47 protein-coding genes and 1 tRNA gene are annotated in these 48,034 nt (G+C 51.5%); 13 read left to right on the forward strand and 35 right to left on the reverse strand.

Translation table 11 applies throughout. The features are described from left to right. From KF749_15255 to hisS, 5 genes are all read right to left on the reverse strand, one after another. On the reverse strand, positions 1-803 hold an 803-nt coding region (locus KF749_15255), incomplete at its 3' end, for a chorismate-binding protein (protein ID MBX2992509.1). A 1-nt stretch (position 804) separates the two neighbouring features. Continuing rightward, on the reverse strand, positions 805-1,182 hold the full coding sequence (locus KF749_15260) for a nuclear transport factor 2 family protein (GenBank protein MBX2992510.1): 378 nt from the start codon (positions 1,180-1,182) through the stop codon (positions 805-807). An 83-nt stretch (positions 1,183-1,265) separates the two neighbouring features. Next, positions 1,266-1,487, reverse strand: a complete 222-nt coding sequence (locus KF749_15265) for an ORF6N domain-containing protein (protein MBX2992511.1) — start codon at positions 1,485-1,487, stop codon at positions 1,266-1,268. Positions 1,488-1,578: 91 nt separating this feature from the next. After that, on the reverse strand, positions 1,579-3,102 hold the full coding sequence (locus KF749_15270) for an aromatic amino acid lyase (GenBank protein ID MBX2992512.1): 1,524 nt from the start codon (positions 3,100-3,102) through the stop codon (positions 1,579-1,581). Positions 3,103-3,163: 61 nt separating this feature from the next. Continuing rightward, positions 3,164-4,606, reverse strand: coding sequence for a histidine--tRNA ligase (gene hisS, locus KF749_15275; protein ID MBX2992513.1), 1,443 nt, complete (start codon positions 4,604-4,606; stop codon positions 3,164-3,166). Positions 4,607-4,802: 196 nt separating this feature from the next. Between hisS and KF749_15280 the strand changes: the two genes are divergently transcribed. Next, on the forward strand, positions 4,803-5,135 hold the full coding sequence (locus tag KF749_15280; GenBank protein MBX2992514.1) for an ATP-dependent Clp protease adaptor ClpS: 333 nt from the start codon (positions 4,803-4,805) through the stop codon (positions 5,133-5,135). A 2-nt stretch (positions 5,136-5,137) separates the two neighbouring features. Here the strand turns inward: KF749_15280 and KF749_15285 are convergent, their stop codons facing one another. After that, entirely contained in the window at positions 5,138-6,196 is a 1,059-nt protein-coding gene (locus tag KF749_15285; protein ID MBX2992515.1) for an ATP-grasp domain-containing protein, read from the reverse strand. A gap of 122 nt (positions 6,197-6,318) precedes the next feature. On the opposite strand from KF749_15285, the gene KF749_15290 reads away from it, so the two are divergent. Both KF749_15290 and KF749_15295 read left to right on the forward strand, forming a co-directional pair. Beyond that, entirely contained in the window at positions 6,319-7,173 is an 855-nt protein-coding gene (locus KF749_15290; protein ID MBX2992516.1) for a hypothetical protein, read from the forward strand. Between the two features lie 76 nt (positions 7,174-7,249). Further along, positions 7,250-7,323 (forward strand) — tRNA-His (locus KF749_15295). A gap of 51 nt (positions 7,324-7,374) precedes the next feature. On the opposite strand, the gene KF749_15300 is transcribed toward KF749_15295, so the two are convergent. Next, the gene (locus KF749_15300) at positions 7,375-8,760 is read right to left on the reverse strand and encodes a dipeptidase (protein MBX2992517.1); all 1,386 of its coding nucleotides are present in this window, start codon (positions 8,758-8,760) and stop codon (positions 7,375-7,377) included. 139 nt (positions 8,761-8,899) lie between these two features. Here KF749_15300 and KF749_15305 point away from each other — a divergent pair, with 139 nt between their 5' ends. The 5 genes from KF749_15305 to KF749_15325 all read left to right on the forward strand — a co-directional run bounded on the left by KF749_15305 (position 8,900) and on the right by KF749_15325 (position 13,218). Next, positions 8,900-9,703, forward strand: a complete 804-nt coding sequence (locus KF749_15305; protein ID MBX2992518.1) for an alpha/beta fold hydrolase — start codon at positions 8,900-8,902, stop codon at positions 9,701-9,703. Beyond that, entirely contained in the window at positions 9,700-10,680 is a 981-nt protein-coding gene (locus KF749_15310) for an SDR family oxidoreductase (GenBank protein MBX2992519.1), read from the forward strand. The genes KF749_15305 and KF749_15310 overlap by 4 nt, the downstream gene beginning before the upstream one ends. Before the next feature lie 64 nt (positions 10,681-10,744). Beyond that, on the forward strand, positions 10,745-11,374 hold the full coding sequence (locus tag KF749_15315) for a response regulator transcription factor (protein MBX2992520.1): 630 nt from the start codon (positions 10,745-10,747) through the stop codon (positions 11,372-11,374). 204 nt (positions 11,375-11,578) lie between these two features. Further along, positions 11,579-11,986: a response regulator gene (locus KF749_15320; protein ID MBX2992521.1), complete on the forward strand. Its 408-nt coding sequence runs from the start codon at positions 11,579-11,581 to the stop codon at positions 11,984-11,986. Between the two features lie 32 nt (positions 11,987-12,018). Further along, a complete protein-coding gene (locus tag KF749_15325) occupies positions 12,019-13,218 on the forward strand; it encodes a response regulator (GenBank protein ID MBX2992522.1) in 1,200 nt (399 codons plus the stop codon). A gap of 447 nt (positions 13,219-13,665) precedes the next feature. Here KF749_15325 and KF749_15330 read toward each other — a convergent pair whose 3' ends face one another. From KF749_15330 to rimO, 8 genes are all read right to left on the reverse strand, one after another. Further along, positions 13,666-14,025 (reverse strand): cupin, encoded by a 360-nt coding sequence (locus tag KF749_15330; protein ID MBX2992523.1) that lies wholly within the window; start codon positions 14,023-14,025, stop codon positions 13,666-13,668. A gap of 48 nt (positions 14,026-14,073) precedes the next feature. Beyond that, entirely contained in the window at positions 14,074-14,874 is an 801-nt protein-coding gene (locus KF749_15335; GenBank protein ID MBX2992524.1) for a urate hydroxylase PuuD, read from the reverse strand. Between the two features lie 49 nt (positions 14,875-14,923). Next, a complete protein-coding gene (locus tag KF749_15340; protein MBX2992525.1) occupies positions 14,924-16,675 on the reverse strand; it encodes a carbon starvation protein A in 1,752 nt (583 codons plus the stop codon). 27 nt (positions 16,676-16,702) lie between these two features. Continuing rightward, complete coding sequence (locus tag KF749_15345; GenBank protein ID MBX2992526.1) at positions 16,703-17,065, reverse strand: YraN family protein; 363 nt, start codon at positions 17,063-17,065, stop codon at positions 16,703-16,705. A 4-nt stretch (positions 17,066-17,069) separates the two neighbouring features. Continuing rightward, on the reverse strand, positions 17,070-17,717 hold the full coding sequence (locus KF749_15350; protein MBX2992527.1) for a ribonuclease HII: 648 nt from the start codon (positions 17,715-17,717) through the stop codon (positions 17,070-17,072). After that, positions 17,707-19,446, reverse strand: coding sequence for a BamA/TamA family outer membrane protein (locus KF749_15355; protein MBX2992528.1), 1,740 nt, complete (start codon positions 19,444-19,446; stop codon positions 17,707-17,709). Before KF749_15355 ends, KF749_15350 begins: the two co-directional genes overlap by 11 nt. Before the next feature lie 90 nt (positions 19,447-19,536). After that, a complete protein-coding gene (locus KF749_15360) occupies positions 19,537-20,823 on the reverse strand; it encodes a GWxTD domain-containing protein (GenBank protein ID MBX2992529.1) in 1,287 nt (428 codons plus the stop codon). A 26-nt stretch (positions 20,824-20,849) separates the two neighbouring features. Further along, positions 20,850-22,205 (reverse strand): 30S ribosomal protein S12 methylthiotransferase RimO, encoded by a 1,356-nt coding sequence (gene rimO / locus KF749_15365; protein ID MBX2992530.1) that lies wholly within the window; start codon positions 22,203-22,205, stop codon positions 20,850-20,852. A 198-nt stretch (positions 22,206-22,403) separates the two neighbouring features. Between rimO and KF749_15370 the strand changes: the two genes are divergently transcribed. The 4 genes from KF749_15370 (at position 22,404) to KF749_15385 (ending at position 28,309) form a co-directional block, all read left to right on the forward strand. After that, on the forward strand, positions 22,404-24,581 hold the full coding sequence (locus KF749_15370; GenBank protein ID MBX2992531.1) for a BatA domain-containing protein: 2,178 nt from the start codon (positions 22,404-22,406) through the stop codon (positions 24,579-24,581). A gap of 1 nt (position 24,582) precedes the next feature. After that, a complete protein-coding gene (gene hflX / locus KF749_15375) occupies positions 24,583-25,965 on the forward strand; it encodes a GTPase HflX (GenBank protein MBX2992532.1) in 1,383 nt (460 codons plus the stop codon). A 140-nt stretch (positions 25,966-26,105) separates the two neighbouring features. Further along, a complete protein-coding gene (locus KF749_15380; GenBank protein MBX2992533.1) occupies positions 26,106-27,371 on the forward strand; it encodes a hypothetical protein in 1,266 nt (421 codons plus the stop codon). A 152-nt stretch (positions 27,372-27,523) separates the two neighbouring features. Beyond that, a complete protein-coding gene (locus KF749_15385; protein ID MBX2992534.1) occupies positions 27,524-28,309 on the forward strand; it encodes an inositol monophosphatase in 786 nt (261 codons plus the stop codon). Between the two features lie 43 nt (positions 28,310-28,352). On the opposite strand, the gene KF749_15390 is transcribed toward KF749_15385, so the two are convergent. The 9 genes from KF749_15390 to KF749_15430 form a co-directional block, all read right to left on the reverse strand. Continuing rightward, positions 28,353-28,790, reverse strand: a complete 438-nt coding sequence (locus tag KF749_15390; protein MBX2992535.1) for a (2Fe-2S)-binding protein — start codon at positions 28,788-28,790, stop codon at positions 28,353-28,355. A gap of 29 nt (positions 28,791-28,819) precedes the next feature. After that, positions 28,820-29,278: a CBS domain-containing protein gene (locus KF749_15395; GenBank protein ID MBX2992536.1), complete on the reverse strand. Its 459-nt coding sequence runs from the start codon at positions 29,276-29,278 to the stop codon at positions 28,820-28,822. Between the two features lie 217 nt (positions 29,279-29,495). Continuing rightward, a complete protein-coding gene (locus tag KF749_15400; protein MBX2992537.1) occupies positions 29,496-30,827 on the reverse strand; it encodes a thymidine phosphorylase in 1,332 nt (443 codons plus the stop codon). A gap of 33 nt (positions 30,828-30,860) precedes the next feature. Continuing rightward, positions 30,861-31,502: an HAD-IA family hydrolase gene (locus tag KF749_15405; protein MBX2992538.1), complete on the reverse strand. Its 642-nt coding sequence runs from the start codon at positions 31,500-31,502 to the stop codon at positions 30,861-30,863. A gap of 3 nt (positions 31,503-31,505) precedes the next feature. After that, on the reverse strand, positions 31,506-31,685 hold the full coding sequence (locus tag KF749_15410; GenBank protein ID MBX2992539.1) for a hypothetical protein: 180 nt from the start codon (positions 31,683-31,685) through the stop codon (positions 31,506-31,508). A 2-nt stretch (positions 31,686-31,687) separates the two neighbouring features. Next, complete coding sequence (locus KF749_15415; GenBank protein MBX2992540.1) at positions 31,688-32,233, reverse strand: NUDIX hydrolase; 546 nt, start codon at positions 32,231-32,233, stop codon at positions 31,688-31,690. Further along, entirely contained in the window at positions 32,233-33,321 is a 1,089-nt protein-coding gene (locus KF749_15420) for a mechanosensitive ion channel (GenBank protein ID MBX2992541.1), read from the reverse strand. The genes KF749_15415 and KF749_15420 overlap by 1 nt, the downstream gene beginning before the upstream one ends. Positions 33,322-33,330: 9 nt before the next feature. Next, positions 33,331-33,939 carry an orotate phosphoribosyltransferase gene (gene pyrE, locus KF749_15425; protein MBX2992542.1) on the reverse strand — a complete coding sequence of 203 codons (609 nt, stop codon included), beginning with the start codon at positions 33,937-33,939 and terminating at the stop codon, positions 33,331-33,333. A gap of 187 nt (positions 33,940-34,126) precedes the next feature. Beyond that, complete coding sequence (locus KF749_15430) at positions 34,127-35,290, reverse strand: sigma-54-dependent Fis family transcriptional regulator (GenBank protein MBX2992543.1); 1,164 nt, start codon at positions 35,288-35,290, stop codon at positions 34,127-34,129. Between the two features lie 192 nt (positions 35,291-35,482). Here KF749_15430 and KF749_15435 point away from each other — a divergent pair, with 192 nt between their 5' ends. Further along, on the forward strand, positions 35,483-36,463 hold the full coding sequence (locus KF749_15435) for a glycosyltransferase family 2 protein (GenBank protein ID MBX2992544.1): 981 nt from the start codon (positions 35,483-35,485) through the stop codon (positions 36,461-36,463). 34 nt (positions 36,464-36,497) lie between these two features. Here the strand turns inward: KF749_15435 and KF749_15440 are convergent, their stop codons facing one another. From KF749_15440 to KF749_15490, 11 genes are all read right to left on the reverse strand, one after another. Next, on the reverse strand, positions 36,498-38,189 hold the full coding sequence (locus KF749_15440; protein ID MBX2992545.1) for a sugar transferase: 1,692 nt from the start codon (positions 38,187-38,189) through the stop codon (positions 36,498-36,500). Position 38,190: 1 nt separating this feature from the next. Continuing rightward, on the reverse strand, positions 38,191-38,541 hold the full coding sequence (locus KF749_15445; GenBank protein ID MBX2992546.1) for an STAS domain-containing protein: 351 nt from the start codon (positions 38,539-38,541) through the stop codon (positions 38,191-38,193). Between the two features lie 3 nt (positions 38,542-38,544). Continuing rightward, the gene (locus KF749_15450; protein ID MBX2992547.1) at positions 38,545-39,777 is read right to left on the reverse strand and encodes a SpoIIE family protein phosphatase; all 1,233 of its coding nucleotides are present in this window, start codon (positions 39,775-39,777) and stop codon (positions 38,545-38,547) included. 119 nt (positions 39,778-39,896) lie between these two features. Then, positions 39,897-40,808 carry a methyltransferase domain-containing protein gene (locus tag KF749_15455; protein ID MBX2992548.1) on the reverse strand — a complete coding sequence of 304 codons (912 nt, stop codon included), beginning with the start codon at positions 40,806-40,808 and terminating at the stop codon, positions 39,897-39,899. A 44-nt stretch (positions 40,809-40,852) separates the two neighbouring features. Further along, the gene (locus KF749_15460; GenBank protein ID MBX2992549.1) at positions 40,853-41,938 is read right to left on the reverse strand and encodes a WecB/TagA/CpsF family glycosyltransferase; all 1,086 of its coding nucleotides are present in this window, start codon (positions 41,936-41,938) and stop codon (positions 40,853-40,855) included. Positions 41,939-41,941: 3 nt separating this feature from the next. Further along, positions 41,942-42,658, reverse strand: a complete 717-nt coding sequence (locus KF749_15465) for a sugar transferase (protein ID MBX2992550.1) — start codon at positions 42,656-42,658, stop codon at positions 41,942-41,944. 109 nt (positions 42,659-42,767) lie between these two features. Further along, a complete protein-coding gene (locus KF749_15470; protein MBX2992551.1) occupies positions 42,768-43,970 on the reverse strand; it encodes a glycosyltransferase family 2 protein in 1,203 nt (400 codons plus the stop codon). 177 nt (positions 43,971-44,147) lie between these two features. Continuing rightward, a complete protein-coding gene (locus KF749_15475) occupies positions 44,148-44,978 on the reverse strand; it encodes a polysaccharide deacetylase family protein (GenBank protein ID MBX2992552.1) in 831 nt (276 codons plus the stop codon). A gap of 26 nt (positions 44,979-45,004) precedes the next feature. Further along, on the reverse strand, positions 45,005-46,183 hold the full coding sequence (locus tag KF749_15480) for a glycosyltransferase family 4 protein (protein MBX2992553.1): 1,179 nt from the start codon (positions 46,181-46,183) through the stop codon (positions 45,005-45,007). 12 nt (positions 46,184-46,195) lie between these two features. Next, positions 46,196-47,107, reverse strand: coding sequence for a decaprenyl-phosphate phosphoribosyltransferase (locus KF749_15485; protein ID MBX2992554.1), 912 nt, complete (start codon positions 47,105-47,107; stop codon positions 46,196-46,198). 26 nt (positions 47,108-47,133) lie between these two features. Next, on the reverse strand, positions 47,134-48,034 hold a 901-nt coding region (locus tag KF749_15490), incomplete at its 5' end, for a glycosyltransferase family 9 protein (protein MBX2992555.1).

Genomic DNA, 48,034 nt, shown 5'->3' on the forward strand with positions numbered 1-48,034 from the left:
TTCCCGGACGTTGCTGCGACTGTTGACGTCATCTGCAACACAGTTGCATACCGCTCGACATCAAATAACGACGGCACGTGAACACTGCCGGTCTGAGCTATGCGCCCAATATCGTTGCGCATCATGTCAACGATCATCACATTCTCGGCACGGTTCTTTTCGGATGTCCGCAGGAACTCTGCTTGGCCTACGTCGTTCTTCAAGGTCAGACCCCGCGGGGCCGTTCCCTTCATCGGCCGGGCGAGAATATTTTTGCCATCGAGAGAAAAAAAAAGTTCCGGGGATGCCGAGCAGATTGCAAAGTCATCAGTTTCGATGAATGCCGCATTGCGTGAACGCTGTGTATGAGTAAGTTGAAGAAACAGCTCGTACGGACTCGTATCACATGAAGCCGTCATCCGAAAGCTGAAGTTCACCTGATACGTATCGCCTGTTGCTATATAATTCTTGATGCGCGCAATGGCATCGTCGTACGATTGGCGGGAGATCGTCGGCTTCCATTCGAGTTGGGGGCACGGGCCCGGTTCCTGCAACCGGATTACGGCGGGTTCCTCAAACAATCCAAACCACATAAGCGGGAAGGAGTGATCATAACGCCGCACGCGCAACGCCCTATCAAATGCAGGAGATGCCTCGTAACTGACAAATCCGGCAGCGTATAGCTGTTCTTTATTTACGCGATGTTCAACACGCGTCAACGAAGGAACAATCTCGCGTATGTCATGCGCCACAACAATCTCTTTCGGTTCGGAGAAATGTCTCCATTCACCCGATGCCGAATCAAAAATGACAACATTGACCATCTTACCCTTTTACATACGAGAGCTTTTCGGCAACTTTGCCGTCTCTCACCTTGAAAATATCAACTCCCCGAAGATGCCACACCTTCCCGTCTTTCGTCTTCCTGTATATCCACCGAAGTACACAGCGATCGCCGGATGCAAATATCTCTTCGACTTCAAAGAACGCGTCGGGGTTCGCTGCAAAGAGTTTCTCCCAGACACCACGAACATCCTTTTGGCCTCGATATATTGCCCCGTCGGGGGGCGGATTTGTATTCTCGAACACGCAATCCTCCGTCATCAATGCCATTACTCCATCGACATCGTGACGATTGAATGCAGCATGGAAATCTTGGACGATCTCAAGCGTTGCTCGAGATTCTGCAGACGGATGCTCCATCTGTCCCTCCGTTCCGGTTTGTGAATACGATTTCTGAGACGTAAATATCATTGCGACAACAGACAGAAGAATCCTTGTCTTCATCATGGCATCTCCTCCCTCTGCAAAAGTCCTCGCTGGCTATTCAGTACAGAAGCGAGCATGGCAACCCCATGCTCCGTAAAGACATACGGAGTTGTCGATGAATGTTTGAGCCGCTCGAACCGGTGCCAATTTGTCACCAGTTCACGGGTTTCTTTATTTAGAGAGTTGAAATACGAATTGCGGCTGAAAACGCTTGCGATCCGTTTTACCTGTCGGTTCAATTGACCGCGCTCCCTTGCAATGTCTGCAAGAGACTGAATTTTGGAGAGTTTCTCCTTGTGTATCTGATCCGCTGAGAAAACTTGCGGTTCGTTACTCGAGACTGCCGACCGTTCCTTCAACGGCATCAAGAATCTCGCACGATTTAACGAGTGCCTGCATCGCGTTGTGATCAGGGAAAAGTGGACGATCCTCATCGAGCCGTTTCACATGCTTGCGGATGACATCCTTTGCTGTCTTGACACCAAGACCGGGAGTGAATTGCCGGAAATCGAGCGCTTGTGCAGCGGCCATGAATTCGATTCCGACTACGCCGTATGCGTTCTCGATAATCTGCCCGTTCTTGATTGCCGTGTTCATCCCCATAGAAACAAAATCCTCCTGATCTGCTGCTGCAGGAATCGAGAGAATAGACGCGGGTGCGGAGAGAATCCGTTGCTCGGAAATGAGCGTATCGGCAGTGTACTGACTCAACATCAATCCTGAATAAAATCCCGGATCTTTCGTGAGAAATGCGGGCAGGCCCACGCTGAGGGCGGGATTTGTTAGTCGATTCAGCCTCCGCTCGGACAGCACACACACCATAGTCACAGCGGTTCCGATCATATCCATCGGCAGGGAAACGGGAGAACCCTGGAAGTTTGCGCCGGTGAGAGTCAGCTTTGCATCGGGAATGAAAATGGGATTATCTGCCACTCCGTTCAGTTCCGTTTCGACTTGCTTCGTTGCCCATGCAACCGCGTCATGCGCGGCGCCGATCACTTGCGGGGTTGAGCGCATGGAATACGCGTCCTGTACTTTCGTCTTCATTTTGCCCGTCGTAAGGTCGCTTCCTTGAATGCATTTCATGATCGCCTTTGCAGTCCGGACAGCGCCGGGAAAACCGCGCAACTCATGCAATCTCGTATCATACGGTTTCAGATTGGCGATCAGAGCCTCAAGTGTCATGGCGGCGGCAATCTCGGCTTGCTTCAGCCAGCGGTTGATATCGTACAAGTGAATTGCACTCATTGCAGTAAGCAAGTTCGAACCATTGATCGCCGCCAAACCATCGCGAGCCTGAAGTCCGGGAACAGGGATTCCCGCCTTTTCCATTGCAACGCGCCCGGGAAGCCTTTCGCCGTTGTAAAACGCCTCGCCTTCTCCCATCAACAGCAAAGCCGCTTGCGCCATCGGGGCAAGATCGCCGCATGCACCCACCGATCCCTTCTGGCATACAACAGGCGTCACACCTTTGTTCAACATCTCGACATACGTCATGGTGATTTCCGGTCGGCACGCGGAATTTCCGTGCGCATGAACGTTGATCCGGCTTGCCATTGCCGCCCGGATATGTTCAACCGGGGCAGGCTCGCCGATACCGGCGGCGTGATTGTATATTAGAAAGCGCTGAAAGTCGCGTATTTGCGCGTCGTTCAGCACAATTTCGGAAAACTCACCGATGCCGGTGTTCGTGCCGTACATGACTTCTTTAGCCCGCAGCTTGTCTTCAAGCATTGCGCGGCAGATTTTGATTCGTTCAAGCGCCGCAGGAGCAAGCTCGACCTTTTCACCATGACGCGCAATGCGAACCAGTTTTTCGATTGTGAGAGATGATCCATCTAATACTATTGACATGCTTCGTCCTTTCGTTGACGGCTTCCATGAGATTACTGCCGATGAGCCGTTTTGATGATTGTCAGATTGTCTCGAGTGTGTTTTTGATGTGTTGTACAGTCTCGGCCAGGGGAACAGTAGCCTGAACCGTTCGTGACAGTTTCAGCCATTCATCACGTTCCTTGCCTTGAGCTGTTTTCTTCTTATCCTGCAACTCTCCGCCGAGTTTCAAATTCTTGACTGTTACTTCCCCCTTCGCAAATTCGTCGCTGCCGATGATGACGGCCAGAGGAATTTGCTGGCGGTTGGCGTACTGTAATTGCTTTCCGAGCGACTTCTCTTCACCCAAATACATTTCGGTATTGATTCCTGCTTCGCGCAATTCCCGGGTGAGCTTCTGGTACTCGGTAAGGCGCGACGGCTCCATCACTGTCACAATGACCTTTGCGGTTGATGGAGCGAACTGCAGCAGGCCGAGCTTTTCCATTGCAGCAAGAAGGCGATCGACTCCAATCGAAGCGCCGACTGCGGGAATCTTTCTTCCCAAAAACCTCTCCACCAATCCGTCGTAACGTCCCCCTCCGAATACGGAGCCGAACTCCGGTGCATCATCCAAGCTCGCTTCAAAAACGGGACCCGTGTAATAGTCAAGTCCGCGGGCGATACTGAGATCGAGCTGAACATGATCTTCGGAAATGGCGAGAGCGTCAAGCGAATCGCAAATGAAGCGCAGTTCCTCGACTGCCTCCTTCGCTGACTCAACATTTTTGAACAACGATTCGAGAGAAGCAAGAACCTCTCTCCTTTTCCCTTTCGGAACCACGATGAATTCTTTAATACGATCAACTTGGTTGCCGCTCAATCCCAACCCCGGAATCTTGTCCCCCGATGAATCGATTCTTCCCTTCGTTAGTTCAGCGGCGACTCCGTCAATCCCGATCTTCTCCAACTTGTCGAGAATGCGGAAGACGCTGTGCGCCAGGTCGTGCGTAATTCCGGCAAAGTCCAGTAGACTGTCCAGCACCTTCCGGTCGCTGAACCTGACTTTGAACCGGTCGATACCAAGCGCTTTCAACGTATCGTGCATTGCACAGAGGATTTCGGCATCGGCGGCGAGCGACGATGTGCCGACAGCATCCAAATCGAATTGGATGAACTCACGGAACCGTCCCGGGTCCGGCTTGTCGGCACGCCACACAGGCGCGACCTGATAGCGGCGGAACGGCAGAACAAGATCAGGGTATTGGGCAACAACTCGTGCTAAAGGAACGGTGAGATCAAAGCGAAGGGCAACGTCTTCTTCTTCAGGATTCAGGAATGAGAAGATCTGCTTGGTGTTTTCCTCGCCATAGCCCGTCAACGTGACGCGATACTCCTGCGCCGGCGTATCGAGGGGCTGAAATCCGTAGCGCTCGTACACATTCCGGATGGCGGCAATCATCTTCACTCGCGCATTCATTTGCGCCGGAAGATAGTCGCGAAAGCCGCGAAGCAATCTTGGCTCTACAATCTGTTGTTCGGACATCGGGAAACTCGTTAAGTGGATTTCAGGCGGGATACAAGATTTTTGCATCAACACGCCACTAAATCTACCGGAATTGCGGTTCTAAATCAATTCTAGCAAGTATACCGAAAGTCGACAGCGAGCTGTGTCCCTCCTCTCCGGCTTGCGAAATGTTGCTCAATTTTGCTACTTTATCTCACTCAAATCACAAACCTGAATGGCTGACGAAGACGTTCTCACGAAGGAAGATGTCGAGGTAAACGAGGAAGACGTTACCCGACTCATTCCGCGCTATCACGTCGTTCTCCTCGACGACGATGATCATACGTACGACTATGTGATTGAGATGTTGATGGATCTGTTCGGACACAGTATGGCAACTGCGTACGAGATGGCATGTGAGGTGGATGCGAGGAAGCGTGTTATTGTGGATACGACACACAAGGAACGAGCCGAACACAAAAAGCAGCAAATCGAATCGTACGGGGCTGATTGGCGGATGCCGGCCTGCAAAGGTTCGATGTCGGCCACTATTGAGCCGGCTGAGTAGGGTTACTTGACCGGTTTCCGTTGCAACGCAAACTCCGCAATTTTCCGGAGTGTTGTAGAGAATGACAATCCCGCCTTCTCAGCAGACTCCATAAAAGAAACCCCTTCTGTCAAATCAGGATTCGGATTCACTTCAAGAATATGTGCGTGATTTTTCTTGTCGAGGCGAAGGTCGAGGCGGGCGTAATCGCGGCAACCGGTCAGTTTGTAAGCACGCAAGGCTATCTCTTCAATCCTTTTCTGAACCCGCTTCGGAAGCTTCGCGGGACAAATGGAATGCATGCGATGATACGATTCGTCCAGCGGGTCCCACTTTGCCGCGTAGCTGATGATGTTGGGATGATCGGGAAGAAATTCCGAGAAATCAAATTCGATAAGCGGCAGCACAACAGGCGGATCATTTCCCAGTATCGAAACATGAAACTCACGTCCCTCAATGAATTCTTCCACAATAATCGGCGGCGCAAAGCCCGCAAAGACCTTCCCGAGACGGGCTGTCAATCCGGCGTAATCATACACAACAGACTCTTTGTCAATACCGCTGCTGCCATCCTCCCGGGCGGGCTTGACGATGAGAGGGTAATGCAATCCGTGACGTTTCGGAATGGATGGATGTGAGAGAAGCCGAAACCGCGGCGTCGGAACTCCGTTGGCAAGAAGTACTTGTTTTGTCAACCCCTTGCGCTGGCACAACTCGAGCGCAAACGGCGGGGCGCCGGTGTACGGAATGCGGTGAACTTCAAACAAGCCTGCGACCGACCCTTCGAGTCGCGGCGTGTCGTGAAAGAACTCAATCAAATTGAACACGACATCAGGCGGGTTTCTGTGCAGAAGTGGTTCCAACTTGTGCACGTCTTCCTCCACATTCACTGCTCGCGCACTAAAACCCTCCGACCGCAGGCCTTTAACAATGGCGCTGTACTCTTCCTGGATGGTAGATACGTGGATGGGATACTCGGGTTTGAACCCGAGCGATTGGGGGTCAACCTTGCGTAATTCTTCGTATTCGTCTTTCCCGACCTGATTGTAAAGGACGAGAACTCTGGTTTTCTTGGTTTTCACTGGAATCCTCCAACATCCCCCAAAAAATATCCGCAATCCCCGAAGGAATTGCAACAGAAGTCGTTGCGAATGGGGGGAAGTTTGAATAGCTTTTGAATGCGTTTTTCATACAACCGGAATCAATGGGAATAGAACAACAACCGAACCTCTGGCAGTGCGGCCCGTTCGCACTCAAGCACGCCCTCATCACACTCGGAATTTTTGCCGAAGAAGGAACAATCACACGCATCGCGGGAAGCCGGTCGGCAAACGGAACGGACGAAGTCCAACTCGGCCGGGCGGCACGGTTCTATGATTGTGATTTGGAGATGGTGAGAAGGCATGAACCGGAAGGGGCACGTTCAGAATTGGTGAGATATCTGCGTCGCGGCATTCCCGTTCTCATTTGTATTTATGACTGGAGTCATTGGGTGACGGTGGTGAAAGCGGAAAGCGGAAAATTCATTCTGCTCGACAGCCGGGAACAAGCGGTGCTCACAATTCTGACGTGGCAGGAACTCCGCAACCGCTGGGTGTATCACGAGCAGGATGAATATGATGAGAAGCATTGGGAAAAAATCTACGACCTGCATCCCGTTGTGCCGCGGTTTCGTGTCCAGACAAAAGCGAAATTCTCGATTGAACTCGCACGATATCTCCGCCGCCCGGAAAATCGGGCACTGTCGCATTTGTGGGATCAATATCTTGCCGACTTGATGACGATTGCAAAGCCGCGAACATCATTGAGCAAACGCGTATTCTCGCTGGGCGAGTTTCTTCGCCGCCACGAGCAGATGATTCTCGATCAGGTTGATTACTGGCACGGCAACATCAACAAGCGGGCGGCGTTCAAGGTTTTACAGAACATGCACTTTGTCGCCGACACGTACGGACTTGTAATTCATAACGAAGATGAGAAGCGCGCTATTGCCGGAATTACTTCCATCCTTGCGCTATGGGCGGCAAGCAACTACGGCATTGCGCCGGTGTACGAGTAGATAAGAACCCGAAGGGTTTTCCGCATTGATTCTTCTCTTCACATTCGGTATATTTTCAGCGGAGAAACATGAAAACGCCGACGTAGCTCAGTTGGTTAGAGCACCAGATTGTGGATCTGGGGGTCGCAGGTTCGAATCCCGCCGTCGGTACAAGAAAAAGGCATCCCGAAAGATGCCTTTTCGTTTTATTGCAGCAACATCCTACTTCTTCTTTCCATCCATGAACTTCGGCAACTCGGCAAAGAAATGCGCGCTGGTTCTCATTCCGCCAAAGAAGTTGTCAAGGTTGATGAACTCATCCGGCGCGTGCGCATTTTCATCGGGTAGGCCGAAGCCGAGCAGCACGGTGTCGAGTCCGAGTACCTCCTTGAACTGCACAACAATCGGAATTGAACCACCTTCTCGTTGGTATAACGGCTTCTTGCCGAATCCCTTTTCCAAAGCAGCGACCGCCGCCATCACGCCCGGAGAATCAATCGGCGTAATCGCTGCCTCACCGCCGTGCAGACTTCGGACGGTGACGCTGACTGTCTTCGGGGAAATTTTCTTGATGTGTTTCTCAAACAGCTTTGCAATCTTGTCCGACTTCTGGTCGGGAACGAGACGCATGGAGATTTTCGCCGATGCCTTCGATGGGAGAACTGTTTTGGCGCCTTCGCCCGTAAATCCGCCCCAGATTCCGTTGCATTCGAGAGTCGGCCTTGCCCAGACTCGCTCGAGCGTCGAGAATCCCTTCTCTCCATATAACTTCTGAACTCCGAGTTCTTTTGAGTACCTCTTGTCACTCCACGGCAGCTTTTTGAACGCGTCACGTTCTTTCTTGCTCAACGGTCGAACATTCTTGTAGAATCCCGGAATAGCAATCTTGCCATTCTTGTCGTGCAACTGCGCGATGATTTCGCTGAGGGCTTGGATCGGGTTGTGTACCGTTCCTCCGAAGGAACCGGAATGCAAATCCTTGTTCGGCCCGACCAGATCGATCTGCATATAGGCAAGTCCGCGCAACGCATAACATATGGAGGGGACGCCTTTTGCAAACATCGAAGAATCGGAGATGAGTACGAGGTCGGCCTTCAACATCTCCTTGTGTTCCGTCACAAACGGCACGAGATGCTCGCTTCCGATTTCTTCTTCTCCTTCAATCAATAACTTGATATTCACGGGCAACGAGCCGACGTTTTTCAGATAGGCTTCAATGCTCTTGAGGTGAATGTACACCTGACCTTTATCGTCTGCCGAGCCGCGGGCATAGAGATTCTCGCCCCGAATTGTCGCTTCAAACGGTGGCGAGGTCCACAACTCAAGCGGCTCCGGCGGTTGAACGTCATAATGGCCGTATAGCAAAACGGTTGGCGCGCCGGGCGCGTTCAGCCAGTCGCCGTATACGACAGGGTGACCGGGTGTCGGCATGACTTGCACGTTCTGCAACCCGATGCTTGTCATATGGTCGGCGACCCATTGGGCACAGCGCTGCACGTCCCCCTTGTTGTCAGGATTCGTGCTGACACTGGGAATAGCGAGCAATTCTTTCAGTTCGGCAAGGTAGCGCTCTTTGTTTTGGTCGAGATAGGTGAGAACTTGTTCCATTGTTGGTCTCCTTTGGTGAGATTGTGTGTGAAGATGTCTAAATATACGCAACGCTGGCATGATGGGCAAACGAATCCAACCGTCTTGCGCCTCTTCTGCGATTTCAATATCGTTGAGTATACCCTTTCAGGAGGCTTCAATGTTCGCATACCTCAACGGCGTCCCGTTTCAATATATTGATGAAGGATCACCCGAAACCCCGCCCATCACTTTCCTGCACGGATTTCCCTTCAGTCACGAAATGTGGACGAATCAGATTGATGTTCTGAAGAAGAACTTCCGGGCCGTCGCGTATGACATTCGCGGCCATGGAAAAAGCTATGTAGGCGAAGCGCAATTCACCATCGAGCATCACGTCGACGATCTCCTGGCGTTGCTTGATTATCTGAAGATTGAGAAGACTGTCATCGTCGGGCTTTCGATGGGAGGCTACATCACCCTCAGGGCGCTCGAACGCAATCCCGAACGCTTCACCGCGGCTGTTCTTTGCGACACCAAAAGCGAAGCCGACACAAACGAAGGTAAGCTGAAACGATTCGAGAGCATGAAGGGCGTTCGTGAACACGGGTCGGAGGTTTTTGCGGATGCATTCGTTAAAAATGTTTTCGCCGCCGAAACTTTCAAGAAGAATCCCGATGCCATCTCGCTCATCAAGAAGATCATTTCAGCAACCCCGCCCCTCAGCATTGCGGGCACGTTGCTGGCGCTTGCCGCCCGGACAGACACAACGCCGTCTCTTTCGAACATCGCCATCCCGACTCTCATTTTGGTCGGCGAACATGACGTGACAACACCTCCGGCACACTCGCAAATGATGCACGAAAAGATAGCGGGTTCGGAACTCCATATTATTCCACATGCCGCTCACATGAGCAACATGGAGAATCGTGAGGCATTCAATCGGCATCTGCTTGTATTTCTCGAACGCGTAAGGAAGTCATGAAGAACGTTCTGGTGACGGGAGGAACAGGATTCATCGGGTCAAATCTTGCCGAGGCATTGTTGAAACGTGGCTGCCATGTCAGAATTCTCCGAAGAGATCATTCCGACATGAGGGCAATCGACGGTATTGATGTTGAACATTGTATCGGGGATGTACGCAATATCGAGTCACTGAGGAGAGCAATGAAGGGATGCGATACTGTTTTCCATACTGCTGCGCTTGTGACGTTCGAAAAGGAAAAGGCGGGAGTTCAGCGCGACGTTAACGTCAACGGAACCCGAAATGTTGTTCAGGCGTGTCTCGCGACAGGAGTTGAAAGGCTTGTGCACACAAGTTCGATTGCGGCCATCGGCTACCTGCCGAACGGCGAACCGGCAACGGAAGAAACGCCCTACAACTGGCCAAGAACGTGGGGGTACAAGTATTCGAAACATAAATCTGAACAAGAGATACTGAACGGAGTCGAGCAGGGTCTCCATGCCGTCATTGTCAATCCGTCTGTGGTTGTTGGTGAGCGCGACATTCACTTTCACGGCGGCGACATCCTTCGGCGTGTCAAGAAATGGCAGGTGTTTTTCTATGTTGATGGCGGAATGAACGTGGTATACGTAGGCGATGTTGTCAATGGACACATTGCAGCCGCCGAGTACGGACGCAGCGGCGAGCGGTACATTCTCGGCGGAGAAAATCTCACACACAAGGACGTTTTCCGGCGAACGGCTCGCATCGTCGGCGGGTTTTCTCCCGTTGCAAAACTCCCGATCCCCGCCCTCCGGTTTACAGCAATAATCATTGAGCGCGGGAGCAAGTATATTGGCATCAAGCCGATCATAACGCGGGATCTCGTCTCGGGGGCCGGAAGATACAACTGGTTTTCATGCGAGAAGGTAATGCGTGAATGGCGATACACCATCACACCATTCGAAGACGCGATCCGTCGTGCCTACTCCTGGTATCAGATGAAAGAACTTCTGTAGTTTCGTTTTCCGGTCCACGTGGTTGCACCATTTGGACGTACCTCCACACGAAAGGCATAGAGTTATGGATGTTCTCATTGCAGATGATCACCAGTTGATTCGTGAGGGAATCAAGTACATGCTTAGCGAAGCGCCTGAAGTCGGCGTCATCGGCGAAGCAAGGAATGCAGAGGAGATTCTCGCACAGATTGCAGGGCATCCGTGGGATGTGCTGGTGTTAGACATCAATCTGCCGGGCCGCAGCGGGCTCGATGTATTGAAAGAGATTCGCGTCAAGCATCCCAAATTGCCGGTTCTGATTTTGAGCATGTATCCGGAAGATCAGTTTGCTGTCCGTGTTATCAAAGCCGGCGCGGCAGGTTATCTCACAAAAAGCAGCGCTGCAAAAGAACTGGTCGATGCGCTCCGCAAGATCGCTTCCGGCGGAAAGTATATCAACGAGGCAGTTGCCGAAAAACTTGCCGAAGCTGTTGATGCAGGGATCTCCGCAACGCCGCATGAACGTCTATCGGACCGCGAATTCGAGATCTTCAAACTCATCGGAAGCGGCAAGACGGTCGGGGAGATCGCCGAACTGCTCAAGCGCAGCGTCAAGACTATCAGCACGCATCGGACTCATATTCTTGAGAAAATGAATCTGCATAATAACGCCGACATTATGCAGTACGTTATTGAGCACAAGTTGACGGAATAGAAGACTCACCACACTCGTCTCCTCTTTACCATATCACAACTTCGTTTCGCGTTATAGGACAAACTCCTATACGACGTCCGACCATTCTCCTATCAGAATACAATTGCCCCATTGATGTTCGAGGATCAAAGGAATGTTTATCTTGAGCGTGAATCAATTCGGAGCAGAAATGGTCGAAACGTATACAGGGTCGGGAGGGAGAGTTTGAAAGTATTCATCGTGGATGAATCATCGTTGTTTGTTGCCCGTTTCAGCGAGGCAATCAACAAAATCGAGGGTGTCGAGTTGGTCGGGAAGGCAAATTCTGCCATCGAGGCAATCGAGGCTTTGGAGCGAATGCAGCCCGATGTCGTCGTGCTCGATATCCGGTTGCGTATCGGGACAGGATTTGATGTTTTGAGGATGGTGAAGCGGGATATCGACACCTCCACGATCGCTATTGTCATGACGAACTATCCGTATGAGCAATACCGCAGGGTGAGCACGAAGATGGGGGCGGACTATTTTTTTCACAAGACAACGCAGTTCACCGACCTGGTAAGTCTTCTCAAAGACCTGAAAACAAACCGGTTTGCTCCGGAAATTTCGGAACGCTTTGCAGCAACCGTTTAGGAACGATTTTTCACTGAACGAACTCCTAATTCATGTTCGACACTACCGACCACAACACTGAGGAACACGTCCGGCAATCCGGGCGGCTGGCAAACATCGGCATTCTTGCCGGCGGCATTGCGCAGGATTTTGACAATCTGCTCAGCATCATTCAAGGACACATAGCGTTGCTGGACAGGTCAGTCCCGCAGAACGATGATATCAAAAAGCGCCTTGCCGCTATCAACACAGCCATCGGCCGCGGCTCACTCCTTGTCCGGCAAATGCTTGCATTCTCGGGTACAGCAGCCGACGGCATTCTCCGGGTTCAGCTTAATGATGAAGTGAAGAAATTCATCGAGATGTTCTCAGGAATTCTTCCCGCGGGAATCTCTGTCGTGACGGATTTGCAGGAAGAACTCCCGGAATCGGATGCCGACCGCACTGTTTTGCATCAGGCTCTTCTGAACCTTGCACTCAATGCGCGTGATGCAATCATTGACGGTCAGGGAAGCGGCATCATAACAATACGGACAAAGGCGATGGCGGGCGACAATGTCCGTGCTCTTTTTCCAGAAGCTCAATGCGACAACTACATTTGTTTGAGCGTTGCCGATACGGGCAAGGGAATGGACGAGCAAACAACGCGGCGGGCGTTCGAACCGTTTTTCACAACAAAAAATCAAGCCTCAGGCCTTGGCTTATCGGTAGTACACGGCATTACACGAACATTGCGGGGATATGTGCAGGTTGAAAGCGACTTGGGCAAAGGGGCTACCTTCTCCCTGTACATCCCTGCCGATGTTCACAACAACGCCGGGCACAAGGGGGCGGCAACAATGCTCAATCTCCGCGGAAGCGAAACCATTCTTATTGTTGAGGACGAAAGAATGCTGCGCGAACTCCTCGCCTCCACACTGAAGGAATTTGGCTACAGGGTTTTTTCAGCGGAAGACGGTCAAGAGGCAATGGATATCTTCAGAGCAAGAGGACACGAGATTGATCTGGTGTTCAGCGATATCGGGTTGCCATATCAAAACGGATTGGAGATTTTCATGAAGATGAAGAGTTCAAGACCGGACCTGAAGTTTATTTTCTCAAGCGGATATCTTGAACCAAACACTTGCGAAAACCTGTTGCGCGCCGGCGCGAAGAAAGTGGTGCAGAAACCGTTTCATGGCGACGAGATTGTGCGGACAGTCCGGCAGATACTTAATGGCAAGAACGAGGTGGCTGCCGGGACGAGAAATTGATATTGAACTAATGTGAACCGCATTTTTTCCTTTCAGCGGTGTCACATCCCCGGACGATCGCTCCACCAGCGGTCGCCGGGAAATTGTGGTCAAAGAAGGAAATCGCGTGGGAAGGGGATAAAAACAGGGGAACTCACGATTTCCGTATGTCCCCGCATGACGGGTCCACCTCCGGCATGTCGGGGACACTTTTTTTGTCAGAACTGCGTACTTTTACTCGGTTACTCCGGACGAGTTTACTGACAAATTCCGTACACACATGCCATCCAAATCATCAACCAAAAAGAAACGGCCGAAGACTCAAAACCTCCCGCAATTTTGCGACTTCGATTGTCCCCACGCATCATTCCCGCCGGGCGATGCAGTCGGCGCATGCAGAAGGGAGCAAGCCGTGTACTGTCTCTTGCTGAAAAAATTCAACAACCGGCACAATAAGTGTTTGGCGCGTTAGTCTCTGTGTACCAGATCCATCGAAAACGCCGGCAGGCACACGGCAACGTACTCCGCGCCTTCCGGTTTCGGAGTGCTGTACTGCACCCATTCCGCTTTTTGTGTGATGATGGCCTGTCCGGCTTCCACGTCGATAACGCCATCACGTGTTCTCACGCGCAACATCCCTCTTAATACAACGGTAAATTCGTCGAACTCGGGTGTTTGTCCGGGCTCAACCCAGCCGCCGGGACTGCGCATTCGTGCAACGCTGACGTCGGATGTTTCTGTGTTGACTCGGCCCACATACTCTTCGATGATCTTCGGCTTATTGCCGGCAGCTTCTACAACAGAAGGCTTCGAAATATGTATCGCCATGGTGTGTTATCCTGATTGTAGTATTTGAACTTCCTGAGTCCGGTTACCCTAAGCTCTGCGGATGATCTTCGCGACTCCCCATCCTACCGCCACCATAATCGACAGCACAATCCAGTTGTTTGTGGCGCCATACGTGATTGTCGGAAAGTGGTGGCTGATCATCAAGAACACAATCGAAACCGCCATGAAAGTATTGTGTTTTGAGCGGTTCTTTGAGCGTTGCGCCAGCTTCTCATCCGGCTCTTTGCCTTGACTCAATGCGGCAACCATTGTTCGCTGCGACGGAATGATCACCATCCACACATTTCCTGCCATGAGTCCTCCGAGTGCCGCACCGACATGAATGTATGCCGCTCGCGGTCCCATGAATTGATGGAGCAGATACGCAAGTCCGACCACCAACAGAAGCGAAATGGCCGTGCCGAGTCGTTCATCTTTCGCGAGCGGTGACTTCCACAAGAAATCATACACAGGCCATGAGAGAATCAGCAGCACAACTCCGAAAAGCACAGCAGTCGAATGATCCATCGTTTCATCCACCATCAAGCCGCCGAAGTAGTAGAGGTAGATGAGAAGAAGCAAGCCGCTCGCCCATGTTATCGCCGCCTCCCATCGAAACCAATGTAGTTGTCCGGGAATGATACGAGGCGATTTCAGCTTTTCAACAACATAAAATCCACCGCTGTGAACCATCCAGACATTCGTGCCCCCGCCTGATTTACGTTCTCCTTCAGAGAAACGCCCATCGAGCCACGTGAAGAAGAACGTTGCCCCGACCCACATGATGCCCGCAAAGATGTGAATCCAGCGAAGGGCCAAGTTGACCCACTCCATGAAATCGAATTCCATTCATCTCTCCTTTCTAACTGTAGTAAACGGCGGATGAGCTGCCGCGGAATTATTTTCCCACTTGTGCAGCCAGATTTGCGCGCAGATTGTAGAAATAGCGGAATGTCAGAGTCACGACCCCGATTGCAAGCCCGAGAAGAAAGATGTCCGTCACCAGCAACGTCCAGCTTTCAAGCCTGATGTATCTGCCGAGCAGAATAATAAGCGAGGTCAGCGTCGTCACAACCATGAAGGCCGCCGGGATTGCCGTAAACCAGTATGTCTTTGCTTTTTGAGCGAGCCATGCCGTAACGGCAATTAACGTCAGCGCGGCCAGAAGCTGATTTGCCGCGCCGAAGATCGGCCAGATTTTCAGGTACGCGTTTGTGAATGTGAGCGCAAGAAATCCGGCAACAATTAGAAGGCTGTTGGTGATCGGGCTTTTCAGCCATGAAGGCGGATTCTCCAACACTGTCACCCAGAATTCTTCAAGCAGGTAGCGGGAAAGACGAACAAGTGTATCGATCGTCGTAACCAGAAAGCCTTCGAGCAGAAGAATTCCCCAGATGGTGCCGAACACTTTCGGCAAGCCGACACCTGTTTCGAGCACGCTTCCGAGTCCCAGCGCGAACGCAAGCGGCGCGTTACTGGCGCCGGCTGCGGGATACACAAGACTCTTGTATTTTTCGAAATCCATTCCGCCGGAAATCAGCAGAATCACGCACAAAGCAAGCAATCCCTCCAACAACATCCCCCCGTACCCGATGAGGCGGGCGTGCTTTTCATTCGAGAGTTGCTTGCAGGAGGTTCCCCCGCACACAAGTCCGTGAGCACCGGAGGCAGCGCCGCACGCAATTGTGATAAAGAGAAAAGGCCAGATGAGACCAAGATTCGGAGCGGAGAACGCCTCGTCGAGATTGAACGCCGGAACATTGATGACTGCCCCACCAATTCCTGCCCCGACAACACCGATCACCATCGAGGCGAGCCCGAGATAGAGAATCTGCGCGTTAACGAAGTCACGCGGCTGCAAAATGATCCACACGGGAATCCAGGAAGCAAAGAACACATAGCAGGTAATAATCACAATCCAACTGTTCGGGTTGAGCGTAACGGGATAGTAGTATCCAAACAGGATGGATCCGAACGAGACAATAAGCGCAACGGCCGTTATCAGCCAGAGACTCGCCCGCTTCCTGTAAATCATCCAGCCGATGAACGGAGCAAGAATCGTCATGATAATCACCGACATCGATGCAACACCGCCGATTTGCACTTTCATCACGCCGTCATGCTCGAGCAAATGGATGCCGCCGGTCGTTGCACCCAGGCTCACATCATCGGGCGGCAAGAGGGATGTGAGTGCAACGGCTGTGAGTTGCAGAAAGGCTGCAATCACCAGCAGACACAATACAATTGCAAAAACGATATAGAATGTAAACCCCGCCTTGCCGAGCGTTTTGCGGGCGACTTCCGCGACGGAACGCCCTCCTTCCCGAACCGCGACAAACAAGGCCGTGAAGTCATGTACCGCGCCAATGAACACCACGCCAATCATGATCCATAACCACGCCGGAACAAAGCCGAAGTACAAGGCCAGAGTCGGCCCGACAATGGGGCCCGCGGCGGCTATTGCTGCAAAGTGATGCCCGAATAATACCAGCGGGCGTGTCGGAACGTAGTCAACGCCGTCGTTTCTCGTTGTTGCCGGTGTCGGGCGCTTCGAATCAACTCCGACAACACTGCTGATGTAACTGCTATAATATCTGTACGCCAATACCAATGCCACGCTCGATGCGAGCATCACGATGGCAATGTTCATGCAGAATCTCCCTTGAGGTAGTGTAGGTCAGAATGCGTTTGGAATGTAGTTGATTTCCTGCTTGCCGCCGGTCTTCTTTATCGCAACAACGTCGAAGCGGCACTCCTGATTATCGATATTGTGTTCATACAAGTAGGCGTGGGCAATTTTCCGGACCTGAGCCTGCTTTTTCGGGGTGATGGCAAATTCCGGATCCCCGTATTCTTCCGTCTTGCGCATCTTTACTTCACAAAACACCAGCACCTCACCGTCCCTTGCGACAATATCGATCTCGCCCGATTTACCGAAACGGTACTTGGTTTCGACAATGGTCAGCCCCTTGTGCACAAGAACGCGTTTTGCGATCTCCTCCCCCTCATCGCCGGATTCTTTTGTGGAATGTCTGGACATTGTATCAGTCGGAGAACTCGAACTCCAGTTGGGGTCGGACGGTGAACGAACGCCTGTGAATCTCGCACAATCCGAGTTGCTTGATTGCTTCGCGGTGTTCCGGCGTAGCGTAACCTTTGTGTTTTGCAAAACCGTAGCCGGGATAGAGCGTGTCGAATTCGACCATCAATCTATCGCGGGTGACCTTCGCAACAATTGACGCGGCGGCAACTGAAAAACTCAGCGCGTCGCCATCAATAATTGTCGTGAAGGGAATCCCGTTCTCTGCAAAGCGATTGCCGTCAATCAGCAGATGGTCGGGCACAATCGACAATTGGCGGGTTGCCTCGTGCATTGCCCTGTATGTTGCCTGCAGAATGTTGATCGAATCAATAACATCATGATGCACAATGCCAACGCCGAACGTCAGCGCTCGGGCAATGATGAGTTGATAGAGTTCTTCCCGCTCTTCATGGGAAAGCTGCTTCGAATCATTGACACCGGGAATCTGTTTGTCACGCTCGAAGATGACGGCGGCGGCAACCACGGGGCCGGCAAGCGGTCCGCGACCCGCTTCATCTATTCCCGCTATATGATGAATGCCTCTCCCCCATAACTCCCGTTCGAACCGGAACATATCAACCGGGGGCGCTGAATGGTTGTCAGAAGTCATTGACCAATCCGAAATGAATCTTTCCGTTTCCGAATGACGGATTGTCGCTGCCTATAGCAAAACTCACCGCAAGCACACCGATCCCCGTTTCCAGTTGAATGCCGATGCCGTACCCGTACCGGAAACCTTCAGCTTTCGGGATAAGCCGGTCGATTTCTTCCGGGCGAAAGTAGTAGCCGGCATCAACAAATCCGTAAAAGAAGGAACGTCGAGCCAGAAGAAAGCGGTATTCCGTATTCGACCAGGTGAGTCTCGAACCAAGAAATTGATTCTCTCTGAATCCGCGGAGCGAGCGGCTTCCTCCTAATCTGAACATCTCCCCCTCTTCAGGCCGTGCGCTCCGTAATTCACGCCCGTGAATTCCGACGGCAAGAACCTGACGACTGAATGTGGAGAGAAAGAAATCCATATCGAGCGTGAATCGCTGCACCGTTACCCGTGCAGGAATTGTGTTTTGAAGTATGGCCGGGATCCGGCTTATTCTTTTTCTTCCATATTGATAGTCTGTTCGATAGCGGGCTCCCGAAACGGGACTAAAGGCGTCATCCCGCGTATCATATACAAGCTCTGCCCCGACAGACGTGATCGTGCTTTCGAATACTCTCACAAACAACGAGTCGCCTGCCGACGGAATGACCTTTTCGGAATTGAACAGTCCCGCCACGGAAAGTTCTTCGGATATCATCAGTTCTGCTTTCAGATCAACAACCCGCCGTACGTACGATGTATCCTGTTGACGCTGAAGAAATCCGCCGCCGATGTTGGCAGGAAGGCCGAGTATCCATGGCTCAAGATAGCGCACGCCCAATTCCTGTGAAAACCTGTCCTCTCTCGCCCACTTGAAGCTCAACTTACGCCCCGTGCCGAAGAGATTCCGCATCGAAACCGACACAAGTCCTGTCACGTAGCCGGATTGATCAATGCCGCTTCCGGGAATGTAGCCGATAACACCGTCGAAGGTGTTCGTGCTTCCTTCCTTTACTTTGATGAGAAGCCCGCTCGTGTTATTCCTGACATACAATTCAGGATCGCTGACATCGGAGAAGATGCTCAGTCTGTTCAGCCTCGCTTTGATGGCATTGACTTTGGCGCGATTGTAGACTTCGCCGGGGCCAATCCGTGTTTCGCGCACAACAACAGAGGGGTTGGTCTCAGTATTTCCTTCAACGCGAATTTCATCGATTGCAACCTTGCTCCCTTCGTCGATCTTTAATTCAATGTCGAGCGTATCCGTTTCGTTTCCGGAATGCAGCCGGATGTTCTCTACATGACATTGTACAAACGGAAATCCGATGCGCTCATAGCGGCCCAGCAGAATATCAAGATCCGATTCGAGGATTGTTTCCTCAAGAGGGTCGCCGACCTTCAGATCAAACAGCCTGAGAATTTCTTCTGGAGAGAACTGCTGATTGCCCTGCAGCGCTATGCTGCCGAGAATCGTCCGTTTCCCTTCGTCTATTTCAAGAAGCAGGTCTACACGCAATGTGTCGCCGGGAACAGCAGCAACAAGAGGCTGCACCGTTGCAGCAAGATATCCGCGACGCCGGTAGTTTTCGACAATAGTTCTAATATCGTTTGCGAGAATGTTGGGAGTATACGGGAGGTTCTCTTTCGACAACATCCACGCCTTTATTTCCCTTGTTGTGAAAGCCGTATTTCCCTCCGCTGCAATCGAGCGGATTGAAGAGTTTGCAAACGCGAGAGTGAGCGTGCTGAAGAGGAGAGTCACTATCCCCGGAAGATTTCTCGGAAAGCGGCCGTTCATGGGGAAAGTATAGACATTCTCCTTCTGAAGGTCAATAAGTAGTCCGGTGCGCCGTTAGTTTCGCAGCCGCCGTTGTACTTCCCAGATTGGCGTTGTGAGACGGTAGTCGCCGAAGCCCGTCTGATCAACAAAAACAAATGAATGATTCAATTCGTAGTACGACCAGACCTCGTATGGTTTCGACCCGGCATCAAATGGATGACGGTCAACATTGCTTGGAGTCCCGAAGATAATGTACACCATCCCCATATCCGTTCGCCAACCGTCTGTGTAATGCTTGAAGTACTTGTTGGCATATTCGACGCGGGCGTAGTGTTCCTCCATTTTCTCGTTACGAGTCGTGTTCGGATTCGGGTCACGCTTCTTCCAAAACTCGATGAAACGCGTTTGTTTTTCCTCGGGGGTTGTCGCCTCTTTGATGTAGGAAAGTTCCTTATCCTTTGCAATATACACGAGTTGGTCAATGGCCACATCAATGTCCTGAATTGTCTTCGGCAACCCTCCCCAACGCACAGTGATTGATCTGCTGGTGGAGGCAAGCGAACTGTCACGCGATGAAGTCGGAAATGCCTGGACGTACAGCCTGTAGTCGCCAATCGGAAGTGATGATTGATCGACGCGGAGAAAGACCTGGTTTCTTCCGGGGGTAAGAGGAACAAGTGAGTCCGCCTTCAGCATCTCCGCGTTCTTCTCTGAAAGAATCGTGATAACAAATTGTGCCGAATCGAGAATCGAATCATTGTACGCTTCAAAGAAAAGATGCATTGAGCCGCCGATGTTGCCGACATTTGGGGAAATGCTGGGTGTAATGCTCCTCTTGTCCCCGCTTTGAGCAAGTCTGCCAATGAGCATAATGTCGCTCAAATGCAAGCCCGGTTGAGTGAAGTCGGAAACCGTCAACTGTTTTGCGACCCGTCGCGTGACTTTGCTTTCCAAGTCACGATACAGAACGGAGATTTTGTACAGTCCCGGTGGAAGATCAATCGAACGGCGGATGATACTGAAAGAAGAGGGCGAAACGGATTGTTCAAAACTCGGCGTCGTGACATTTTCCGTCCAGAGTCTCTCGACAACCAACGCATTCGCGGAATCGTACAGCGCTATGGTCATCTCATACGAAGCTGTGAACAGATCGCTTTGTTTCACGAAACTCAATTGCTCGTACGCTATAGCGGCGTACACATCAAGACGGCTCATAGCGGATGTTGTTGACGCAAAACTGATGGCATCAACATCGAACGCTGGGATGATCTCTCCTGTCGGTTTCCTTGAGATTTCCACTTGCGCCTGTGCTTGGGCAAGCACGAGCATCCCAGCCAAAACAAGAGCCGGTAATTTCATAAAGCCTCCTTGTCAATCACACTTGGTCATTGAGTTGTTTTCCCCCGATGGTGTGATATACTCCTGCCCGACCCGGACAACTCCCCCATATTGATGTCATTCGCAACACATGCATACAAATCATACTCAGAAGCACTTTCAATTGCAACGTCGCAGAAGCTGCCGATCGCAAGATGCCCGCTGTTCCTCACGTACACTTCGTTATCAATCTCAGGGGCGTCGTGCTCCGTCCGCCCGACAAACAAGCTGCCCTCCTTCCTGTCGATCAGGACCTTCTGCATACTGCCGACCAGCCGGGTGTTTTTTTCCTCCGAGATATTCCGCTGCAGTTCCATCAGCAGCGATTTCCGTGTTTCCTTTTCCTTCGGTGAAACGGGATCGCCAAGCCCGTGCGCAGCAGTACCTTCCTCAACGGAATACGTAAACACGCCGAGCCTGTCGAACTTCACTTCTTTCACAAAATTCAACAATTCATCGAACTCTTTGGTGCCCTCGTTCGGGTAGCCGACGATGAGTGTGGTGCGGAGGGCAATTCCCGGAACCCTGTTGCGAATCTCATCAATCAACTCACGCAAAGCACGCTGCGACATCCCGCGTCGCATCGACTTCAGGACGTCGTCCGAAACATGCTGAATGGGCATGTCAAGATATTTGCAGATATTCGGATGCCGGGCAATTACATCAAGAACTTCTTTCGGAAATTTCGCCGGGTAGGCGTACATCAGCCGCACCCATTCGATCCCCTCAATATCCGCAAGAGCATTCAACAACGCCGGAAGCCTCCGGGAACTGTAATTGTCAAGCCCGAAGTAGGTTGTATCCTGCCCGATGATGACGAGTTCTTTTACGCCTTTGCGCGCCAGAAGTTCACCCTCTGCAACAATCTCCTCAACGCCACGGCCAACGTGTTTTCCCCGCATCACGGGTATCGCACAAAATGAACATGGATTGTCGCATCCTTCGGAGATTTTCAGATAGGCGAAATGCGACGGGGTTGTGAGCATCCGCTCGCCCAACAGTTCGTACTTGTATTCCGCCCCCAGTTCTTTGAGAATACCGTTCAGATTGTTGGATGAACCGAAGAACTTGTCAACCTCGGGAATCTCTTTCTGCAAATCCACCATGTAGCGCTCGGTGAGACAGCCCATTGCGTAGACTTTCTTCAACTTGCCTTTTGCTTTGCGCTGAACATTCGCAACAATCATGTCGATGGATTCTTCCTTGGCAGCATCAATGAAGCCGCAGGTGTTGATAACAGCAATGTCGGCTTCTTCAATTTCCGCCGTCACTTCAATGTCATTCAGTTGAAGTTGCGCCATCAGCTTCTCCGAATCCACGATGTTTTTTGCACAACCCATCGTGATGACATGCACTTTTTGCATCGTAATGCCCAGAACCGCTCTCCTTTTGAGAATTTTATGTGCAAAAGGATACGGAGATTTCGTGAAAACTCAAAGAGAACTCCGGGACGTGAAAGAAAAGGCATATTTGCATCTCTCCCGAGTTTTGATGTAATTTTTTTGAACGGCGGAAGAATAATCCGCTATTGAGATTAGATTTCGAGGGTTTGCCGGGATTTCATGACGTTCTTAAATCCGCTTTTGCTTTTCGGGCTGATCGCTGCTGCCATTCCCATCATCATCCATTTGCTGAATCTGCGGAAACTCAAGACTGTTGAATTCAGCACGCTGCAGTTTCTCAAAGAATTACAGAAAACCAAAATGCGGCGGGTCAAAATCCGCCAGTGGCTGCTTCTCGCACTGAGAACACTGCTCATCATCGCTGTGGTGATGGCATTCTCGCGTCCTGCAATGCGGGGATCGCTTGCAGGATTCGGCGGCGCCACGACGGCAAAAACAACGCTGGTGATCCTGCTGGATGATTCTCCAAGCATGAACGTCAGAAACGAACGGGGTACATTCTTCGCTCAAGCGAAAGAAGCCGCGAGCCGGATTCTTGATGTTGTTAAAGATGGAGATGAACTTCACTTCGTCACGCTGTCGAGTATTCGTCACGCACCAACGATCAACGCCGCCCACTCGCCCGCTCCGATACGAGCTATGCTGGAACAACTGACACCCTCGCAGGAAACGTTTCCGTTCCGGGATGCGTTGGGCGTTGCCGCGAAGCTGATCAGCGAGTCAAAGAACTTCAATCGTGAAGTGTATCTGATAACCGATGCGCAGGCAACGCAGTTTGCACAAAGGGGACGGGCCGACACTACGGATTTGTTTGATGATCACGTCAAACTGTTTCTTGCAGATGTCCGCAGCGGCTCAACAACCCGTATCGACAACGCGGGAATCACTTCGGCGGAGATTAGTTCAAAAATAGTTACGCAGAACAAGCCGCTTACTATCAAAGCGCAGGTTCAGAATGCCGGATCATCGGCGTTACGGAATGCGGCACTCAGCGTGTATCTCGACGGCTCCCGCGTGTTTCAGCATTCGATGGATATCGAACAAGGCGGGATCGAGACACCCGCGCTTTCCGTCGTTCCGAAACGCAGAGGAATCATCAAGGGCTATTTGCGGCTCGAAGATGATGCTTTCGAGGCCGATAACATCCGGCACTTCGTCGTGAATGTTCCCGACATCATTCGCGTGCTTGGTGTCGGTGCCTCCACCGCCGATACGCGGCTTGCCCACCTTGCATTGACACTGGACCGGGATACAAGCGTCGCTGGACTCTTTGCCGTGGAACAAATCACGGAAACGCAACTTTCCTCTCATGATCTGAACAAGAGTGATGTTCTTATTCTCAGCGGCGTACGGGATTTCTCAACCGGAGAGGCTGATCGCATTGCCCAGTTTGTCAACGGCGGCGGCGGATTGATGCTGTTCGCCGGGAAGGACATGAATATCAACAACTACAACGACGTTCTCTTTCCCAAACTCGGCATGCCGAAAATGTTGCCGCCGAAACTTGTCGGAACAGCAGATCAGCCGGTGTCGGGCTTTCTTTCCTTTCAGAAGATCGAATTCGAGCATCCTCTGTTTGCCGGGCTGTTTGAGCAGCAGCAGGAAAGAACAACTCAGCCCGCTGTCGAATCACCAAGAGTCCTGCGCACGCTTGTTCCGCAGGCCGGAACAAAGGGACACACGATCATTTCTCTTTCCGACGGCACCGGTTTCCTGACCGAGTATCAGCACGGAGCAGGCAGGATCCTTCTCTTTTCCGTTGAAGCCGGATTGACGTGGTCGGATTTTCCACTCAAAGGAATTTTCGTTCCTTTGCTGTACCGTTCAGGCTTGTACCTTTCTCAAGCCGAACCGCCGTCTTCATCCACAGCGGGAGATGAAATCACGATTCACTTGAGGCTCAGGAATCGGTCGGATAAAGACGCATTTGTGCTGCGTTCTCCTTCAGGAATCGACGAGCGAGTTGTGCCGCAGTTCATGACGCAAACAAGTACAGCATCGTTTTCATCCACCGCTTCAGCCGAAGCAGGTATGTATGAACTGAGAAAGCTTGCAGGTGAAAAAGAGGGCGAGTTGCTTCATGCAGTCCCGGTCAACATCGCATCCTCGGAAACCGACCTGACGCACGCAAGCGACGAAATCGTGAACGCATTCTTCGCGAGCGTCGGTTTGAAGCCCGAACAAGTCCGCCGGCTATCCGGCAACGACAAGATTGACACTGTTGTGCTGGAATCCCGCTTCGGTATCGAATTGTGGAAGTATTTTGTCGGATTGGCATTGTTGTTCGCGTTGATCGAAATGGCTATCGGCCGCGAGTCAAAAGAGCAGAAGATCTAGTATGCGTGCAAAAAGTTTCGAGCGAAAAACCGACATCAACCTGATTGCCACGGCCGAGAAGGAACGTGCCGTACTTATCGGCGTCACAACACGTTCCCTCTCGGACACGCTGCGGGAAAGCGAGCTGAATGCCGACTACGGCCTCGCCACCGACCGCAGCCGGCGGGCAAACGCGTTGCGAAGCCGCGTGGAGGATTATCTTGAAGAATTGGAACTGCTTGCCGAATCGGCAGGTGCGGAAGTTGTCGGGACGTTGATTCAGGAACGGCAGAGCATTGACCCTGCATATTTCATCGGCAGCGGAAAAGCCCGGGAACTTGGTGATTTTGTTGAGAAGGAAAGGATCAATCTCGTCGTATTCGATGATGATCTCTCGGCGGTTCAAGTCCGCAATCTCGAACGCATTATCAAATGCAAGATTGTTGACCGCAGCGGCATCATTCTCGACATTTTCGCTTCGCGAGCCAGAACGAGAGAAGCAAAAACGCAAGTTGAACTTGCACAGCTTCAATACATGCTGCCCCGCCTGACGCGGCAATGGACTCACTTGTCGAAACAGTTCGGTGGCATCGGTACGAAGGGACCGGGCGAAACCCAGATTGAAACCGACCGCCGCGCCATCCGCACGCGCATCAGCCATTTGCGGGAGAAAATCAAACACATCGCCAAGGAACGGAAGGAGCAACGCAAAGGGCGGGACAAACTCCCCCGCGTCGCACTGGTCGGTTACACGAACGCCGGAAAATCGACGCTGCTCAACTGGTTTTCCAACGCCGATGTGCTGGTGGAAGATAAGCTGTTCGCAACGCTCGATTCGACTGTACGGGCGGTGAGTCTTTCTCCGGCACACAAGATTCTTCTTTCCGATACTGTCGGCTTCATCCGCAAGCTGCCGCATAATCTTGTCGCGTCGTTCAAGAGTACGTTGGAAGAAGTCGTCGAGTCCGATATCCTGCTTCACGTTGTCGATATCAGCCATCCGTTGTTCGAGGATCAAATAGAAGTGGTGAACGACACACTCGAAGAACTGCAAGCCGCGAACAAACCGACGATTATCGTGTTCAACAAGATTGACAGACTTGAAGACCGGAGTATTGTTTCGCTTCTCGGCAAACAGTACCCGAATGCCGTTTTTATCTCCGCATCGCGTAGCATCAATCTCGGCTCGCTGCAAACGAAAATCATGGAATTACTCGACGCTAATATTGCCGAGCAGACGATGACGTTCAGCCAACATGATCATCGCATCATTTCACAGATCCATGACATGGCGGAAATTCTTGAGAAAACGTACGAAGGTGACGGAATCACCATCCGTTTCAGAATGAATAATATCCACGCAGACAAGCTGAAAAAGGCGCTGGCAAAACGAAATCTCAATTGAATTTCCAGTCTTTTGTGCGTACTATTCTTTTGCCCCTTACCACAAACATCGGAGTGCGTAACCTACTCTGACCTTTGCTACTGTTCTTTGTATGAACGTCAAAGAACGTACCTTTCCTCACACCAATCGCGGAGGTCGCCATGCGTTTCATCCTTGTTCCTTTTATCCTGATTTCAATCTTCCCTGTTGCGTTGCATGCACAGGGCGAAACCGCCGTACCGTTCCTCCTCATTTCGCCGTCGCCTTCGGCAAATGGAATGGGGAACATCAATACCGCAATCGTCTCTTCTGATCCAACAACAACCATTATCAACCCGGCACAATTGGGAATGTTCGGGCTGAATAACTTCCTGGCTGTATCAACGTTCTCAAACAAAACTGCCTTGCTCCCAAGATTCGAAATCAGCGATCTGACGTACGACGTTTGGGCTATTAATGCGGGATACAATCTGAGGGAATTGCTGGACGCCCCTTTTCCGATTGGAATCGGATTCGGGTATTCGAAGATTAACCTCAATCTTGGCACGTTTATCAGAACCAATCCAAGCGGATTGATTATCGGGAAGTTCCGGGCTGCCGAACAGGCAAACCAGTTCTCCGTGGCGTTCGGCGCGGAATATTTTGTCCGGGTAGGCTTGGGATGGAATTTCAAAAGGGTCGTCTCGGATCTCGGCTCGACCAGTACAGGCGGCTTCGGGCGTGCTGAACCGAAAGCAAACGACTTCGGATTGCTTCTTCAGGCTCCTGTGATGGACATACTGAAAAAAGCAGGAGTCGACAACATTAGCCTTGCCCCCGGCATTGAGCCGGTTGCCGACCTGACGTTTGGCTATACGCGCAACAACGTGAGTAGCAGGCCCGTGACGTATGCCAACCTCACTGAATCGGATCCGATGCCCCGCAGTACCACCATCGGCATCAGCACTGAAATCGGCGTGAAGATGAGGACTGAATCAACTGATCTGAGACTCCTCACGTTCACATTGGCACGTGGAGCTGAAGACTTGCTCGTGTTTCGCAATCAGGATGGAACGTTCGGATACCAATCAGGTTTGGGAGATATTTCATTCTTCAAGCATGTCATTGGCGGCCGGCTCTCCGACAACGAACGCCCTAACATTCACAAGGGTTGGCAGTTGAATTTCAGCGAGATAGTCTATCTCCGCGGCGGCTCGTTTACCGAATCCCCCAACTTCGGCGCGAGAAACTTCTCAACTTCGGGATTTGGACTTCGGCTCGGCGGCTTGTTAAAGCTCATAGGAGCAATCATCCCGGTACTGTCGGATGAACCGGTATTCTCATTCATTGCGCATCATGTCGATTTCGGATATGACCATGCAGAGTACAACAACCATGAAGTATTGGGCGGAACAACATTCAACTCCATCACATTCGTCGTGCGATAAGTTGTTCTCGTCGGACTGAGAGAGTAAGACTGAAAGAATAAGACTGAGAGAATAAGACTGAGAGAATAAGACTGAGAGAATAAGAGGGATGTTCAACGGAACATCCCTTTTTGTATCTTGTAACAGAACTGAGCACAAACAACGGAAGAATCATGCTGACCATCGCCATCGAAGCCGCAAAAGAAGCGGGCAAGTTTCTCAAATACAACGTCGGGCGTGTCAAGAACATCGAGATGAAGAAAGGCGAGGAACGCAACCTCGTCTCCGAAATCGACAAGGGGTCGGAAGAACGGATCATCGGCATCATCAAACGACACTACCCCAATCACGCCATCCTTGCTGAAGAAAGCGGCGCCAGTCCCGACTTGTCGGGATCGGACTACAAATGGGTGATCGACCCCCTTGATGGAACGACAAACTTCCTCCACGGCCTCCCTATCTTTTGTGTTACCATCGGCATCGAGTACAAAGGAGAGATTGTTGCAGGCGTTGTGTACGATCCGAATCTTGAAGAGCTGTTCACCGCCGAAAAAGGCTCCGGCGCATTCCTGAACGGTAAACGATTGCGGGTAACTTCTTCAACAACACTGATTGACAGTCTGCTTGTCACAGGTTTTCCGTATGACATCGCAGAAAATCCCGATAACGCTATCGGGCATTTTGTGAATTTTCTGATGGAGGCGAGGGGCATCAGGCGACTCGGTTCTGCGGCGCTTGATTTGTCGTACGTGGCGGCGGGAAGATTCGACGGGTTTTGGGAAGTGAACCTGAATCCGTGGGACATGGCTGCGGGGATACTCTTCGTGCGGGAAGCGGGCGGGCGCGTTACGGACTTTGCAGGCAACGAATCAACGATCTACAACAAACAGGTACTCGCCACCAACGGCATCATTCATGATGCGATGCTTGCGGTGCTAAGCAAGGGATTCAGCCGATAATCCAACCGGTACCGGAATCCCGACGAGTTCAAACGCAACACGCTCAGAAAATGTGAATCATATCCAGCAGTAAAAACATGAACATCGCAGCAAGAACAAGTCCGAAAAACGACGCAATGCCGATGAGCGCAAGGCGTTCTTTGGTTTTCTTTTCGTCGACCGTGCGGGGAGGGCGCGTCTTAACGACTATATCGCCCGTGACATTAGTTTGGCAGGCTAAACGCAGATTCTTGTCCACAGTCTTTGCAATGGCAAGATTGCCCGCAAGTGTCGCTTCTTCATCCTGGCCGCGGGGAGAAGCCCCTTTGCCGTCAACAACTTCTACGGCACACGTTCCGCAGAAATTATTACCGCGGCAGTTCAGCAGAATATCAAGTCCGCGATACGGCGAGACGTTGACTTGCTGCATGAGTGTGCGAAGATTAGTGTTGGGTTCTACGTCGAATGAACGGTGTTCGTTGAAGAATGTTACGACAGGCATGGTGGTGCGGCTCCGGATGTTGTGGTGGATTATCGTTCGTATTTCTTTTCCATGCCCGCGGGAACGTGGAACATGTAGTGGTTCAGGAATTCGATCTTGTCATCCTTTTCGTGAATATCCACCTGCAGCAAGTCACGCAACGAAATGAACCCGACCAGTGCCTCGCCCTCTACAACAGGAAGATGACGGCAGCTTGCTTGCTTCATCTTCTTCAGACAATCTTCGTACGTTTCGTCGGATTCTGCCACCACGATGTTTGTCGTCATCACGTCGGCCACCCGTGTCTGTGCCGGAACGAGGTTGCGCACGACGACACGGTTGATCACGTCCCGTTCCGAAAACACGCCCACCAACCGTTCCGCGTCGACAACAGGCAACGCGCCGATATTGTTCTTTGCCATGTATTCGGCCGCCATTTGCACCGATGCATCCTTGTCAATTGTTAGCAACGGGCGATGTTCAAGCAATTGTTTTATGATGGATGTCATGGCGAAATCCTCGTTGATATAGTGTATGAACAGTAAACAGTCATGAACTGAATTCGTATCAACTCAACAGATTACGACGACGGATAGAAATCAAGAGAAGTGGCCCTGTTCCCGAACCGGACAACCGACCTGCGACACGGGAGGAACCGACAATTCTGACGATGTGGCTACGAAGAAAATAGCTTAGAATCGGTAGAATGTCAACAAGGCAAGCCGACTAAAAAGGCCACCGCTTGACTCCACCCTCATCAATGTAAGAGGCAACTGTTGGCGGCGGCGTCACCGGGCGGTCGCCTATTTCGATCATCGCCGACAACCTGACGGCTGCAACATCCAGCACGTTCGATTTGTCTGTCCAGAATGTTGCGAGCAGATCGCCCTCTTCCACCTTGTCTCCTGCCTTCTTCGTGAGAACGATGCCCGCCTTCGGATCAATCACGTCATCAAGCTTTGTGCGACCTGCGCCTAGCTCAATCGCCAGCAACCCGATATCCATCGTTGCGAAGCCGGTGATATACCCTCCCCTTTTGCTGCGGACTTCCCGGCCATGGGCTGCCCGAGGATACGATTCCGGAGTTTCAAGATAAGAAACATCGCCGCCCTGCCGCTGCACAAGTTCAAGGAATTTATCGTACGCCTTTCCCGATGAGATCGCGGACTTGCATTTCTCAATCCCTTCGTCGATCGAGTCCGCCTTTTTGCCAAGCCAGAGCATTGCACCTCCCAGCACGAACGTTACCTCCATCAAATCCGGAACGTTCTTCCCCTTCAGGCATTCAACCGATTCAAGCACCTCAACCCAATTCCCGATGTTGCATCCGAGAGGCTGGTTCATGTCGGTGATAAATCCGATCGTCTTCTTCCCCATCGAGTTGCCGATGGAGACAAGTGCCTCTGCGAGTTTCACCGAGTCATCATACCGTTGCATGAAAGCGCCATTGCCGGTCTTCACGTCCAAGACAAGAGCGTCAATTCCTTCTGCAAGCTTCTTGCTCATGATGCTGCCGGCAATGAGAGGAATTGATTCCACGGTTGCCGTCACGTCTCGCAACGCATACATTTTCTTGTCTGCCGGAGCGATTTCTTTCGTCTGCCCGATCAGCACGAGGCCTGTTTCCGCAATAACGTTCTTGTATTCATCAATACTCAAGTCCGTTCGGAAACCGGGGATGGACTCGAGTTTATCCAGCGTGCCGCCTGTGTGTCCGAGGCCGCGGCCGCTGATCATCGGCACGGGCACGCCGCACGCGGCAACCATCGGAGCAAGAACCAACGACACCTTGTCGCCGACGCCGCCGGTAGAATGTTTGTCCACTTTCACACCGGGAATCATCGAGAGGTCAACGACAATTCCGGAGTGCAACATTACCTCGGTGAACGTGGCACGCTCTTCCACCGACATCCCGTTGAAGTACACTGCCATAAAAAAGGCGGACATTTGATATTCGGGAATAGTACCGCTGACGAACCCCGTGATGAACGAATGCAGTTCATCCTTCGACAGCGAGCCGCCGTTGCGCTTCTTGCGGATGAGTTCAACAGGTGTCATACCTCACTCCGACCTTGTGAAGTAAAGAAAGAATTACACGAGCGACAGCAATTGCGGAAAGCTGTCGATGAGATAATCGGGATTGTACCGCCGCAGTTGTTCAGGGGATAGCGAACCGTATGTGACGGCACAAGTGGCAACGCCGGCGTTTTTTCCGGCAAGAATATCATTATCGGTATCACCGACCATCAACGTTTCGTTTGCGTTCCACTGCTGGTCGGTGATGATCAAATTGACGATGAACGGATCGGGTTTGTACGGAATGCCGTCACTCCCCTGCAACTGAACGAAGAGTTCGGTGATGCCGAAATGATCGGTTGCCCGACGGATACCCTGTCCCTTTTTGGTTGAAGCAATCGCCATTCTCTTTCCCTGCAAATGGAGAATCTCGAGAGTCTCACGAACACCCGGAAAGAGCTTTGTCGTTTCGAGAGATCTGGGCCGGTAGTAATCGGAGTACATTTGAGCCGCCTCGGGAATGCGATCATGCAACTCAGCCGGAAGAAGCGTGGAGAACGTCTCCTCCAGCGTTTTACCGATGTACGGAAACAGCATTTCTTTGGGGACATTGTGCACGCCCAGTTGGTGCAGCACCCACACTTGTGCGCCCGCTATATCGTGTTTGGAGTCGGTCAGTGTTCCGTCAAAATCGAAAATGAGATTGTTAAAACCCATTTCTCAACACTCCACTTTCACGACAAACCGGCGTTTGCATTTCTCGCATTCCAATTCCACTGTTACCCAATTATTCCGTTCGTAGTATGAGATTTCCGCGAGCTCGCCGCCGCATACCTGCACAATGCACGATTTCAGATCGAGCCGATATGTTCTGTTTGAGGGATACGACGAGCGTTCCACTGCTATACCTCCCGTTCACGATATCGTTGGGCAAGCAACAACCCGATGATGGTTTTGCTATCTTTCAGTTCGCCGCGTTCCGCCATCTTCACGGCATCTGAAAGAGGAAGGAAATGAACTGTCATGGAAAGCTCGCCCTCCTCGCGCTTGTGCCCGTCTTCGGCCTGATGCAAATCCGTGGCAAGATAAATATGCAGCTCTTCATCACAGAATCCCGGCGTAGTATAGATGGATGTCAGCTTGTGCAGCGATGAAGCAAGCCAGCCGGTCTCCTCTTCGAGTTCACGCCGCGCGGCAGCCGCGGGATCCTCGCCCTTGTCCAGTTTTCCCGCCGGCAATTCCAGCACGTGTACTCCAAGAGGATAGCGAAGCTGGCGCACCATCATTACCATTCCGCTATCGAGCAGGGGCACGACAACGGCGCCGCCGGGATGACGGGCTATTTCCCGGACACCCGTGTTTCCGGACGGATATTCAACCTGATCCACTATCAGGTCGAATACTTTTCCCGTATACAACACATCACGCTTGAGGCGTTTCAGATCCATCAGGAGGAGGCTTTCATGTGAACGACACGCTGAGGAAACGGAATCTCGATATTGTGTTTGTTGAGTGCTTCATAGATTTGTTCCCGCAGGTCGCATTCAGCTTTGTATCGCTTCGTAAAATCCGATGCGCGGGCAATCAGGGTGAACTCAAGCGCCGAGTCGTTCATGGCTGTCAAGAATACATCGGGCGGAGGGTCGGCTAGAATATCGGGGTGATTTCGGGCAATATCGAGAAGAATCGACCGCACACGCGACGCTTCTGTTCCATACGCAACGCCCACCTTGACAATCGCCCGCATCTGATTGTGCGGATAGGCGAAATTCACGATACGGCCCTTGACGAGTTCTGCGTTGGGCACGACAATCACGTTGCTGTCAAAGTTCATGATCAATGTGGAGCGCAACCCGATTTGCTGCACGTCGCCAACCTGCCCCGTCGGCAGCTCAATCCGGTCGCCCACGCGGAACGGCCGGTCGGCAAGAATGACAAAGCCGGCAATCATGTTCGCCAGTGTATCCTGAGCAGCAAGCGCCACGGCAAGGGAGCCGACGCCAAGCGAAACGAGCAGACTTCCGATGTTAACGTCAAAATGGTCGAGAACAATAATCGCCGCCACCAACCCCACAATCAACCCGACAATCTTGGTCGCCAACGGACCTAACGTTCGCTTGAGCTGGGAAGCATCATCCGACACGCGGTCAAGCGACCAGTTGATCAACACACGGAGTATGCCGAGAATCACTCTGACAAGAACGAAGATACCGGCAAGATACACCAGTGTATCGGCGTAGCCGAGAATCTGCAACAAGGTGACATCGCCCGCATTTGTTGCTTTCCGGATCTCCTGAAGCCCGATGTGCAGCCCGAAAATGACCATCATTGACCTGACATTCCGTTGCAATGTCGCAACGACCAGGTCGTCAAGTTCAGTTTCTGTTTTGGAGAACACCTTCCGCGCGAACCAGCCCATCGTTCGCTTCACGAGCGATGAGAGGAACGTAAACACTACAACAATCACTACTGCAATAATGCTGTGGTAGAGCAGCGTGTTGTTCACGATATGTTCCAACCAACCGGACATTTCCATATTCCCTGCTTACAATGTTGTTGCCTGTGCCGCCGCATTGCCGCGGCTGCCGGGTTTTGTGACGGGAATGCCCTGCGTGCACATCGGGCATCCTTCCTGCTTGTATGCAACAACCTCCATGTAGAGCGTCGCAAACTGGCCACCCCCGGCCTCTGTTTCAAACTTCACCGTGCCGCCGCTCCGGTCAACAATGTAGCCGACACCGGCGACAAGCCCGCGTTTTTCTTTCACGATTTTGATGACTTCATGAACCGAACCGCCCGTGGTAACGACATCCTCGCACACCAACACGCGTTCGCCTTCAGCAATGTCAAACCCGCGGCGTAGTTGCATGGTGCCATCCTTTCGCTCGGTGAACATTGTCCTGATCCCCAGTTGACGGCCGACTTCCTGTCCTACAACAATACCTCCGAGTGCAGGGGCAACTACCGCATCGAACCGGCCTTTCCCGAAATGGGCGGCAATTGCACCGCACAATACTTCGGCGTGATTCGGATACTGGAGAACTTTGGCACACTGAAAGTATTGGGAACTGTGAAGTCCTGATGTGAGTTGGAAATGCCCCTCAAGCAGCGCCCCTGTTTGCTTGAAGAGGGAAAGAACTTCGGCTTGATTCATGCGTTGCGAATTGTTCGGAATTGTAGTTGCGGCAATTAGTTTGGATGAAACCATTGGCAATATACGAAGGATGGTTATGGATTTGCAAGAAAATGGCGGAGAGTCATCTGACATCCCCAAGAAAGAAAAATGGTGAGCTTCTCACTCACCATCGTTTCCCGAATTCTTCATGAGAGATTTCCGGCCTTTAGTTCAGCACTCCCTGCCGGTGAATAACGATGTCTTTCTCGCGAATCGTCCCCTGCGCCTGCGTCATTGCTGCACGAATCACATTGCGCAATTCACGCACGTTGCCCGGCCACGAATGATTGATCAGTTTACGAACAGCGCCCGGCTCCAATCCCGACACCGAAAGGTTAAATTCCCGGTTTGCCTCTTCAACAAAGTGAGTGGCCAGAACGGGAATATCGTTGTCACGCTCGCGCAGTGCCGGCAGCACCACCTCGTATTGACGGATAAGATCATACAACTGGGCATTGAATTTCCCCTGCCGGCTCAGCAGTTTCAAATCAGATGTCGTTGAAGCAATTAAATGTATATCGCACGGAACGGGGGCTCCTCCGTACCGGGGTTTGAATGTTTTTGTTTGAATAATACTCAGGATAGCCTCTTGCGCAGGCAAGGCAAGCCAGTCAATTCTGTCGAGATAAAGAGTTCCGAGATTTGCCTCCTCAATCTTGCCGATTTTCCGCGGTGCAACAGGCTTCCCGTCGCCGAAGAGCTCGGTTTCCATAATGCTTGGCGGATATGCCGCGCAATCAAACACTACCATCGGCTTTTCTTTTCTGCGTCCCGAGTGGTGTACAGCCCACGCAGCCAAGTCCTTGCCTGTCCCGGGTTCTCCAACAATCAGCAGCGGTTTGTCGTATGCCGAAATTTTTTGCAGCATTTCAACAGCGGCGGCCATCGATTCGCTTTCGCGAATAATGCTGTTCATGGAAAACCGCTTGTTGATATACTCCTTGAGATAGCTGAGTTCTTTTTGGAGAGTCTTGTTCCGTAAGGCAGATTCAATTTTGTAGGTTATCTCATCGTTGCTGAGGGGCTTCTGCAGGTAGTCTGTTGCGCCCATACGAATGGCACCAACCGCGGAATCCACCGAGCCGTAGCCTGTAATCATGATAACAATCGCATCCGGATCAAAGGAAACCACCTCTTTCAGCACCTGCAGGCCGTCCATTCCGGGAAGCCGTAAATCAAGGAGAAGTACAGAAGGCAATTCTTCCATATACTTCACCACCCCTTCTTCACCGCTGAGCGAGTAGGTTACATCATAGCCTTCAATTTCCAGAACATCCTTCAAGATGGCGCAGATTGCATCGTCGTCATCTATAATCATGACTTTCGTCATTAGAAGCCCTCGTGCGTGGAATAACGAAATAGGGGAGAGAAACTGCGAGCCAATATAACCAAAGAGGTGAAGTACTGCAAGAAGGAACCCCTGAAATCACCGTTTCATGTGTGCAATCTCACGGATTGCATCTTTATGCACAAACGACTATACTGGATTGAGATTGTCCCCGGACAGCCGTCAACAGAACTCATGTACTCCATCGTAATCCCAATCTACAACGAAGAATCGACTCTTCCCGAGTTGCGCAACAGGCTGGTAAACGCTACTGCGTCCCTCGACTCGGAATTTGAAGTTATTTTGATAGATGATGGAAGCGTTGACAACTCGTTCGAGTTGATGAGGGAAATCCATGCCCTCGATGGCCGTTTCAAGATACTCCGGCTTTCGCGCAACTTCGGCCACCAGATTGCCATTTCGGCGGGAATGGATGTGGCACAGGGAGATGCCGTTGTTCTCATGGATGGCGATTTGCAGGACCCTCCCGAGCTTCTTAGCCAGATGGTTGCAAAGTGGAAGGAAGGCTACCAAGTCGTTTATACTGTCAAGAAAAGCAGAAAAGAGGGGCGCCTCAAACGGTGGGCATTTACGGCCTTCTATCGAGTTCTCTACGCAGTCTCCTCAATCCGAATCCCGATGGATGCCGGAAATTTCTCGCTTCTCGACAGGAGGGTTGTCGAGGTTCTCCGACAGATTCCTGAGCGGCACAGATACATCAGCGGATTGCGTGCCTGGGTTGGCTTCAAGCAAATCGGAATCGAATACGACCGCGGAGCCCGTTTTGCCGGCGAGCCTCAAATGTCTATTGGGAGGCTGTTTTCGCTGGCTTTTGACGGGATTTTCTCGTTCTCGAACATTCCGTTACGATTCGCCACGTTCGTCGGATTTGCGGCAGCGGCGGTTTCGTTTGCCGGCGGGTTGCTTGTCATCTATGAAAAGCTCTTTACCGATAAGGCGATTCTCGGGTGGGCTTCGACAATTGTGACTATGACGTTTCTCGGCGGGTTAACCCTGATGACTCTCGGCATCATCGGCGAGTATATCGGCAGGATCTATGACGAAGTGAAGCAGCGGCCCTTGTACATTATCAGCGAAGCACTCGGATTCGAGCAGAAGAATATCACATCAACGCCGCGTAGTGTTGCCCCCTTGATCGAGATCAGGTCAAACTAACACACTCCCGCGACACAGCATACGGGGTTCTGCATTATTCGTACGATGCCGCTTCTTCCTGCGGAATTGGACGATACTCACGATGCACTTTTTTCGCTCCAATGAACCGCCACACAAGCCTCCACATTCCCCTCCACAAAATTCCCATATCCATCCAGAACGACCTGTTGACAGCGTAGAATCCCTCGGAGATAATCTGTTCTTCCTCGGTTGTTTCGTCAACTTCGTTTGTATCAAGAATGCTGATAACTCCCCCCTGACACTTCAACCGGGTACGCCGGTACTCTTCGGTGATGGAGAATGCAATCTCGGGATCCATCGGCCTGTTCCCGACAATCATGATGTCGCCTTTCATGACATTCAGAAGGTTGCCGATGCGGGAGATGAGGTGCGGCAGTTTTGTCAAGGGGTCGGGGTTGTGACCGACGGGACGCTTCGTAAGGTCGGCGGGCCCGATATAGACAAGATCAAAAACACGCAAGCGGAGTTTGCCGAATGCAAGCTGATGCGGATCGGGGGCAATGCGTTTTACGCGCGTAATGAGGGGAAACCTGAGAGAAACCATTAGAACAAGGAACAACACGGCAAGTAGAGGGATCAGGAGCAGAAACAAGACCAACGCGATGAACCTGTTCGAGAGCAGATAAAATCTGTACCCTCTCTTCGGCTGTTCAATTTCGAGAGCGGCAAGCTTGTCTTCAATCGTCAGAAAAGATTCCCTCTTTACATCAATCATCATGTTGCCTTGCAATATCGCTTCGCTCACATGAGTCTGCGGTCCGACGAACGTACTTGAGAGAACGACGGCATTCTGCAGTTTGGCCCCGACATCCACCATCACGTCGTGTCCGATAATGGTTCCCTGACCGAGGTTTACCCCTTTGCCGATGCGGCACCGATCGCCAATGACAAGAGGTGCCTGAAACGCAACGTGGCTTGATGAGCTGACGCCCTTTCCAATCCACACACCGGGCTGTAACTCGATTCCGGGAATGTTGATGCCGGGATACTTTCGCTCGAGAATTTCCTTCTGAACATCAAGGTATGGCTTCCAACCGTTAATCCGCATCAGCGGCCCTTCCGTTTCGAGGCCAAACAGATTTAGGGCGACATTTTGGCTGGCGAGCCAGCATGCCTGCAGAAGGTTGTAACCGGCAACATCCGGCAGAAGTTCAATCACTTCGGGCTCAAGGAAGCAGATGCCGGAATCGACCATTTGCAGATTGCCGACAAGATGCATACGGGTGCCGACCGAATGAATCCGGCTGTACTCGTCGAATACGACGGTGAGGCCTTGAACAGCTTCCCGTGTTGCCGTGCAGAGGAATGTGGCATCGGCCCGTTTTGACCAATGGAACTCCAACGCTTCACGCAGGTCAATATCTGTGACAATATCTGACGAGATGATAACGAGGGTTTCATTCTCAAAGAGATGCTTCATATGCCGGAGGGCATTCACAAAACCGAATGGCGGACGCTCGAAATGATAGGCAATTGTTGCGCCCCACCGGGCGCCATCGTTAAAGTACTCTTCGACACGATTCGACATGTGGTTACAGCTCATCCTGATGGTCTTGATACCATGTCGGACAAACCACTCAACCTGATGCTCCATAATCGGTTTGTTGACAATCGGAAGCAGCCCGACAGGGACCTGGTACGTCAGCGGCTTGAACGACTCGGAAACAGCCGAAGGAAGGATAATACTTGTGACATTGTTCTTCATGTTACCGGCGATGGGCTAGAATGTCCTTGTATGCAAGTTCTTCCGATTCATACATCTCAAACACATTGTGCAGGTTCATCAATTTGAACATCCGTCCGATTTCAGGGCGCAGATCAACCAGCGCAAAGAATCCGTTGACCGATTGCATATGCTTCCGGGCATTCACCAAGGCCCCAACACCGGAGCTGTCAACAATCTTGATTTCCCGCATATTCACGATAAGAATCGGACCGACTGCGGCCGGCAAAGCTTGCACAAGTCTCAGAAATTCATCGGCATTTTCAAGTGTCAGCCGCGGACCGGGTTCTATCACGGTCAGTCCTTTCTCCGTAAGTTCTCGGATGGAAATCATGGCTTACAGTACCTTGGTCACGACCAGAGTGAGATCATCTGTCGGAGCAAGCGAGTTGAATCTTGCAAGATCGGTTTTGACACAATTGAGAATCTTTTCCGCAGTCTCGACCTTGCCTCGTTGCACAAGATGTATCAACCGTTCCTCGCCATAGGCTTCGAGCTTCTTGTTGCGATGCTCCGTGACGCCGTCAGTGAAGTACACCACAACGTCGTCCGTTTGAAGCTGCACCGAATGTTCGCTGAATCGCTGCACCGGATCGACGCCGATGAGTGTTCCATCAGAATACAACCGGATCGCATCCTCGCCATCTCCCCGAATGACGATCGGAGACACATGACCTGAACCCGTGTACGTGAGGATCTTTGTCTCCGGATCGAACAACGCATAGAACATTGTGAACAACTTGCGGGATGACACCGCCTTCTTGTGCAGGATGGTGTTTATCTTCGTCATAACAGCCGAAGTTGACGGAGTCTCACGCGTCAGAAAATGCGTTGTGGTGCGCAGCAGGTTTCCGAACAGCGCTGCCGGAACTCCTTTCCCTTCTACATCTGCAACAACAATTCCCATCTTCCTGCCTTCAACAAGGATCAAGTCGAAATAGTCTCCTCCAACAAACTCAGCCGATTGCGTGTATGTTGCAATAGAAAGTCCACACGAATGCGATGGAGGGATGGAGGGAAGAAGGCTTTGCTGAACGGCGATTGCATGACTTATTTCATGTTGGTGCGCAACATGTTGTCGCCCCAAGGAAGAAGAAGAGAGTTTCAACCCGAATATGGCCGCAAGCTGATTCGATAGTGCGTGAAGCCCTGCCCTGTCCGAGGGGAGAAGCCGCTGGTCGGGTCGATCGAAGGCAATCAGCCCGATCGGTGCGCCCTGCCAGATTAAGGGAGTAAGGAGGAGCCCGTTGGCATAATGGGTGCGACGACGCTGTTCCGAAGCAAGTACAGCGAAAACCTTCTCTCCCCGTTCGCGCACAGAACGCTCAAGGCGTTCCACAGCTTCGGAAGCATGGAGATGCTTCGTGTACAGTAAATCGGAGGAAACGGCAAAAAGTCCGGCATGTGCCTCAAGAACAGGCAACAAGTCATCGAGTACCTCACGCATAACGGCGTACCCGTCATTGAGCCCGTTCACTTTGTCGGAAAGCTCAATAAACGCCCGCCCCTTGTTCAGCCGTGAGGAGGGAATACTGTGGTGAACCGCTGAAGACTCTTGAACAAGGCTCATAATTGCACCTCGTTGCATTGCACATGTATTTGTGGTGAATTGCCGGTTCTCATGTCCATTCACAAGAGAACCCTCTTGCCCGGCTTTGGCACATGGCGATGCCGAAGCGAGCACGCGGTTTATTTTGAATAAACAAGTTTGAGTGTCAGGCATGAAAGATCGTCATGATTGAATTCCGCAAACGATTGTGACACCTTCAGGCCATTAAGTTCAATACGCTCCGAGTTCTCCTCGACCAACTTGAATCCCGAATCTGCAAAGTACTTCAACCACTCCGGACGCTGTATGCGGTTGAAGTATTGGACATCATTCTGAAAGCAGAGGCGCCACACCGTGTTGGAATACCGCAGGTAGTTCTTGTTGTACGGCATGGTACTGTCATACAACGTCAGGTGATCGCCAAGATCGACAAGATGAATTGCCAGCCCGCGGGGATTCAGAACGCGATGACATCCCTTCATGAACTCCGGGATGATTTGTTTCTCCACATGCTCGAGCACGGAACAGCTGAAAATCAAGTCAAAGTAACCGTCGGGGAATTGTTCAAGGGAACCAGTCGGGCTGAGCACGTACTTGTGTCCAAGCAGCATATATGCTTCTTCAAATGTCGTCGCCTGAAGTACCTTGTCCAGCAGGCCGTGTACGCGTACCTTTTCTACATCCGTCATCGGAATGGTCTGATCGACGATGTCAGAAAATTCCTTGAAGTATTGATGAAACGCCGGGAACTGACGGTTATCCCACACGTCGAACAAGTATACTTCCACGTCATAGAAAAGGCGGAGAATCGTGGACTCCCAATGCAGCCATCCTGTTCCCAACTCCAGAAGCCGGTCTCCGTTTTTGACTGCGTTATGTTTGCGCACCTGACTGATTATCTCCCGGGCACGATCGACGTACACTTTCGGCAATCCTGCCGTAGCTCTCCTTTTTGCGCCAACCGTATTTCCAAGGTGGCGGTAGATTTTTTTTGTTTGACCGGAGGCAGAGAAAAGCTTGAGCGCTCCTGCGGCAATCATGTAACGAACCATTGAGAATCCCCTCTAATAGAGTTCAGTGTAGCAAAACAGTGAGTTTATGTAGTCCCCCGAATACGCTGCCAGAGTGTAATGATAATGAACAGTGGATTGCCAATCAGGTATCGCTTTGCGAGGCGGCGCGGTTCCATGCGAAGTCTCCACAACCACTCGATCCCAAGTTCGCGCCATGCGACAGGCGCACGGGGAATCCGTCCGGAAAAAAAATCAAATAATCCTCCTACAGTGACTACTGTGGTATTACTCGCAGCCTTCAAGTGTTGCCACGCCCAGCGTTCCTGCAACGGGCTTCCCATCCCGACAAGCACAAGACACCTGCCGATTGTTTTTACGTGTTCCACAATTTCTCTCGATGATGCGTCGTCCAGGTAACCGTGATGGATATACGGAATGCGAAGTCCGGGCGTATCGCGCATCAGGTTCCGGGCGCATTGTTCGGCAACGCCCGGCTCCCCGCCGATAAGAACCATCGGAAGGCCTTTCTCCGCGGCTGCCTTGCAGAGAAGAGGAAGCAAGTCGGTTCCGTTGAGGTTATGACGCAAGGAAATACCGAGAAGCGAGCCTGCAATGCGAACACCAATACCATCGGGCAAAACCAGATCGGCAAGTGTCAATTGACGAGCAAAATCGGAATTGAATGCCGCAAGATTGAGCGCATGAGGATGAACAATATACACCATGCGCGCTTGCTGTCCGTTGTGTGCTTCAGTTATTGCCGTTAAGGCTTCGTCTATTGTGATGTTATCAACATAAGCGGAGACCACACGGGGCCGGGGCAAGGAGCGTAATCCACTCCGAGGCGCCAGCACACGCGCTATCATTGAGCGTATCAGCACTGCAATTTTGCTTCCTATCGATTGGTTGTCGAGCAACCGCTGCTCCTCAACCGCCATATCGCCGTAAGGTATGCCCAGATACACACGGGCTTCAACCGGCGAAACCCAGCCCCGCGGCCTTCTTGCAGAAACGCGTGCCCCTACGAGCGGCGACTTCCTCACCATTACATCGCGAAGGCGGGCACGAGGCAGCAAGCCATAGCTGTCGCGCGGCTCCCCATCTTCCATTCCCGTTCGAGTCGGATTCAGCAACTCGTCTATTTCTGTTTCGGCTGGACTCTTTCCCACCGCTTACGATGCTCCCTTTGCAGTGACCACCGCTTTGACCGTTTGCAAGAGGATTTTGAGATCCGAACGGAGAGTTCTCTTGTGAATGTACTGGACGTCGAGTGTCACCTGTTCTTCAAACTGGATCTGATTGCGTCCACTCACCTGCCAAATGCACGTGATACCGGGGAGAATATCGAGCCGGTAGTGATGGCGGTTGTTGTAGAGGGCTACTTCGCTGGGCAGCGGCGGACGCGGCCCGACAAGTGACATGTCGCCCTTCAGTACGCACCACAACTGGGGTAATTCATCAATGCTCAGCTTGCGGATAATCCTGCCGACCGGGGTGACGCGCGGATCGTTTTTCATCTTGAAGATCACACCGTTCATTTCGTTGTGCTGCATCAACTTGGACTTCAAGTCCTCGGCGTTGAGAATCATGGATCTGAATTTGTAGAACTTGAAGGTTTTTCCCCATTTACCGACGCGTGTTTGTGTGAAAATCACTGGCCCTCCATCCTGCAACTTGATGGCCAACGCTGTAATAATAAAAAAGGGTGACAGCAAGATCATGCACACGATCGATCCGACAATGTCGAACAATCGTTTGACCGGAGCCCGAAGCGCAACAAACAGACTCCAAGTTTTGATCTTGGTTCTCACCATGATTGTGCGGTACAGTCGCTTCAATGCCATACGCACCGATGGTGGATAAGTAACTGTTTTCGTTGCCGCTGCCATTTCCGGCTGCAGCAAGTCTTCGCGTGATTGAAGTCCAAGTGTATCTTCTATGTTATTCGACAGCATGATACCCCCCGTCATATCATTGCAATAAACCAAAAAAGACTTACTACCGCTCGGTGCGCATCCACACCTTGTTTGTTTTTCCGGCGAGCATGGAGACGTACACGCCGACTTTCCAGATGAGGTAGTGCGGCAGATACAGAAATGCCAGCAAGTTCCTCGGATGCACACGTGCAAGAATCAACCCCAAAATGCAATGGATGGCAATCATACCGATAACGGACCACCATCCCCACAACATCCATTGTGTCAACAAGAGGCCGTACGAATCAAGAGCCACATTAACAAGAACGAACCCCGCAGCGCCAAGAAACAAAATGGCCAGTGGTGGAAATGCCGCATCCAACGCGGCTTCGAATGTATACAGGCTTTTCCTCTTCCATGCCTCTTTCATTAGAAGAGGAACCCGGTTCTTCATACTTGCAAAGCGCCCGCCTTCCCATCGAATCCGCTGCGTTTTGGCGTTCGAAGAATCTTCGGGCATAATTGCATACACAATCGGTTTGGGATTGAAGTGGATTTTTTCCCCTTGCCGGACGAGTTCCATTCCCATATCCAGATCCTCTCCCAATGACGTCTCATCCCATTTCATCGTGCGAAGAACGTCAACCGAAAAACACATGCCGTTACCTTTGAGCGGAACCGAAAAGCCGAGCGCGGCTTTGCCTAACGGCCTCACGTAGTTCTGAAGGGCAAAAGCAATAAGCATGAGTTGAACACGCCAAGATCCTGCGTTATCAAGAACAAGGTCACTGCTCTGCACAATACGATGCCCTTCGTCCAGCGAGATATTCATCTCGTGCAGGAAATCCTTGCTGATAACAGAGTCGGCATCGACGAACACACAGGCGTCGTAGCCGGGCGCGGGAAGTCTCTCCAGTACCTGAGGGATGATCCAATTGAGTGCATAGCCTTTGCCTTTATTGGTCGGATCGGACCGTTGGAAGACAATAGCACCGGCACCGAGAGCCAGTTTCGACGTTTGATCAGTACAGTTGTCCGCAACAACAATCACGTCAAACAACTCTCGCGGATATGCGATTTCGAAAGCGCTACGCAATGTTCCTTCAATAACCTTTTCTTCGTTATGTGCAGGAATGATGATGGCGAACTTTCTCTGTCTCGAAGGCTGGGCCTTCTTCTTTGCCGGAATGACAAAAGGAGCCAGTGTCAAGAGAATGAGATACAGAGAAAGGAACACCGCCATCAACAGAAAAGGCGCCTGAAGTACGACAAGAACAATTTCCATTATGAACAATACCCATGTAGTGGCAAAGAACTTTGCAATCAATATGCCAACGGGCACCCCCTGAATTCCACCCCAAACTCCATAAAATGTGCGTCGTTGTGTGGAAGAGACTGAATAGCGTGTAAGAATTATCCACTCTTCGGGCTGCACCCGGCATATCGTGTCGCGTTATACCTGTTACCTCACATTGTATCGAGGCCTTCTGCCAACAATCTGTTTCGTCACAGACCACATCCAGCGGACTCCCTTTTCCGCGCCTGATAGTTTGAAATTCAAATACAAGGCGTCAGCCCGATTCGAAATTAGAGTGCGTCGAATCTGAAACAAATCTCTGAAAAACGACCATGGCCCGTAGTTCGTCGCGAAAGCGCATTGGTACCCCGACTTCCGGGCAAAAGCGGCAACGCGATCGTCAACTTCACCGTATGGGTAGGCGAAGTATCGGACCGGCTTGCCTAACAGCTTTTCGAGGATTTGCTTTGAGTGATGAAGTTCCTCGGCAAGCTCGTCGTCCTTCAACAGGGGAAGGGACCGGTGGCTCCAACCGTGCGATCCGATCTCGATTCCAAAATCCCTGATCTTGATGATTTCGTCTTCCTTCATCAATCTCGCCTCTGCCATATTGTAAGGCAGATCCCACCAGTTGTTCTGGCGGGAGAAATCGCTGATAACAAAGACGATAGCTGAAAATCCATACTTGGCCAGCAACGGTGCGGCGTTTTCAAGAGTATCAAGGTAACCGTCATCGAACGTGATCACCAGCGGTTTCTTCACGGGCGGGCCCTGATGGTTGGGGTTAAGTAAATCGTCAATCGGCAGAGTATGATATCCATGATGTATGAAATACTGGAGTTGTAGCTCGAATATCTCTGTGCTGACAATATAGTCGTTCCCGGCATTCACTTCTTGCGGCTTGCAGATGCGATGGTACATCAAAACGGGGACGTGCATCATTGCAGGAAAATGTCCGTTCTTGACGAGATTTTCATTGTGAAATCCGTTCTTCATAAAAGTGATTGCTGTTCTCCCCCGACTTAGTTAGCTGTGGCGGATTTGCGCGGTTGTTTCTCGCACAACTGCCCGCCGACATGATCTGAAATTCGTTGGTTGTTTGGTGCTGAATTTTTACTTGTCACTTGTCGAGATTCAACGACGGACTGAACAACCGATTTAACGCTGCTCACGAACCCATCGAGGGTTTGTTCTTCCTCAATATATTTGCGTGCCGCCCGCCCCATGCGTTCAACCTCGTTCGGATTGTTCCACAGATGCAGGATTGCTTTGCGAAGCTCGACCGGATCGCCAACAGGCACGAAAAGCCCCGTTACGTCTTCCCGGATGACATCAACCTGCCCGCTTGTACGCGAACAAATAACAGGTTTGCCCATAGCAAAAGCTTCAAGGATACATGTAATGCCGTTGTCAGTATCCGATTGGAGTAATGGTATGACCACAAAACGGGATCGTGCATAAAGCTCACGCAACTCCAAAAAGTTCCTTCTTCCCACCGTCACATTCGGAGGCAGTTCGTCCAGAGAATCGACAGCCGTTACCCAGCGTGAGCGTTTGCGATGCAACGTTCCGGCGGCAATGTGGCAGGCCATATCAAGTCCGCGCATGGCCTCTAAGAACGTCGGGAAGTCGCGCATTTCGCTGCCCACGGAACAGATCATGTCCGTTTCCCGGGGAATCGGTCGAAAGAAATTTTGGTCAACAAAATAGTGAACAAAATCTATCTTTGCCACAGGCACGTGAAGTTTGTTCACAACAAGCGCCCGTTGCACCGTCGACCACATAATCAGGCGTGTAATGCGGGAGTGCGCAAGCCTGAGGAGAATAGCCTTGATGCCCCTTCCGGGCCAGCTGCACATTGCGACATGAGGAACCGATTTTCGGCCTGTTATTTTGCAGAGCAATGCAAAAGAAAATGCAGCCCGTTCATACCACGATAAGACCACATCATACTCTTGATGGATAATATACGCCTCGATTATTTGTGCCAATTCCGTCGGCAGAAAGCGGTAGAATGCACGTCGTATTGCAGGAGCCTTTTCGAGCATTCTGCTGTCCAGGATATCTGCATTGAATTCGTCACGAAAAATTGACGCCCGGGGCGTCTGATTACTCTTTTCAAGCCGCCGCAACTCCTCTTCCGGCGGGCGGTGAATATCATAGAACAACGCCAGAACTTTCAGGCGTCTGTCATAAGCCATATAGTAGTCCCCCTACATACCTGCATAGATCAACGCAATACATGCACAAACCCACAAGAGCACAGTCATCAGAATCGGAGGATCTGAAGTCAGAACATCCGTCGGCTTATCTGTTGCCGTTGTCGTGTGAATAAGGTACAGGTATCGAAACACTCCGTAAAGAACAAACACCGTAGTGTAGATTAACTTGTCGGTATTGAACAGATGTACTGTACGCGGTGCAACTGTGTAGAGTGCATACGAAATCACCGTCCCCGCGGCAGCAATAGTCAACATCTGATCCACAAAGCTTACCCGATAGAGTTGTAGTACCTTCCGTTCCGGAAAAGTCGAATCCGGCAGATGCACCAGTTCACTGCGTCGTTTCGCAAAGCCCAGAAATAGCGAAACGAAGAGCGTACACAGCACAAGCCAAGTCGACACTTCCACGCGAAGGGCGTACGCCCCGCCGATTACACGCATCATGAAGCCCGCGGCAATAACAAACACATCCAGCAGAACAACATTCTTCAGTTTGAAGGAGTACGCAAGATTCATGACAAAGTACACCACGACAACCAGCGCAAACAGATGATCCATCCCGGACAGAATTGCGCCGCTGCAGATAAGCAACACACTCATCAGAACGAACGCCTCAACAAATGAAACCGATCGGGCAGCAATCGGGCGATTCTTCTTTTCGGGATGAGAGCGATCAGCCTCAACATCCGCCACGTCATTGACGACGTACACCGCGCTCGCCGTGAGGCAAAAAGTGAGAAACGCCATCATTGACGTTACAACCGGCTCGAATTCAAAGAGCTCCTTTGCAAAAACGAGCGGGACAAAAACGAAGAGGTTTTTGATCCACTGCTTCGGTCGTATCAATGCCACATAGGCCGATATTCTTGCCTTTCCCCCTCCGCTGTGCGCTAATTCCGACATTCTTCTGTTTGTTGAGAGGCGGAAATTTACAGATGCTTTTCGACTTGTGCAACAACATACTCCGGCGAGAGTGTGTTCATGCACGTCACCGTCTTGTCGCATCGGGAACGATAGCACACAAGGCACTCAATATCGCTGTATAGCACATCACCCTTCCCGAAAACGTCCAGTTCCCAGGGCGAAGTAGGGCCGACAAGCACAATAGTCGGCTTTCCCAATGCAACACCAATGTGCATACCCAGACTGTCAGACGTAAGCATCACGTCAAACAAATTGACGATACCGCCGAATTCCATCAACGAGTTATTGCAACCGGCATCCGACACTTTACTGCCAACAGACTTCAGAATTTCCTTATTGAGTTCAACCTCTTCGGGCCCGCCGACAAGAACGATACCGAGATCGGGATGCTTCGCCTTGATGAGATCGATAAACCCGACGTATCCTTCAAAAGTCCATTTTTTGTACTGCCAGCGTCCGCCACCACCCGTATTCAAGCCAAGAATTTTCTTTGCTCCTTTGAGAGCTTTGTTTTCGCCCATGAATCTCTTCGCCACATTCTCCGCACTTCCATTGAGCACAAGTTGAGGCGGAAGAGTGGGAAGATCGAGATCGCAGATCTCGTACATGATGTGCTGGTAGGTTTTGCGATTGGCCTTCTTGCGCTGGTCGTTTACGCCCATCACCCACCATTCGTGTGAGCGCTCATTTACCGGCTGAACTCTGCCGGCGGTGTCACAAACAAAACCGGCCCGTTCCTTACATCGCGCCATTGAGTGAATAGCAGCACTGTGCTGATCCGCATCAAGGCAAATTCCAAGATCGAATTCCTCGTTCTGCAGATACGCGGCATACTCGCCTTCCGTTACGAGAATCCTATCGACATGCGGATTGCTGTGAAGCAGCGGTGCGGCACTTGATTTTGTT

The sequence above is a fragment of the Bacteroidota bacterium genome (assembly GCA_019637975.1).
In the GTDB taxonomy this organism is placed as follows: domain Bacteria; phylum Bacteroidota; class Ignavibacteria; order UBA10030; family UBA6906; genus CAADGV01.

Excerpts from the sequence above, each read along its gene's own strand:
- KF749_15470 (MBX2992551.1), bottom strand. The coding sequence starts at position 43,970 with ATGGAAATTGTTCTTGTCGTACTTCAGGCGCCTTTTCTGTTGATGGCG.
- KF749_15485 (MBX2992554.1), bottom strand. The coding sequence starts at position 47,107 with ATGTCGGAATTAGCGCACAGCGGAGGGGGAAAGGCAAGAATATCGGCC.
- KF749_15475 (MBX2992552.1), bottom strand. The coding sequence starts at position 44,978 with ATGAAGAACGGATTTCACAATGAAAATCTCGTCAAGAACGGACATTTT.
- hflX (MBX2992532.1), top strand. The coding sequence starts at position 24,583 with ATGCGTGCAAAAAGTTTCGAGCGAAAAACCGACATCAACCTGATTGCC.
- KF749_15330 (MBX2992523.1), bottom strand. The coding sequence starts at position 14,025 with ATGGCGATACATATTTCGAAGCCTTCTGTTGTAGAAGCTGCCGGCAAT.
- KF749_15345 (MBX2992526.1), bottom strand. The coding sequence starts at position 17,065 with ATGTCCAGACATTCCACAAAAGAATCCGGCGATGAGGGGGAGGAGATC.
- KF749_15445 (MBX2992546.1), bottom strand. The coding sequence starts at position 38,541 with ATGATTTCCATCCGAGAACTTACGGAGAAAGGACTGACCGTGATAGAA.
- KF749_15415 (MBX2992540.1), bottom strand. The coding sequence starts at position 32,233 with ATGGATCTGAAACGCCTCAAGCGTGATGTGTTGTATACGGGAAAAGTA.
- KF749_15390 (MBX2992535.1), bottom strand. The coding sequence starts at position 28,790 with ATGCCTGTCGTAACATTCTTCAACGAACACCGTTCATTCGACGTAGAA.
- KF749_15385 (MBX2992534.1), top strand. The coding sequence starts at position 27,524 with ATGCTGACCATCGCCATCGAAGCCGCAAAAGAAGCGGGCAAGTTTCTC.
- KF749_15270 (MBX2992512.1), bottom strand. The coding sequence starts at position 3,102 with ATGTCAATAGTATTAGATGGATCATCTCTCACAATCGAAAAACTGGTT.
- KF749_15380 (MBX2992533.1), top strand. The coding sequence starts at position 26,106 with ATGCGTTTCATCCTTGTTCCTTTTATCCTGATTTCAATCTTCCCTGTT.
- pyrE (MBX2992542.1), bottom strand. The coding sequence starts at position 33,939 with ATGAATCAAGCCGAAGTTCTTTCCCTCTTCAAGCAAACAGGGGCGCTG.
- KF749_15280 (MBX2992514.1), top strand. The coding sequence starts at position 4,803 with ATGGCTGACGAAGACGTTCTCACGAAGGAAGATGTCGAGGTAAACGAG.
- KF749_15360 (MBX2992529.1), bottom strand. The coding sequence starts at position 20,823 with ATGAAATTACCGGCTCTTGTTTTGGCTGGGATGCTCGTGCTTGCCCAA.
- KF749_15420 (MBX2992541.1), bottom strand. The coding sequence starts at position 33,321 with ATGGAAATGTCCGGTTGGTTGGAACATATCGTGAACAACACGCTGCTC.
- KF749_15455 (MBX2992548.1), bottom strand. The coding sequence starts at position 40,808 with ATGGTTCGTTACATGATTGCCGCAGGAGCGCTCAAGCTTTTCTCTGCC.
- KF749_15325 (MBX2992522.1), top strand. The coding sequence starts at position 12,019 with ATGTTCGACACTACCGACCACAACACTGAGGAACACGTCCGGCAATCC.
- KF749_15305 (MBX2992518.1), top strand. The coding sequence starts at position 8,900 with ATGTTCGCATACCTCAACGGCGTCCCGTTTCAATATATTGATGAAGGA.
- KF749_15260 (MBX2992510.1), bottom strand. The coding sequence starts at position 1,182 with ATGGAGCATCCGTCTGCAGAATCTCGAGCAACGCTTGAGATCGTCCAA.
- KF749_15315 (MBX2992520.1), top strand. The coding sequence starts at position 10,745 with ATGGATGTTCTCATTGCAGATGATCACCAGTTGATTCGTGAGGGAATC.
- KF749_15440 (MBX2992545.1), bottom strand. The coding sequence starts at position 38,189 with ATGAAGAACAATGTCACAAGTATTATCCTTCCTTCGGCTGTTTCCGAG.
- KF749_15480 (MBX2992553.1), bottom strand. The coding sequence starts at position 46,183 with ATGGCTTATGACAGACGCCTGAAAGTTCTGGCGTTGTTCTATGATATT.
- hisS (MBX2992513.1), bottom strand. The coding sequence starts at position 4,606 with ATGTCCGAACAACAGATTGTAGAGCCAAGATTGCTTCGCGGCTTTCGC.
- KF749_15435 (MBX2992544.1), top strand. The coding sequence starts at position 35,483 with ATGTACTCCATCGTAATCCCAATCTACAACGAAGAATCGACTCTTCCC.
- KF749_15335 (MBX2992524.1), bottom strand. The coding sequence starts at position 14,874 with ATGGAATTCGATTTCATGGAGTGGGTCAACTTGGCCCTTCGCTGGATT.
- KF749_15290 (MBX2992516.1), top strand. The coding sequence starts at position 6,319 with ATGGGAATAGAACAACAACCGAACCTCTGGCAGTGCGGCCCGTTCGCA.
- KF749_15340 (MBX2992525.1), bottom strand. The coding sequence starts at position 16,675 with ATGAACATTGCCATCGTGATGCTCGCATCGAGCGTGGCATTGGTATTG.
- KF749_15450 (MBX2992547.1), bottom strand. The coding sequence starts at position 39,777 with ATGAGCCTTGTTCAAGAGTCTTCAGCGGTTCACCACAGTATTCCCTCC.
- KF749_15300 (MBX2992517.1), bottom strand. The coding sequence starts at position 8,760 with ATGGAACAAGTTCTCACCTATCTCGACCAAAACAAAGAGCGCTACCTT.
- KF749_15465 (MBX2992550.1), bottom strand. The coding sequence starts at position 42,658 with ATGGCAGCGGCAACGAAAACAGTTACTTATCCACCATCGGTGCGTATG.
- KF749_15405 (MBX2992538.1), bottom strand. The coding sequence starts at position 31,502 with ATGGGTTTTAACAATCTCATTTTCGATTTTGACGGAACACTGACCGAC.
- rimO (MBX2992530.1), bottom strand. The coding sequence starts at position 22,205 with ATGCAAAAAGTGCATGTCATCACGATGGGTTGTGCAAAAAACATCGTG.
- KF749_15395 (MBX2992536.1), bottom strand. The coding sequence starts at position 29,278 with ATGACATCCATCATAAAACAATTGCTTGAACATCGCCCGTTGCTAACA.
- KF749_15400 (MBX2992537.1), bottom strand. The coding sequence starts at position 30,827 with ATGACACCTGTTGAACTCATCCGCAAGAAGCGCAACGGCGGCTCGCTG.
- KF749_15370 (MBX2992531.1), top strand. The coding sequence starts at position 22,404 with ATGACGTTCTTAAATCCGCTTTTGCTTTTCGGGCTGATCGCTGCTGCC.
- KF749_15430 (MBX2992543.1), bottom strand. The coding sequence starts at position 35,290 with ATGACGAAAGTCATGATTATAGATGACGACGATGCAATCTGCGCCATC.
- KF749_15350 (MBX2992527.1), bottom strand. The coding sequence starts at position 17,717 with ATGACTTCTGACAACCATTCAGCGCCCCCGGTTGATATGTTCCGGTTC.
- KF749_15310 (MBX2992519.1), top strand. The coding sequence starts at position 9,700 with ATGAAGAACGTTCTGGTGACGGGAGGAACAGGATTCATCGGGTCAAAT.